Source organism: Shewanella sp. SM32, from assembly GCF_025654235.1.
Lineage (GTDB): Bacteria > Pseudomonadota > Gammaproteobacteria > Enterobacterales > Shewanellaceae > Shewanella > Shewanella oncorhynchi.
On record NZ_JAKKRO010000002.1, the window covers coordinates 1 to 57671 of the forward strand.

General features: G+C 45.3%; 42 protein-coding genes and 1 rRNA gene (1 of these 43 running past the window's edge). 18 read left to right on the plus strand and 25 right to left on the minus strand.

What is annotated here, in order from left to right; all coding sequences use genetic code 11:
* Both L5M10_RS00960 and gmhB read right to left on the minus strand, forming a co-directional pair.
* Nucleotides 1–238: ribosomal RNA gene (locus L5M10_RS00960) — 16S ribosomal RNA — on the minus strand; the annotation flags it as partial.
* 640 nt (nt 239–878) lie between these two features.
* Entirely contained in the window at nt 879–1427 is a 549-nt protein-coding gene (gene gmhB / locus L5M10_RS00965) for a D-glycero-beta-D-manno-heptose 1,7-bisphosphate 7-phosphatase (protein WP_263254678.1), read from the minus strand.
* A gap of 513 nt (nt 1428–1940) precedes the next feature.
* Between gmhB and L5M10_RS00970 the strand changes: the two genes are divergently transcribed.
* Nucleotides 1941–2612: a GntR family transcriptional regulator gene (locus L5M10_RS00970; RefSeq protein WP_028760950.1), complete on the plus strand. Its 672-nt coding sequence runs from the start codon at nt 1941–1943 to the stop codon at nt 2610–2612.
* A gap of 91 nt (nt 2613–2703) precedes the next feature.
* Nucleotides 2704–3771, plus strand: a complete 1068-nt coding sequence (locus L5M10_RS00975; RefSeq protein ID WP_028760951.1) for a ketoacyl-ACP synthase III — start codon at nt 2704–2706, stop codon at nt 3769–3771.
* An 88-nt stretch (nt 3772–3859) separates the two neighbouring features.
* Here L5M10_RS00975 and L5M10_RS00980 read toward each other — a convergent pair whose 3' ends face one another.
* From L5M10_RS00980 to L5M10_RS01035, 12 genes are all read right to left on the minus strand, one after another.
* Nucleotides 3860–4453, minus strand: a complete 594-nt coding sequence (locus L5M10_RS00980; RefSeq protein WP_263200595.1) for a lecithin retinol acyltransferase family protein — start codon at nt 4451–4453, stop codon at nt 3860–3862.
* 203 nt (nt 4454–4656) lie between these two features.
* Nucleotides 4657–5343: an exonuclease domain-containing protein gene (locus tag L5M10_RS00985; protein ID WP_263254679.1), complete on the minus strand. Its 687-nt coding sequence runs from the start codon at nt 5341–5343 to the stop codon at nt 4657–4659.
* A gap of 1 nt (nt 5344) precedes the next feature.
* On the minus strand, nt 5345–7192 hold the full coding sequence (locus L5M10_RS00990; RefSeq protein ID WP_173497354.1) for a DUF294 nucleotidyltransferase-like domain-containing protein: 1848 nt from the start codon (nt 7190–7192) through the stop codon (nt 5345–5347).
* Between the two features lie 199 nt (nt 7193–7391).
* On the minus strand, nt 7392–9128 hold the full coding sequence (locus L5M10_RS00995) for a sodium:solute symporter family protein (RefSeq protein WP_028760955.1): 1737 nt from the start codon (nt 9126–9128) through the stop codon (nt 7392–7394).
* Nucleotides 9129–9139: 11 nt separating this feature from the next.
* The gene (locus L5M10_RS01000) at nt 9140–9406 is read right to left on the minus strand and encodes a DUF4212 domain-containing protein (protein ID WP_006082142.1); all 267 of its coding nucleotides are present in this window, start codon (nt 9404–9406) and stop codon (nt 9140–9142) included.
* A gap of 629 nt (nt 9407–10035) precedes the next feature.
* Nucleotides 10036–10656: a thiol:disulfide interchange protein DsbA/DsbL gene (locus tag L5M10_RS01005; RefSeq protein WP_263200491.1), complete on the minus strand. Its 621-nt coding sequence runs from the start codon at nt 10654–10656 to the stop codon at nt 10036–10038.
* A gap of 121 nt (nt 10657–10777) precedes the next feature.
* Entirely contained in the window at nt 10778–11641 is an 864-nt protein-coding gene (locus tag L5M10_RS01010; protein WP_263200493.1) for an NAD(P)-binding domain-containing protein, read from the minus strand.
* A 56-nt stretch (nt 11642–11697) separates the two neighbouring features.
* A complete protein-coding gene (locus L5M10_RS01015) occupies nt 11698–12903 on the minus strand; it encodes an HD-GYP domain-containing protein (protein WP_173244162.1) in 1206 nt (401 codons plus the stop codon).
* A 222-nt stretch (nt 12904–13125) separates the two neighbouring features.
* Complete coding sequence (locus L5M10_RS01020; RefSeq protein WP_263254680.1) at nt 13126–13611, minus strand: DUF2919 domain-containing protein; 486 nt, start codon at nt 13609–13611, stop codon at nt 13126–13128.
* Nucleotides 13612–13858: 247 nt separating this feature from the next.
* A complete protein-coding gene (gene ligA, locus L5M10_RS01025) occupies nt 13859–15916 on the minus strand; it encodes an NAD-dependent DNA ligase LigA (protein ID WP_263254681.1) in 2058 nt (685 codons plus the stop codon).
* A 103-nt stretch (nt 15917–16019) separates the two neighbouring features.
* On the minus strand, nt 16020–17093 hold the full coding sequence (gene zipA / locus L5M10_RS01030) for a cell division protein ZipA (protein WP_168824145.1): 1074 nt from the start codon (nt 17091–17093) through the stop codon (nt 16020–16022).
* Between the two features lie 23 nt (nt 17094–17116).
* Nucleotides 17117–20533: a chromosome segregation protein SMC gene (locus L5M10_RS01035; protein ID WP_173497358.1), complete on the minus strand. Its 3417-nt coding sequence runs from the start codon at nt 20531–20533 to the stop codon at nt 17117–17119.
* A 197-nt stretch (nt 20534–20730) separates the two neighbouring features.
* Between L5M10_RS01035 and cysZ the strand changes: the two genes are divergently transcribed.
* Together cysZ and L5M10_RS01045 are read left to right on the plus strand one after the other, a co-directional pair.
* Nucleotides 20731–21510, plus strand: coding sequence for a sulfate transporter CysZ (cysZ, locus tag L5M10_RS01040; RefSeq protein ID WP_028760963.1), 780 nt, complete (start codon nt 20731–20733; stop codon nt 21508–21510).
* A gap of 143 nt (nt 21511–21653) precedes the next feature.
* Nucleotides 21654–24095 (plus strand): DUF5916 domain-containing protein, encoded by a 2442-nt coding sequence (locus tag L5M10_RS01045; protein WP_411569334.1) that lies wholly within the window; start codon nt 21654–21656, stop codon nt 24093–24095.
* 100 nt (nt 24096–24195) lie between these two features.
* Here L5M10_RS01045 and L5M10_RS01050 read toward each other — a convergent pair whose 3' ends face one another.
* Together L5M10_RS01050 and L5M10_RS01055 are read right to left on the minus strand one after the other, a co-directional pair.
* Nucleotides 24196–25317 (minus strand): beta-ketoacyl-ACP synthase III, encoded by a 1122-nt coding sequence (locus tag L5M10_RS01050; RefSeq protein ID WP_028760965.1) that lies wholly within the window; start codon nt 25315–25317, stop codon nt 24196–24198.
* A complete protein-coding gene (locus tag L5M10_RS01055) occupies nt 25314–26516 on the minus strand; it encodes an RDD family protein (protein WP_263192237.1) in 1203 nt (400 codons plus the stop codon). The genes L5M10_RS01050 and L5M10_RS01055 overlap by 4 nt, the downstream gene beginning before the upstream one ends.
* A gap of 250 nt (nt 26517–26766) precedes the next feature.
* Here L5M10_RS01055 and cysK point away from each other — a divergent pair, with 250 nt between their 5' ends.
* The 4 genes from cysK to L5M10_RS01075 all read left to right on the plus strand — a co-directional run bounded on the left by cysK (nt 26767) and on the right by L5M10_RS01075 (nt 33569).
* Nucleotides 26767–27735 (plus strand): cysteine synthase A, encoded by a 969-nt coding sequence (cysK, locus tag L5M10_RS01060; RefSeq protein WP_113940761.1) that lies wholly within the window; start codon nt 26767–26769, stop codon nt 27733–27735.
* A 202-nt stretch (nt 27736–27937) separates the two neighbouring features.
* The gene (locus L5M10_RS01065; RefSeq protein WP_263254683.1) at nt 27938–29011 is read left to right on the plus strand and encodes a methyltransferase; all 1074 of its coding nucleotides are present in this window, start codon (nt 27938–27940) and stop codon (nt 29009–29011) included.
* Nucleotides 29012–29162: 151 nt separating this feature from the next.
* The gene (locus L5M10_RS01070; RefSeq protein ID WP_263254684.1) at nt 29163–30161 is read left to right on the plus strand and encodes a TDT family transporter; all 999 of its coding nucleotides are present in this window, start codon (nt 29163–29165) and stop codon (nt 30159–30161) included.
* A 693-nt stretch (nt 30162–30854) separates the two neighbouring features.
* A complete protein-coding gene (locus tag L5M10_RS01075; protein WP_028760970.1) occupies nt 30855–33569 on the plus strand; it encodes a TonB-dependent receptor plug domain-containing protein in 2715 nt (904 codons plus the stop codon).
* A gap of 152 nt (nt 33570–33721) precedes the next feature.
* Here L5M10_RS01075 and focA read toward each other — a convergent pair whose 3' ends face one another.
* On the minus strand, nt 33722–34717 hold the full coding sequence (focA, locus tag L5M10_RS01080; protein WP_263254685.1) for a formate transporter FocA: 996 nt from the start codon (nt 34715–34717) through the stop codon (nt 33722–33724).
* 1216 nt (nt 34718–35933) lie between these two features.
* Between focA and pflB the strand changes: the two genes are divergently transcribed.
* A complete protein-coding gene (pflB, locus tag L5M10_RS01085; RefSeq protein ID WP_219234386.1) occupies nt 35934–38216 on the plus strand; it encodes a formate C-acetyltransferase in 2283 nt (760 codons plus the stop codon).
* A gap of 63 nt (nt 38217–38279) precedes the next feature.
* Entirely contained in the window at nt 38280–39020 is a 741-nt protein-coding gene (pflA, locus tag L5M10_RS01090) for a pyruvate formate lyase 1-activating protein (RefSeq protein WP_263254686.1), read from the plus strand.
* 44 nt (nt 39021–39064) lie between these two features.
* Here the strand turns inward: pflA and yfbV are convergent, their stop codons facing one another.
* Nucleotides 39065–39508 carry a terminus macrodomain insulation protein YfbV gene (gene yfbV / locus L5M10_RS01095; RefSeq protein WP_081729091.1) on the minus strand — a complete coding sequence of 148 codons (444 nt, stop codon included), beginning with the start codon at nt 39506–39508 and terminating at the stop codon, nt 39065–39067.
* Between the two features lie 141 nt (nt 39509–39649).
* Here yfbV and ackA point away from each other — a divergent pair, with 141 nt between their 5' ends.
* From ackA to L5M10_RS01110, 3 genes are all read left to right on the plus strand, one after another.
* Complete coding sequence (gene ackA / locus L5M10_RS01100; protein WP_105252134.1) at nt 39650–40849, plus strand: acetate kinase; 1200 nt, start codon at nt 39650–39652, stop codon at nt 40847–40849.
* Nucleotides 40850–40960: 111 nt separating this feature from the next.
* Entirely contained in the window at nt 40961–43114 is a 2154-nt protein-coding gene (gene pta / locus L5M10_RS01105) for a phosphate acetyltransferase (RefSeq protein ID WP_028760976.1), read from the plus strand.
* 478 nt (nt 43115–43592) lie between these two features.
* Nucleotides 43593–44027 carry a hypothetical protein gene (locus L5M10_RS01110; protein WP_263254687.1) on the plus strand — a complete coding sequence of 145 codons (435 nt, stop codon included), beginning with the start codon at nt 43593–43595 and terminating at the stop codon, nt 44025–44027.
* Nucleotides 44028–44827: 800 nt separating this feature from the next.
* Here the strand turns inward: L5M10_RS01110 and L5M10_RS01115 are convergent.
* A complete protein-coding gene (locus L5M10_RS01115; RefSeq protein WP_263139010.1) occupies nt 44828–45745 on the minus strand; it encodes a class I SAM-dependent methyltransferase in 918 nt (305 codons plus the stop codon).
* Between the two features lie 6 nt (nt 45746–45751).
* Entirely contained in the window at nt 45752–46861 is a 1110-nt protein-coding gene (locus L5M10_RS01120) for an AI-2E family transporter (RefSeq protein WP_219234382.1), read from the minus strand.
* Nucleotides 46862–46958: 97 nt separating this feature from the next.
* Between L5M10_RS01120 and folX the strand changes: the two genes are divergently transcribed.
* The 3 genes from folX to gltS all read left to right on the plus strand — a co-directional run bounded on the left by folX (nt 46959) and on the right by gltS (nt 50059).
* On the plus strand, nt 46959–47321 hold the full coding sequence (folX, locus tag L5M10_RS01125; RefSeq protein WP_006082167.1) for a dihydroneopterin triphosphate 2'-epimerase: 363 nt from the start codon (nt 46959–46961) through the stop codon (nt 47319–47321).
* Nucleotides 47322–47408: 87 nt separating this feature from the next.
* Nucleotides 47409–48302 (plus strand): TIGR01777 family oxidoreductase, encoded by an 894-nt coding sequence (locus L5M10_RS01130; protein WP_263254688.1) that lies wholly within the window; start codon nt 47409–47411, stop codon nt 48300–48302.
* A gap of 533 nt (nt 48303–48835) precedes the next feature.
* Nucleotides 48836–50059, plus strand: coding sequence for a sodium/glutamate symporter (gene gltS / locus L5M10_RS01135; protein ID WP_168824169.1), 1224 nt, complete (start codon nt 48836–48838; stop codon nt 50057–50059).
* A gap of 75 nt (nt 50060–50134) precedes the next feature.
* Here gltS and lepB read toward each other — a convergent pair whose 3' ends face one another.
* The 3 genes from lepB to L5M10_RS01150 form a co-directional block, all read right to left on the minus strand.
* A complete protein-coding gene (lepB, locus tag L5M10_RS01140) occupies nt 50135–50797 on the minus strand; it encodes a signal peptidase I (RefSeq protein ID WP_219234380.1) in 663 nt (220 codons plus the stop codon).
* 266 nt (nt 50798–51063) lie between these two features.
* The gene (locus L5M10_RS01145) at nt 51064–53559 is read right to left on the minus strand and encodes an ABC transporter permease (protein WP_263254689.1); all 2496 of its coding nucleotides are present in this window, start codon (nt 53557–53559) and stop codon (nt 51064–51066) included.
* Nucleotides 53560–53561: 2 nt separating this feature from the next.
* Nucleotides 53562–54290, minus strand: a complete 729-nt coding sequence (locus L5M10_RS01150) for an ABC transporter ATP-binding protein (protein WP_028760984.1) — start codon at nt 54288–54290, stop codon at nt 53562–53564.
* A gap of 52 nt (nt 54291–54342) precedes the next feature.
* Between L5M10_RS01150 and L5M10_RS01155 the strand changes: the two genes are divergently transcribed.
* Entirely contained in the window at nt 54343–54942 is a 600-nt protein-coding gene (locus tag L5M10_RS01155) for an arylesterase (RefSeq protein WP_263254690.1), read from the plus strand.
* 145 nt (nt 54943–55087) lie between these two features.
* A complete protein-coding gene (locus L5M10_RS01160) occupies nt 55088–56155 on the plus strand; it encodes a DUF3083 family protein (protein WP_028760986.1) in 1068 nt (355 codons plus the stop codon).
* Between the two features lie 87 nt (nt 56156–56242).
* Here L5M10_RS01160 and sohB read toward each other — a convergent pair whose 3' ends face one another.
* Nucleotides 56243–57259, minus strand: coding sequence for a protease SohB (sohB, locus tag L5M10_RS01165; protein WP_198572807.1), 1017 nt, complete (start codon nt 57257–57259; stop codon nt 56243–56245).
* A 111-nt stretch (nt 57260–57370) separates the two neighbouring features.
* Nucleotides 57371–57671, minus strand: the end of a protein-coding gene (locus L5M10_RS01170) for a VolA/Pla-1 family phospholipase (protein WP_198572806.1). It continues 2183 nt past the right edge of the window; 301 of the gene's 2484 nt are visible here — the last part of the coding sequence; its start codon lies beyond the right edge, outside the window — the gene reads right to left on this strand; the stop codon is at nt 57371–57373.

The following is a 57671-nucleotide window of genomic DNA, read 5'->3' on the forward strand; positions in this document are numbered from 1 at the left end:
CCTAGGTTCATCCAATCGCGGAAGGCCCGAAGGTCCCCTCCTTTCCCCCGTAGGGCGTATGCGGTATTAGCAGTCGTTTCCAACTGTTATCCCCCTCGACTGGGCAGATCCCTAGGCATTACTCACCCGTCCGCCGCTCGCCACCTCAGAAGTAAACTCCCTTGTGCTGCCGCTCGACTTGCATGTGTTAGGCCTGCCGCCAGCGTTCAATCTGAGCCATGATCAAACTCTTCAATTAAAGTTTTGTTGTTTGACTTTCGTCAAACGGCTCAATGAATTCTACTGTTTTGATTCGCTTTGCTCACTAAGAAGCATCGCGTTTCAATTCATACATTACTGTATGTACATATTACTATGAACACTCAATCACGCTTCTCGTTGAGGAGAATGACTTGAAAACATTGATTTAAATTTTTGACTGCCAACCCGAAGGCTAAGCAGTTTCGATTAACTCAACACCTGTGAGTGTCCACACAGATTTGCTTGATAAATTGTTAAAGAGCGTGGTTATCAGCTTATTCAGCGTTTAACCCTTGACCCCGCTGGGTCAGTGGATGCGCATTATAGGGATGTCAGATTTTACCGCAACCCCTTTGGCGCGAATAATTACGAAAAAACGATTCAAGCGCACACTTTTTGAACTAAAAGTGTGTTTTTACGCCAATATTATCGAATTTGTGCCGGATTAAGGCAAAAGATGAGGTTAACTCAGCGCTAGAAATGACAAGAGCCAACCTATTGGTTAGCTCTTTATCTCATGCGAGATAGCTTTACTTCTGATTTCTATCGAACAAGAGCGACAGCTGGCACAGCTTATATCGCAACCTTGGTTGACGAATCAGCCCATGATGAACTGATTATAAGTAGTAGAACTCCAACTAACCCACGCTTTTTAAGTAAGCTGGCACATCGGCAATACTGTCGAGTACCGCTGTGGCATCACTGTCATCGGCAATAACCTTACCACTGCGCACTAATATACGAGTAGTCACGCCCGCCGCTTTCGCAGCCTGCATATCTTCGGCTTTGTCGCCAACCATGACTGAGTGCGCTAAGTCGATTTTTAAGAATTGCGCCGCATCATTAAGCATACCCGGCTTAGGTTTGCGGCAATCACAATCGACCTTATATTCCCCTATACCTTTTTCGGCATGATGCGGGCAATAGTAAATACCATCGAGCTCGACCCCTTTGTCGGCAAAGTTCCAATCCATCCACTCCGTTAAGCTGTGGAATTGGTCTTCAGTATACATGCCACGGGCAATACCAGATTGATTAGTAACAACAACTAACTTGTAGCCCATTTCCTTTAAAGAGAGGCAAGATTCAAACACACCGTCAATATATTCGAAGTCATCCACTAGGTGGACATAACCATGGTCTTTGTTAATCACACCATCACGGTCTAAAAATACTGCTCGACTCACTGTAATACTCCCAAATCGCCTAAGGCGTTATAGCGCTATTATTCCATTCATTATCAGAAATTGCACCGCGAAGTTATGCTTTTAGCGCTAAATTGCGCGTTAGTGATATTTCGTGGCTGTACAGGCAAATCTCTATGCACAGCTTGTGTCTATGCGAGATAGCAATTGTCCCACCAAATTAGAGTCCCAAAAATCCAGCAGTGAAATGTGTAATTGCACTATTTTAATCAAAATACTCAATTGAAGAAGCTGAACAGCGTTTTTACAAATAATTGCCACCGTTGCCACCGTTGCCACCGTTGCCACCGTTGCCATCGAAGCCATCGAAGCCATCGAAGCCACTCGCAAGTAATGCGCTTCAAATCGTAAGAGAAAACCACAAATAAACCCCGTCTTTTGGGCATTGTTAGTCTCTTAGGTACTGCACTCAATCAAGCATTTCCCTTTATTTGTGGTGTTTTTAACGGTAATCTTGGGCAAATAACGAGAAAATACCCGAAATAGACGGAAATAATGAGTCGAACTACGCCTATCGTTCACAAAACCCGCACTCAGTTAGTTGTGGAAGTGCTCAGAGAGAGAATTCTTTCAGGTGACATAGCCGCAGGAGAACCCCTCAGACAAAGTGCCTTGGCTGAAGCGTTAAATGTCAGCCGTATTCCGGTGAGAGAAGCGTTATTGCAACTCGAAGCCGAAGGACTCGTTAAGTTTGAGCCCCATAAAGGTGCGACTGCGACCGTGTTATCCGTCGAACAAGTCACCGAACTTTTTGAATTACGTGCAATGATCGAAACCGATCTGCTTGCGAAAGCGATCCCACGACTTCAAGAGGCTGATTTAGAAAAAGCAGAACGTGTACTCGAACAATTGGAGTCGGCCTTCAAACATGAAGATGCCGTCGCCAGTTGGAGCGAGTTGAATACGCAATTTCACACTTGCTTATATCAGGCGGCTAATCGCCCACACACCCTTGAGGTTGTTCACGGCCTCAATACTAATTGTGATAGATACATTCGTTTGCAGTTATTGCTCGCGGGGGGAATTCCTGCCGCAGAGCATGAGCACAGGGCTTTGCTCAACCACTGCAAACTGAGAGAAACAGAAAAAGCGACGGCGCTACTGCGTCATCATATTCTGCATGCCGCAATGACAATTCGAGATCTCGTCGCCAAACAGGTGGTCTAGATCACGGACGGCCATTAGAGTTGCCGATAAGCTTTGTTGTCGATTCAAGGCAGCGCTCAGGTTCTGCCTTTTTTATTTGAGAGAAACCACCATGCAGTACGCCACTATCACAGGTTGGGGCAAATGTGTTCCACCAGCCACGCTGACCAACGATGATCTTGCTACCTTTATCGAGACATCCGACGAATGGATTAAATCTCGCACAGGGATCAGCCAACGCCATATCAGTCATGTAAATACCTCTGAACTTGCTTCAGTTGCAGCACAACGTGCGCTCGCAGCAGCGGGTATTGATGGCAGTGAAATCGACATGATCATTCTGGCCAGTGCCAGCCCAGACACTTTGATCCCAAATATTGCATCCACTGTACAAGCTAATATTGGCGCCAGTTGTGCCGCATTCGATATCAATGCTGCCTGCAGTGGCTTCTTATATGGATTAGGTTTAGCCAGCTCACAAATCAAGAGTGGCCAGAGCAAGAAAGTATTAGTCATTGGTGCTGAACGTTTATCTTTCTATTTAGATTGGTCGCGCCGCGAAACTGCAGTGCTATTTGGTGATGGTGCGGGTGCCGTTGTGGTTGAAGCGACAGATGTTGCCGGTGGCGTGCTCGGTTATGAGCTAAATAACGATCCTGAAGGTCGTGATATTCTGAAAGCAGGCTTTGGCACGGCGATGGACAGATTCTCAGCCGACTCATTGGACTTTTTCATTGAATTCGATGGCCAAGAAATCTTCAAGCGTGCGATTAACGGAATGAATAAATTGAGCACTAAAGTGCTTGAAAAATGTGGTGTTGATAAGGATGAAGTGGATCTCGTGATCCCGCATCAAGCCAACGAACGTATTATTGATACCTTAGTTAGCCGAATGAAAATCCCGAAAGAAAAAGCCTTCGTGAACATCGCTAATTATGGCAATACCTCGGCGGCAACGATTCCAATTGCTATTTGTGATGCGTTAGAACAAGGCATTATCAAGCCGAATCAAACCATACTCTCTTGTGCCTTTGGCGCAGGCTTAACCTCTGCCGCACTCTTGCTACAATGGGGAAATCGCGTCACACCTATCAATATCAGTGATGCCGAGTTACCGCCTTGCGATAAAACAGGCATAGAGTTAGTCAAACGCGCTGTAGATTATTTTTGTAAGCCGTAAACGGTTTCTGCAAAACGATTACATAGTGTTTCACTAAAACATAAAAGCCATCTTAATCGATGGCTTTTTTAGTATATGACTACAGAACTTATTCATTCAGCTTGCTAATGATCATCTCATCCCAATAGATAGCTTGATTAAAATGTTCGGCGAGTTTTTGATTTAACTCGTTAAAGCCTTTAACCACGCCTTCGCTGCCACTAATACAAGACCAGACAAATCGATGGCAATTATTGTCGAATAAATCATATTCCCGATACTGATAAATCGCCTGTTCAGCGCGGGGCAACACAGAGTCGGCAATAAGAGGCTGATGTTGGTGATTACAGGCAAGATAGATTTGGCTACCGGTCCGTCCCGCTAAAAAACGCTTTACCGATACAGCCCGCACCAGCCCTGAGCCATGTAACTCTACGAGGCAATCATCACCAAGCCAAATGCCAGTATGCTCAATCACGCCAAAAACATAACAACAGACGATACTGCCAGGAATTGGCGATACTTGTTTTAATCCCTTTTGCCATTGACTCGGCGGTGCCACCATAGCGCGATTGGCAACGGGGTACTTAGGGGCCTTACCGAGTAATCTGTCACGCTCAAGCTGTTGACGCTGCTCGCGCTCATCGGCCAGCAAAACCGCACCGATTACGGCACCACCCACCCAAAGTAAAGGTAACGGCATCATATTCTCCTACACTCTCAACTTAGTAGAGTGAAGTACAAGTTGGTTGGATTGCCAAGTTAACGGCAGGTTGAATTTGAACAGAGGATTAAATGTCAACTGAGTTTAGCTTGTCAGTGATTAACCTAAGATGAAATCAAAGTGAAATCAATCCATCTCAAATGGATTCACTCACCACAAAGAGTGATTTCTGTTAACACTGACTAAGTCGATTTTTGCAGTAAATCAGCCACAGTAAGCTTTGCTGCACCGCCCATGGCGGCCATTTGCGCGAGTAATAATTCCCCACAAGCTAAGGCATCGGTCAGCGCGCTATGGGCCGCATAAATAGGTAAACCATAACGCTCGCGACAAGCGCCAAGGCGCAAACTCCCCTCTTTAATCACTGAGTGCTCCCGTAGTAAACGGTGCTTTTCAACCATTAAAGTATCAATTGCAGGTAAAACAATGGCTTGATGATAAATCGTCAATAAATCCTGCTGTAAAAAACGACAATCTAAAGGGGCATGATGTGCCACCAGCACGCGTCCATAGGTTTGATTGATAAACCAGCCCATGGCTTCCTCAATGGTGACGGCTTGTACCAAATGATTATCAAGAATGCCGTGGATCGTCGCACTTTGGCCTACACTACCGCGAATTTGCACTAACTTTTGCTCGGCGCGTGCCAACGGGATCTCACCGCGCTCAATCGGCACCAATCCAATGCTGAGAATTTGGTCTTGCTGTGGATTGAGCCCTGTCATCTCCAAATCCATCGCCGTTAACGGCGCTTCGGATAACGGCATTGCCAGCAGAGGCAACAGCGACTGATAATAGCCTTTAAATAAATGATGTTGGCAACGCAGCGCCCGCCAATTGAGCTGAGTTTTCAGCAACAATGTATTCATATCAAAAGCTTCGCATAAATTTCATCTTCATCCCCGCCTGCGCCTCATGTACGACTTTAAAAGCGTCACGTAACTGATGACGAACCAGCGAAGATAAATGCCCAGGCAGCAAATAATTACTCACCTCTACCCCTTGATTATGTTGATAACCTTGGTTCGATAACCGCATATGGGCGATAAACTCATGGGCATCAGCCAAATTGAGCGCATCTTGCCGATTGAGAATATTCGCATCCATCAAGGCACGAATACGTTTTGCAGTATTCACTTCTTTAATACCCGCAGACAAGGCATAGACACGGGCAATATCGTTAATCAAAGCATTACCTTTATGCTTCAAATCTATGCCTTTAACTTCGCTACCATCCCGCTCGAGTACAAATTTGCGGAAAAATCCTAGCGGCGGTGACTCCACCAACGAATTGCCTGTCATACCCGCGAGGAAAATATCGTTATCGCGGGTTTGAGCCAAGACTTTATCCTGTAAGGCATCAAAAAGAGTTTGTGGACCGTAAACCGATCGCATATCGAAGAAGATGCTGGCGTGCATTAACGCCTTAGGCTCAGGCGTTATGACCCATTTTTCAAATACCTGTTGCCACTGTTTGAGTGACATCCGCCATTGGGGATTTTGCGCCATAATATTGCCGGGACAAAATTCATAACCGCATTGGTCAAGCCCTGCGCACACGGCATGGGTTAAGGCATCAAAATAACCTTTAGCAAAATCATCCATCTCTTCTGCGACTAACAAGCCATTATCTTGATCTGAACACGCAGCCTGATCTTGTCGTCCCTGCGAGCCAAATGCCAACCAGCAAAAGGCCATGGGCGGTTCACCGAGTAATTGCTGATTGAGCACAATTAATCGCCGCGTCAGCGCATCGGTGACAGAGGTTAACACTCGGCCAATTTCTTCAGCTCTGGCATCGGCACTAATAAGATTTTGCAGCAATAGGGGAATTTGCTTACTGACGCCAATTAAACTGGCAAGATCCTGCTGCCGTTCAATCTCACCAATCAACAGTAGCGGTTGTGAGCCCTGCCCGCGCAAGATGTCAGTACTGGTCACCATACCGATAGCTTTATCTTGATCGATAATAGGTAAGTGATGAATGTTATGCTCACTCATCAGCAGCATGGCTTCAAAAATCAAGGCATTGGAGGAGATCGAGATAGGTGAAACCGTCATGGCTTGATGCACAGCAACGCTGCCATCAAGCCCTGCTGCTAACACGCGATTACGCAAATCCTTATCGGTTAAGATGCCAACCAATTTATGATTATCCGTCACCAATAAGGACGATACTCGGCGATTTCGCATCAAGAGTGCCGCCTGAGTCACGCTAGCTTGGGCATCTATAACGATGGGAGTGGAAGACATCAAGGTACTTATCCGACTTGTGGTCGTCAGATCCTTTGCCTTAAAGCGGGCCTCATGGCGTAAACGCTTTGCGAAGGCGCGGGTAAAAAACTTATCGAAGTGACGACTCTCACTCCTAAGGCTATCAAACAAGGCTTGGGGCAGATGATAAACTAGACCGTCTTCAAGAATAGCGACTTTATTAACGACTTTTTCCCCTGATAACAAAGTAGAAAAGCCAAAAAACTCACCCTCGCCCACTCTATCCACCAACACGCCGTCAGGATCGCGCACTTCAAAGGCGCCGCTTCGCACCATATACAACTTAGGCGAATTCGCGTCGAAATTAACATAACCAGAGGCCTTGCTGTAATACCCAACAGTAACAGCCTTAGCGCAGCGCACGACTACATCCTCAGGCAGAGCATCAAAGGGCACAAGTCCCTGTAGAAATTGCACTACGGGTTGTAACTCACTGGCATTCATAGGCAACACCTTCTTTAGGCGAATTTTTACTGAGATGTCATCACTATAGCCTGCATTGTCGCTACGCTACATTCGACTAAAGTCAGCCGCAAGCATAATAAAGTGACTCCCCACAGAATCATAAAGGCTGGCCAAAAGAGCCATAAAAAAGAGCGCCGAAGCGCTCTCTTGTGTTGGTACTCACCATTACGCAGTAAGGTTAGTGGCCGCTTGCTTCACCCGAACCTTTAGGGAAACGAATCGATTCAACCATCTCCTGAACATGCAGTGGTGTTGCCGCAGTGACTCGACTCACTATCGCTGCCACACCGAAGTTCACTAACATGCCTACCATACCAATACCTTCTGGTGAAATACCCAGGAACCAGTTAGCAGCTATGTTAGCCGTTGGATCAACAAACTTGAAGTAGATGATATAACCAGCAGTAAACAGCAGACCCGTTAACATACCAGCAATCGCACCTTCTTTATTCATTGTCTTAGAGAAAATACCCATAACAATGGCAGGGAACAGTGAGGAAGCCGCTAATCCGAAGGCGAATGCCACCACTGCCGCCACGAAACCAGGAGGGTTCACCCCAAAGTAACCCGCAATCACAATGCCAATACCTGCCGCCAAGCGAGCATATAGCAGCTCTTTTTTATCGGAAAGGTTAGGCATTAAATTCTTTTTCAATAGGTCGTGTGAAACCGACGTTGAAATCACCAATAGCAAGCCTGCAGATGTTGATAACGCAGCTGCTAAACCACCCGCCGCCACAAGGGCGATAACCCAAGCTGGTAAATTAGCGATTTCTGGCGTAGCAAGTACGATAATATCGTTATCAATCTTCATTTCATTTTTGCTAGCGGGATCTTCAATCTTACCTGACGAATAGTAAATTTTACCGTCGCCATTTTTGTCATCCCACTTAATCAAACCGGTTTTTTCCCAGTTCTTAATCCAATCTGGTGCAGACTCATAAGCCACACCTTTAGAATCGGGACCGTTAATAGTTTCAATCATGTTCACGCGGGAGAACGCTGCTAACGCAGGCACTGTGGTGTACATAATCGCAATAAAAACAAGCGACCATCCTGCAGTGATACGTGCATCTTTCACCTTAGGTACAGTGAAGAAACGCACGATAACATGGGGTAAACCCGCAGTACCCACCATCAAGGCACCCGTAATACAGAACACATCTATCATGCTCTTAGAACCGTCGGTGTAAGGTGCAAAGCCGAGCTCAACCGAAACGTTATTGAGTTTTTCTAACAAATACACACCGCTATTATTGCCAGCGGCATCCAGTAACTCAGCACCAAAACCAATTTGCGGAACTAAGTGGCCTGTCATCATCACTGAAAGGAAAATAGCCGGAACCATAAAGGCGAAAATCAGTACGCAGTATTGGGCAACCTGAGTGTAGGTAATCCCTTTCATACCACCGAGTACCGCGTAGAAGAACACGACCGCCATACCGATATATACGCCAGTATCCACCTCCACTTCAAGGAAGCGCGAGAACACAACACCCACACCGCGCATTTGCCCTGCAATATACGTAAAGCAAATAAAGATGGCACAGATAACCGCTACAGTACGTGCCGCCTGTGAGTAATAACGCTCACCGACGAAATCTGGCACAGTAAACTTACCAAATTTACGTAAATACGGTGCCATACAAAGGGCAAGCAATACGTAGCCGCCCGTCCAGCCCATCAAGTACACGCTACCATCGTAACCGACGAAAGACACAATACCCGCTAACGAAATAAATGACGCCGCTGACATCCAATCTGCCGCCGTTGCCATACCGTTCACCACAGGGTGAACACCGCCGCCAGCAACATAGAACTCTTTGGTTGAACCCGCACGGGTCCAGATTGCAATCCCAATGTAGAGCGCAAATGAGAGCCCTACGATAATATATGTGAGTGTTTGAACATCCATCTCAAAGCTCCTTAGTCTTCTTGTACGTTATATTTTTTATCTAAGGCGTTGGCTTTTGCCGCGTAGACAAAGATAAGCGCAACGAATACATACATAGATCCCTGTTGTGCAAACCAGAAACCTAATTTGAATCCCATGAAATGGACTTCATTGAGTACATCAACCAATAAAATGCCGCATCCAAAAGAAACTGCCGCCCAAATGGCTAATAAGCTCAGTACGAGACGAATATTCTCGCGCCAATAACCCTTTGCCTTGTCGTTGTTTTCAAAACCCATAGTGACTCCCCTGTGCTGTTTTAATTTTAAGTCATGTTTAATCTAGCAACAGCTGGTGTGAGCACAATCACGACTTTCGTCTAACCCGTGATTCAAAACACTGTCTGCAAATAGCGAATAGAAACAAATTCAAAGAGTTAACAATGATATTACATTTTGATGCGGTTTTAACTTTTTTAACAGGTTAGACCAATGTCGAACATGAATGAGTGGGATGTGAATGGAGAAAGAGGATTTACAACCCATAAATAGAAATAACTTATTGTCTGAACTAGGGAAATTAGAAATTTAAATGACCTTTAATACGGCTCTAGACTGGTTAAAAATCAGATAATTGAGATTTTTAGCCTAGATTATTGAGAGTTTTAATCATGAGTTTCTCAATTAATTAGAGACGTTTCATTTCATCAAACCTAGGTCAGGTCAATTGCTTACCGTTTCATTTCCTCATGTTATTTCGTCAAAATGTTAGGGTTTGACTCACTGCCTCCTTGCAGGTTTACAACAAAAAATAACCCAGCCTATGCTGGGTTACTCAATCTACCTTGAGGAAACGTGACTAAGCGTTACTCGCAAAAAGCTACTTTCATCGCATGGTACATCGCGTGCCGTCCGTCTATAAAATGCCGTTACTTCGCAGCTAAAAACCTCACTAACGCCGCCAATTCTTCTGCGGTATGTGCGGTTGAGGTCAGCATATAACGGCCATTAACCAGTAATGACGGTACCCCCTTGATCCCAGCAAGCTCAGCTTGAGAGTCATAATTCATTAGGGTAAATTTAGCATCGACGGAATTCATCGCGGCATCGACATCATCCACCCTAGCGCCTTGGGCAAGGAAAAAGGCTTTTACTTGCCCAAGGGTGGTAAATTGCTCACCTTTCTCATGAATTTGCTTAAAAATGGCACCATGGGTTTGCTTAGTCATCTTTAATTTTTGCGCCATATAATAGGCAAACTGGCTCAATTCCCAAGCGGGACGACCTGCACCAACGGGTGTACGCTCAAAGGCCACATCTTTGCCAAGCAGCTTTACTGTCGACTCGATGAGCGGTTCTTGCTTATAACAATGTGTGCAGTTATAAGAAAAAAACTCCCGCAGCACTGGCTTTTGTGCTTCGGTAATGCCCGCCACAGTGACGTAATCCTTGCCTTCTTCGAAACTTGCAGCCTGCAGGGCAAAGCTGGCACTCAGCATTAATCCGCACGCAAATACTGCTATAGGTCGAACTCGATTAAACACGCTCATTATATTGTCTCTTTTTATTCGTCATTTGTTTAAATAAGGATTACACATTTGCTCAAGCAAATTTGGAACTCAAAGATAACCTAAAAGTTCAACTTTTACCTTTTACAGTAATGAACCTTTCTCAACATGCCGCTAGCATATCCAGCGGCGAAACATACTGATATCGAAAGCCTAAATCCGTGACAATCGCGTCAGCTTGGATGACTTTACTCGGCATAGATTGTTGATTAAATTCTGGCGCGACTAAACCTATAGATTCAGCAGCAGCTTGATAAAACTCAGCTTTAGTCGGATGTGAAGGTGCGCAAAGATTATAAATCGGCGCCACTGATAATCCAGAATGAGTTGCCGCGAGAATGGCGCTAACGGCGCGCACACAGTCGCTAAGATGGACTAAATTTACCGCGACATTCGCTCCACTCACATCGGTTTTTCCAGCAAGAAAACGCCCAGGATGACGTTTAGGACCGACGAGTCCAGCAAAACGAACGATACAGGTATGGGGCAATGCTTGAAATAAAGCTTCAGCATCTAACAGCACTTGGCTATCGCTTGATTCTGCCATCGCATCGGCTTCTGTCATCAATTTATCTTGGGTCGGATATACGCCCGTAGTGCTGATAAACACAATCCGCTGATATTGCCAGCCTTGAGTTAATGCGATGAGTTGTTGTAATTCTTCAAGATAAGCGGCATTACCACGCTTTAGCCGTGGAGGAATATTGACCACCAGATAATCAGTCTGAAATAAACCGCTTAACGCCTGAGCATCGGGGGCAGATGATGCTTCGTGGCCCAATTGCAGCGGATAGGCTTCAATCCCGACTTCAGTTAATACCGATAATTCTTCGGCACTGCGCTTACAGCCAGTGACTCGATAGCCTTCATGGACAAGTTGCTTTGCCAAAGCAAAACCAAACCAACCACAACCGACCAAAGCAACACTGGATTTTACTGCGCTGTTTTCTGCTTTTACATTCGCCATATTAGCCCTAAGGGAATCACATCAGCGGATAGAATACGGAACTTAGCGCATAAGATTCAAGCTTGTAGCGAACTAAAATAAAAACTAATCCCTTTATCGACTTGTAAGGTACGAATAGCACCCTCGGACAACTCTTCCGCCTTGATGGCTTTTTGTACTGTCACGCCTTCATTACTTAAAAAACGCAGCGATGGCTCACTACCATCCTCTTTGCAGGCCCACACTTGGGGTTGACTCACATCTTTAGTCGTCATCATGACTTTTGCGATACAGCCATCGGAGAGTTTCACTATGGTTCCTGGTGGATAAATACCGAGAATTTTAACCAAAATAGCGATTAAAGATTCAGCATGTTTAGTGGCCCGATTCTTAAACAAATAACCTAAAGCGACTTGAGGGGAAGATATTTGTTGACCACTGAGCTGTTGATCGTAGTCATTTGCCAAACTCACGATCTGCGTAATGATAGGAATTTTATGGTCAGTTAACCCATCAGGGAAACCTGAACCGTCAATAAACTCATGGTGGTGTAGCACAATGTGTAGTACTTCTTTAGGGAATAATCCGGAACGATTGAGCATGTCATAGGCGAAATTAGGGTGCATTTGCAGATAATTTGACTCATGAGGTGTTAAGGCTCCGCGCTTACGGCGAATAACATCAGGTACCTTAAGTTTTCCAATATCATGTAACAAACTACCAAGAGCAATATCACGCAGTTCCCTTGGACTTAAATCCAGTGCATGGCCCATCATCATTGCTAATACTGCCACGGAGACGCCGTGCTGGGTCACACTGACATCGTTATCATCCATTCCAACCAAAGTGAGGAAAGGTTTTTCAACTTCCTGTAGATGGCTGAGCAAGTCTTCTACCAGTGCCGCCGATAATCGATAGGCACCTTCGGGATCACTGGCTATCTTGCCAAATACATTTCGGCAGTTATTTACATTCTCAAGGAAACGCTTTTGGCTTAAACGTATCGCCTTACGGGTATCGGCCTTAAGATCTCGCTCAGGTGGAACTTCAATTTCATCTTCAACATCCTCATCTTCCCTAACAGTCTCCGAGCCGGGATTCAATTCAGATAACAAAAAAACATAGGGAACGCCTAAGCCACGGATCATTTCGATTTGAGCGGCACTGCTAATATCAACACGGTTAAATAAAAAAGGGTGGTTCGTCCATGACAAAGGCAACTTGACTCTCATGCCAAGTTGAATTTCTGACAGTAACAACTTTTTTTGAGGTACTTTTGCCACGCAATATGACTCCTTTCAAATGTAATGTGGATATAAACAGATGGCCTCATCTGCGTATCCAACAGGGCACATTTAAGCTAAGTACATATAACTATAGATGATTCAAAGCATTCAATGGAGAAATAAGGTAAAAATCCTTATCAAACTGAGGGATAGAACACATCGTCATGTGCCCCACCGCTCAGATCTAAATAAAGTTATTATATAACAATACGATAAAAACTAAGGCTGAAGTTCTTTAGCTTCTTCTTTTGGCCAATCACGGAGGTAATAACTGAGTCGCTTCGATTTAATAAGATAAATGCTCGACCAAAACAACATTAAAGCGTCTAAAGCAAGACTCCAATGAAACAGAAATTGGCCATGGATCAATCGCTGACCCAACAAGACGCCATCAATAATCAACAGCAACCACAACCCCCATTTTAAATGCACAAAAAACGGTCTTAACCATTCAGGCGAACGGCGACGTTCAGCAATCACCACAAGATAAATCAAAACCGCGCCAAGTCCCGCCCCGAGTGCTAGCAAAAAATCTGACTTTTCAGGGTAAAAAATCCGCACTAACTCAGAACGATCACCCATCTGAGTCAGCGAGGCGATAAAAATACACCAACCACGCGCGAGATAAGCCAAAAGCGCATATAAAAAGATGGGCGGTTTAATGTGGCCTTTATCATCGAGCCAAGTGATGTGACTAAAATTCAAATAGGTTTCCAATCAGCAAAATCTAAAACAGCATATCAAGGAGATGGTGCCAATCGTGGTTAATTCAATAGCCAAAGCAGATAATCTTTCCGCACCTTGATTATTTTCAGACAAAAAATAGCGCCTTGGGCCAGGCGCTATTTAATATCGGCTATTCGACGGTATTCCCCCCTCGATACAAGGCTGCAGTCGCTACAGCCAACATTGAATCAACATCAAGCCAACGCCCTCTCTGAAATGACGCCAATCAAGCGTTGGCCGCGAGAAGGGCTAACAACTCGTCTTCATCCATCACTTTAACACCAAGCTCCTGCGCTTTAGCCAGTTTTGAACCTGCCGCCTCACCTGCCACTAAACAATCGGTATTTTTGGAGACACTGCCTGCCACTTTCGCCCCCAGCGCCTGCAACTGCGCTTTAGCATCATTGCGATTGAGCTGATTTAAGGTGCCAGTCAATACCCAAGTTTGGCCTTTAAGCGGCTGAGCATCTGCACTAGGTGCTTGAATGGCGGGCCAATGAACACCAGCAGCAACTAAAGCATCAATAACTTCAAGGTTATGGGGCTGGGCAAAAAAATGGGCCACATGCTGGGCAACGACAGCACCAACATCTTCTACTTCAGTTAACTGCTCCACAGTTGCCTCCCGCAGCGCATCTAGACTGGCAAAGTGCGCCGCCAGGTTTGCTGCCGTCGCCTCGCCCACTTCGCGAATACCTAAGCCATATAAAAAACGCGCAAGAGTGGTCGTTTTGGCCGCTTCAATCGCGGCAGCTAAATTAGTTGCCGACTTCATCCCCATGCGGTCAAGCATAGTCATCATGGAAGCGGTGAGCTTAAACAGATCCGCAGGACTTTGAACTAACTCTTTATCAATTAATTGCTCAACGACTTTGTCGCCCATGCCATCGATATCTAAAGCCTTGCGGGATGCAAAATGCTTAATCGCTTCTTTACGCTGCGCTTCGCAGAATAAACCACCGCTACAGCGAGCCACAGCCTCACCTTCTAGGCGCTCGACTAAACTGCCACACACAGGGCAATTATGCGGAAATACAATGTCTGTCGCCGTTTTAGGGCGTCTTTCGGGCACTATGGCAACAATTTGTGGGATCACATCGCCAGCGCGGCGGATGATCACAGTGTCACCGACTTTAATGCCTAAGCGGGCAATTTCATCGGCATTGTGCAGCGTCGCATTTGATACCGTCACGCCGCCAACAAACACTGGCTTTAAGCGTGCTACTGGTGTCACGGCACCTGTGCGCCCTACTTGAAAATCAACGCCTTCGAGCAGAGTCATTTCTTCCTGTGCAGGGAATTTATAGGCAATCGCCCAGCGGGGAGATTTAGCCACAAAACCTAAACGTTGCTGCTGGGCAATGTCGTTAACTTTCATCACTACGCCATCGATTTCAAAGGCTAAATCACCGCGACGGCTGAGAATATCTTTGTAGTAGTCATAGACTTGGCTTAGTTCAGCGCAGACTTTAATTTCGCTACTTACGGGTAAACCCCACGATTTAAGCTGCTGTAACTGCTCGAAATGGGTTTTAGCTAACGGATGGGAATCCGGCTCCACCACACCGAGCGCATAGGCATAAAAAGCCAATGAACGGGCAGCAGTAATTTTACTGTCAAGTTGTCGCAAGCTACCGGCTGCTGCGTTACGCGGATTAACAAAAAGTTTTTCATCTTTGGCGCGCGCCCTGTCATTCAAAGCTTCAAAAGCGGCTTTTGGCATAAAAGCCTCGCCGCGTACTTCAACGAGTTCAGGGAAGTCATTACCACGTAATTTAAGCGGGATCGATTTAATGGTTTTAACATTTTCAGTGATGTCTTCACCCACTGAACCATCGCCGCGCGTCGCCGCACGCTCGAGCACACCATGGCGATACAAGATACTCACGGCAAGGCCATCGAGTTTAGGCTCACAACAAAAGCTCACCTCACCGACTTTATCGGTGACACGCTTATGGAAAGCACTGAAATCCGCCTCATCGAAGGCATTATCTAAACTCAACATAGGCTTAAGGTGCGTGATTTGATCAAATTTGGCGAGCGCTAATCCGCCCACCCTTTGAGTCGGTGAATCAGCGACAATCAAATGGGGATACAAGGCTTCTAACTTGAGTAAACACTGCATCAACCTGTCGTACTCAGAATCGGTAATGCTCGGAGCATCGTCCACATAGTAACGAATGTTGTGCTCGTTCAGCGATTGGCTGAGCGCCTGCATCACCTGCGATGCGTTTTCTGGGGTGACGTCTTTAGACAGAAGTGTATCGATTTGAATGTCTTGCATATTCTTTATCCAGAATTCTTTAGATCACAAAAAGTAGATCACAAAAAATGAGGCCGCAATAGCGGCCTCATCAATCTATTAACCGCCAAGTTGCGGTGTCGGCTTAAGCGTTAGCGCGAATGCGGTGTAAATAATCTTGCTTAGTGAACTCACCCCAAGGTTGGCGTTGTCCGTCAAGCACGACCGCATCGATATCATCCGCGAGTTGACGCGCCGAGTTAAGCATAATCGAAAAGTTCATTAGGGCGTCACCGTAACAAGGCAAAGTCATGAAAAACACCACACCTTGGGTACTGAACTGCTCCATATTATCCGGATCAAACACGCCAGGCTTTAGCATATTCGCTATCGAGAACAATACTTTACCATTGCCAGCATTATCCACATGGCGATGGAAGATATTCATATCCCCATATTTAAAATTCAAGGTTAAGAAACAAGGTAGCAATTCGGCGCCGTTAAGCTGTAGACCCTCTTTAGCGACCACGTGTAATACCAGTACGTCGCGTGGTTCACCTAACTCATCTTCAGCGGCTTGTTCGACAACCTCTTCTTGATAGCTATCTTCTTTATATTCATTTTCGTCAAACAAGGCCGTTTGCTGCGGAGCTGCACTACGTAACGCATGTTCCTGCTCAGCCGCTTTTTGCGCGACGATAGCCGCATGGGATTGACCCATTGGCGGAGTTTGCGTGCTCGCTTGAGTGTTCAAAACGGGCTCTTGACGCGAGACTTTCGGGCTACGGTGTTGCTCTTTTGCCACGGGTGGCTGCAAGCTAAAATCAGGCTGAGCAGTCACAGGCTCGTGTTTAGGGCCAACTTTCAACTCTGGTTTAAATTCTGTTGATTTAAACTCTTGTGGTTTAAATTCAGGCTTAGGTTCTAGCTTTACTTCCTGCTTCAAATAAGGATTGGCCGCAGGAGTTTCGTTGTTAGGTGCAAGTTCACCGGCTTTGCGCACGCGTACGGCGCCAATACCATCGGCATCAAACCCTTCTGAATCGATCCGCTTCGGACTCGGCTCACCTTTCTCAGCCTGTTTCTTATAAAAGTTGCTCATTGGGCTATCTTTCAATGACTTAGGCTGTTGTCTTCTGATCGACCAAAATCCATGCACCAGCACAGCAACTATGGCTATGGCGCCTAAAACGAACAATACTAGTTGCAAATCTTCCATTGGTTACCCTGTCTTTCTTCTAGTTATCCAGCGTCAGCCATCGCCACCGCTTGCTCTATGTCTACCGCAACTATACGAGACACACCGGGCTCGTGCATAGTCACGCCAATAAGTTGATCCGCCATTTCCATGGTTATTTTGTTATGGCTGATATAAATAAACTGTACGCTCTGTGACATTTCTTTTAGCAATCGACAGAAGCGTTCTACGTTGGCATCGTCTAATGGCGCATCCACTTCATCTAACATACAGAAGGGAGCAGGATTCAGCCTAAAAATGGCGAATACCAATGATAAAGCGGTTAATGCTTTTTCACCACCCGAAAGAAGATGGATTGTGCTGTTCTTCTTCCCCGGTGGTTGGGCCATGATAGTCACGCCCGTTTCTAACAAATCGTCGTCAGTTAACGCTAAATAAGCTCGGCCGCCACCAAACACTTTCGGAAATAAGCGTCCGAGATCTTCGTTGACTGAATCAAATGTCGTCTTAAAGCGGCTTCGAGTTTCTTTATCTATTTTACGGATCGCTTCCTCTAAGGTTGCAAGCCCTTTATTTAAATCGTCATCTTGATGATCAAGATAAGATTTTCGCTCACTTTGCTGTTCAAATTCTTCGATCGCCGCAAGGTTAATGGCACCTAAACGAACAATTTTCTGCCGTATTTGATCTAAATCACTCTGCCACTTGTCTGGCATCCCCTCTGCGGGCAAGTTTCCAAGGATTTCAGACAGAATGATTTGCTGTTCCTGCAAGGCTTCCAGCTGACTATTCGCTTGGCCTTTTATTCCTTCACGACGTAACTTTAACGTGCTCAGGCTTTGAGTCAAGTCCTCAAGCTTACCAAGCTCTTGTTTTTGCTTTATTCCTATACTGTTTAATGTGTCTGTGAGCACACTTTGCTGCTGACGAACCTCTTTTAAGCCCTGTTGTTGCTCATGTTGTTGCTTTAGTAACTGCGTTAACTGTTCAGTTAGCTGCACACTATTTTGCACCCCACTCAATTGGGCAACTTTGGCAAGTTCTGTTAACACAGACTCGCGGGAGTGGATGAGTTCATTGACACGCACTTGCTGTAATTCAATTTGCTCCGCGCTCACGGCCATGCGCATCGTCACGGCTTGCAACCCCGTCGCAGTGGCTGATAATTGACGTTCTACCTCAGTAATACGCCCTTTTAATGCTTGATGGCGCACACTATCGGCCTGTGTGTCTTGGATGAGTTGCCGCTGAATATCTTCACTAGCCTGCAGCGTCTCATCGAGCTCCATTTCTTGTTCTGCTAATAATTCGCATTGCTCGCTTAAGCGTTCAATATCAATCAAACTCGTACTTAAAGCCGCGTCGAGTTTACTTTGCTGTTCGACGCGCGCCTTCACTTGCTCGATTAAACCACTAAGCTGCATCGACTTAGTCGCTTTGTCTAACTGCAATTGATGTAATTTTTGCGCGCCATCGGTCAGTTGCAGTCTTTGTTGCTGCAAAATAGCCGCAAGATCTGTCATCTTGTCTTGCCGAATCTGCAGGGATTGTTGCAAATCGAGGATATTTTGCGCTAACTGAGCTTGCTCTTTACTGAGTTGCACCAGTGACTGGGCGCCCTCTGTTTTAGTGATTAAAAAACCTTGTCCCAGTAGATAACCGTCGGCAGTGACAATCCGTTCATCGGATGTTAGCTGTGGCAGCAGTTCTTTCGCTGCATGGATATCCTTTGCCCACTTAAGCCCCGCTAACCAAGGGGCGAGATTCACCTTAGCCTGTAAAAATTCACTTTGGCTTGATTGTGACGCTAACGCTTGAAACCCCATTTCAGTTTCAGTGACGCCAACGGGCAAGGTCAACAAGCCATTTAGGGCGAGTTCGGCCGCGGTTTCCCAACCATTTTCAACAGTTAAACTCTGCCATAACTGCGGTTTATCACTCTGCTGTTCTTGCTTAGTCAACCACTGTTCAACCAGCTCATGGCGCGCTTTAGTCGCAGTTAATTGCTGCTGAATGTGCTCAGCGCTATGGCGGGCTTCATCTAAGGCTTGCGTACTTGCACTTACACTTTGTTCTTGCTGATGATTAATTTCATTTTGCAGTGTGAGCGCATCATCCAAAGACTCAATATCTTGCTGCAATGGTGTAATACTCGATGCGAGATCACCGTCCATTAACGCCACAAGTTGCGCCTGCTGCTCACGACTTTGCTGCTGTTTGTGTTGCAGTAATTGCTGCTGATGCGCTAACTGGCTGCGACGCAGTTCAAGCTGTAACTTATGCTGAGAAACATCCGCTGCCTGTTGGCGCGCCACTTCGGCCTGCTGCTGACTGCGTTCTATGCTCATTTCCCATTGGGATTGCAGCTCATCCATGAGCTCTTGTTGCTCATCATGCTGTGGCCCAAGTTTGGCAAGTTCAAGCTCTAACGCGCTAAGACTCGCTTTATAGCCGTTAAGCTTATCGGTGTTTTGTTGGATCTGCTCTTTGACTTGCGCCAACTGGGTTTCGAGCTGGGCGTCGCGTTGCTTTTGATTCTGTAGCTGTTGCTCTAACTTAGCGATCTCAGTACCGGTCAGATAATAGGCTTCAACCGCTCGCTGCTCTTGCTCCGCCAATTGCGCGAGTTGCACTTGCAATTCAGTGGTCTGTAATTCATCAGTTTGCGCGAGTGACTGCGCCGCCGCTTGCTGCACTTCAATAGCACTTATCTGCTCAGATAGGCTCGCCATCTGATCTTGCAACTCTTGATAGCGCATCACAAGGAGTTCAGCATGGGTCTTACGCTCGGCCTGTTTAAGCTCACGATATTGTTTAGCGGCTTTAGCCTGCTGCGCAAGTTTATCTAACTGCTTACCGAGCTCACTGCGAATATCGCCCAAACGCTCGAGGTTTTCGCGGGTATGGCGAATACGGTTTTCAGTTTCGCGCCGACGCTCTTTATAGCGGGAAATCCCGGCGGCTTCCTCAATAAAGGTACGCAAGTCTTGGGGTTTAGATTCAATCAGGCGGGAAATAGTGCCTTGCTCGATAATGGCATAACTTCGCGGGCCAAGACCTGTGCCCATAAACAAGTCGGTAATGTCTTTACGACGACACTTTTGACCATTGAGAAAATACCAAGACTCACCGTCGCGGCTCACCTGACGCTTAACGGCGATTTCTTCATAACTGGCATACTGACCAGCGAGGCGACCCTCTTTGTTTTCAAAAATAAGTTCAACACCCGCCACAGACACAGGTTTTCGCGCGCTTGAACCGTTAAATATCACATCGGCCATAGAATCACCGCGTAGGTGCTTCGCCGAGCTTTCACCGAGCACCCAACGCACGGCATCGATCACGTTCGATTTACCGCAGCCATTTGGGCCAATAATGGCGGTTAATGCCTGTAAAAAAGGAATTTTCGTGGGATCGACAAACGACTTAAAGCCGGCAAGTTTTATCTGTTTTAATCTCATGGTGCCAGTTAGCGCGTCTCTGAAGTCTGGCCCGAAAATGAGCCTAGCGGTGCAAATGCATTCTGCTGGCAACTTTAACAAAGCAGGCAGCATTTTGTAACGCTTTTTATTGAATTCATGCGGCTTTTAGCTTGTCATCTGTCCATGAGTTGATCACAATCGCATATAGCTGTCGCTTAACTTTTTGGAAAAACGATATGACACAGAAAAAAACCTTGCCCTTCCCAGCCAAAAGTGGCGTTAATTATTTTCTCGATGGCTTTGGTTTAATCACACGTAAAGGCCTGCGCACTTTCGTATTTATTCCGTTAATGATTAACCTACTGCTGTTTGCTGGCGTCATTTATGTAGCCATAGGCCAGTTAGATACGCTATTCACTTGGATGAATGCCCAGCTCCCTGACTACTTAAGCTGGTTAAACTTTTTACTTTGGCCACTCGCCGTCACCACTATGCTGGTGATGCTTGCTTTTGTATTTAGCTCCGTCATGAACTGGCTCGCCGCCCCCTTTAATGGTCTGTTGGCTGAAAAAGTCGAGCAGTTGTTAACTGGTAAGCAGCTGAATACCGGTTCTGGTATTGATTTAATCAAAGACTTACCGCGTATCCTTGGGCGTGAGTGGATCAAACTCAAATACTATCTGCCCCGCGCACTGGTATTTTTGTTATTGTTTTTAGTGCCTATGGTAGGTCAGACGCTGGCGCCGATTTTATGGTTTCTGTTCAGCGCTTGGATGATGGCGATTCAGTACTGCGATTATCCCTTCGATAACCACAAGGTCAGTTTTAAAGATATGCGCTTTGCCTTGAATCAAACCCGTGGCACCAGTTTTAGCTTTGGCGCAACTGTGACGCTATTTTCGATGATCCCCATAGTCAACTTTATCGTCATGCCAGTGGCGATTTGTGGCGCGACGGCCATGTGGGTCGATAAGTATCGTGAAGCGTATCGCAACCATGCCATCGCACCCGAGTAGTAACACCAGCAGTGCTGAGTCATGGCTCAGCACTGCTCCCCAATTTTTTAGACCCAATAATCCAATCATGTTTCGCCTCGTTAAAATCAACGCAAACCTTGTAACAATTACTCGCTATTGTTAACTTCACATTTTCTGGCAAAATGCGCGCCACGAATGTGTTATTTGAGTCTTTTTTGTTGAAATCAATCTTAGCCATCATCTTATCTAGTCTTACTTTTCTACCTGTAACTTGTCTTGCTGGCTATGCCAGCCAATTTCAGTTAGCCATTCCAACACTTAACAGTGCTGCCAATATCGACGGTGAGTTGGACGATGCCATTTGGCAACAAGCCGCAGTCACAGAGCTCAAATACGAAACCCAACCAGGGGAAAACATTGCCGCATTAGTGAAAACCGAGGCGCGAGTCTATGCGACTAAAACCAGTCTTTTTGTGGCATTTACTGCCAAAGACATTAATCCCAAACTCATTCGCGCCACACTCAAGGACAGAGACAAACTGTGGAGTGATGATTTAGTCGGAATTAAACTCGATACTTTTAATAATGCCCGTTTAGCATACCAATTTTTTATTAATCCCCTTGGCGTGCAATTAGACTCAATTGAAAACGAACTAACGGGTGAAGAAAGCGAAGCATGGGATGGTATTTGGAAATCCGCAGGCAAGATCACCGCCGATGGCTATCAGGTCGAAGTCGAGTTACCACTGAGACTGTTCAACTTTGACGACAAGAAAAGCCTGCAAGAATGGGGCTTTGAGTTAATTCGTTATTATCCACGCAATGAAAAACATCGCCTATCGACCCATAAGATTGACCGTAATACGAGTTGTCAACTTTGTCAGTTAGGTGTGGCTTCTGGCTTGGCGGGGGCAGAACAAGGACAGGATGTACAAATCACCCCGACTTTTATCGCCAACCGTAACGAACATAAACAGGCGGATGGCTGGGAAGCTGATAACAATCTCGAGCCAGGTGTAGACTTGCGCTGGGGCATTAATTCCAGCACCTTACTCAATGCCACCATTAATCCCGATTTTTCCCAAGTGGAATCCGATGCTGGCCAGCTCGATGTGAACAGCACTTTCTCCTTGTTCTATGATGAGAAACGGCCGTTTTTTTTGGATAATAAAGACTATTTCGACACACAGGTCAATCTGCTGCACACCCGCAATATTGTTGCACCTGACTATGGTATCAAACTGACAAGTAAGAGCGATGATCACACTTTAGCTCTGCTAGCAAGTAACGATAGCCAAACCACGTTTTTAGTGCCGGGAAATTTAAGCTCAGAGGTTGCCTCGCTTGATCAAGAAAGTTTGAACCTTGCGGGACGTTATCGTTTCGACATGAGCAAAACCTTCTCCATCGGCGGATTACTTACCGCGAAAACAAGCAGTGACAACACTCACAATGGTGCAGCAAATGCCCCCCATAATGGGATCAACAGCCAACCCGATTACCACAACTATGTCATTAGTCTGGATGCGAAATATCAACCAACACCACAGGACAGTTTCACTGCGCAAGTGGCCCAATCGGATACTCAGTACCCCACTGGAGTCTATCGTCAATTTTGTACTGACACTGAAAAGGCCCCTAGTAATGGGTTGCCCTGTGGCCAATCTCAGCTTGATTGCGAACTCGGTCACTGCCAACTCAACGAACAAGTATTACGTAGCAAATCTGATAACCGCTTTGGCGGCAATTTATATCAGTTAACCTTTAAGCACGAAGAACGAAATTGGTTTGCTTACAGTGAATACAACGCCGTTGATCCCGATTTTCGTGCCGATTTAGGCTTTGTCGAAAAAATCGATTACCGCACCTTTGAGGCTGGTGCGGGTTTGATTTGGTATCCTACGGGCACCTTTAACAAGGTGGAATTAGCGGGAGATTGGGATATCACTCATAACCAAGCAGGCGAACGACTTGAAGAAGAGTATGAAGCCTACATAGAAATCCTCGGCGCATTACAAAGCGAAATCACCTTTGGTGTAGAAACCCGTGAACGTGTGGGCCCTCGCCTCGATGCTTCACTGCTCACTATCGCCGGAAATAGTCAACTATATGATGAAACCCAAGTGTGGTTTTATGGCGCAGTAACCCCGTTATCGCCCCTGAGTATGGAGCTTGAAATGTACTACGGCGATGAAATTGATTTTATCAATGATAGGCTGGGCACTAAAACGCAAATGAACCCGAGTATCAATTGGAAAATTGCTAATGGACTTTCTATCGATATCTCCCATCTTTATCAGCAAATGGATGTGGAACAAGGTGCACTTTTTACCGCTAATCTGAGCGATGTACGCCTCAACTGGCAATTCAGTCTACACAGTTTTATTCGCCTTTCTAGCATTTACACCCGGATAAATCGCAATGTGGCGCAGTATTTATATTCAGCGCCGCAGAGTGAGGAAGCGCATTTAGGCAATGAGCTCCTCTACGGTTATAAACTCAATCCGCAGAGTGTGTTCTACCTCGGATACTCTGATAGTTTACAGGCTAATGATGAGTTAAGCCGCCTGACGCGGGACGAGAAAACCTACTTTATGAAGTTAAGTTACGCATGGCTGCTATAAACAATCATTGCCTTAAACAGAAAGCAACTTAGGCAAACAACTGACATAAAAAAGCCCACATCTTCCTCGATGTGGGCTTTTTATTATGACGGTGAGAATCTTAGACCTTCTGCAGAATAACACTGCCAATAGAATATCCTGCGCCAAACGAACTCAATAAACCTAAATCGCCAGTCTTAAAGTCACCGGAAAACTTGTGAAATGCAATAACAGAACCCGCGGAAGCCGTATTGGCGTATTCATCTAGTACCACGGGCGCTTGTTCCGCAGACACATCATCCCCAAGCAACTTTCTCACCACAAACTGATTCATGTTGATGTTCGCTTGATGTAACCATAAACGCTTGAAGGACTGTGGCGTTAACGCTTGTTCGGCCAGATGTTCATCCAAATGTTGATAAATCATCGGCAACAGCTCTTTAAATACCTTGCGCCCTTGTTGGTGGAATAACTTATCGGCTTGATGGGCCGCACTCGGATCGCAGCGATTCAAGAAACCGAAATTACTGCGAATATTGTTCGAGTAATCGGTAAAACAGCGGCTTGAGAGGATCTTAAACACATGGTCAGACTGGGCTAAGCTTTGTTCTTCCAGTACCAGAGCCGTCGCCACATCACCGAAGATAAAATGGCTGTCACGGTCGCGATAATTCACCTGTGCCGAGCAAATTTCAGGGTTGATCACTAGCACTCTTGAGGCAGAACCCGTAGCAATGGCATTAGCCGCGGCGACAATTGCAAACGTCGCCGATGAACACGCTACCTGCATGTCGTAACCATAACCCCGCGTACCCAGTGCACGTTGAATTTCAATCGCCATAGCAGGATACGCACGCTGAGTATAAGCGCAGGCAACAATCACTAAGTCAATTTGTTCAGCCTTGAGATTGGCATTTTTAAGCGCCATCAATGCGGCTTCAAGGCCAATCTCGGCCTGCATCGATAATTCGTCACTACTGCGCTCAGGAATCAACGGCATCATGACTTCGGGATCCAGAATGCCCTCTTTCACCATCACATATCTGTGCTTGATGCCAGAGGCTTTTTCAATAAACTCGCTCGATGAATAGGACAAAGCCGCGACATGGCCTTGCTCAATTAAGCCTGCATTTTCAAGATTAAAAATATCCACATAAGCATTGAAGCTCTCAACTAAGGCTTCATTGGAAATACTGTGGGGCGGCGTAAATAGGCCACTCCCCGAAATGACGACCTGTTTCATAAATGCTCCAAACGGGTACTGGTTGTAAGGTGAGCAGAGGATGCATCATCACTCGTAAGCACAGGTGCTAACTCATTTTGCCCCTGCGCTTGTTGCTCTAATCGTTGCTTTTTATGCATTTGCACTAAGTCTATCACGACTGTTGAAGATATTTTATCTTGGATCCCCTGCCGATTAGCATCCCAAAATATTTGCATAAAGCCAAGTAAGCCAGTGGTAAAGCCTGCGGCATAGCCGCCATAACGGCCAAACGCGGCCCATAAACTGATGTTGGCACCATCGAGCTGGATCACCCGAATGCCCAGCATCTTCTTACCTAAGGTTTGACCATCAAATCGTGCAGTAAAGACGGTAAAGTAAAACGCTGCCCAACCAAAACCCAGCCCCATATCACTCAGAAAGCCTTTCACCCAAGCAACAACACTATGGGTTGGAGCTTCATCAACGGTTCTGAGGCGAGAATATTGCGAAGAGCTCACATTTACTGCATCAGCCACCGCGCTTTGCGGCTGTACATCCGGCGAAATAGCTTGAATAGGCTGAAGTGGCTCAGGCGGAGAATCTGTTGTCGCCAACTCAACAGGAAGCGTAATAACAGGCCATAGGCTGCCATTAAGCACTTCCGCCTGTAACTTTTCACTGTCTATGGCAGGCAAACTACTGTTGGCTATGGTTGCTAGCACTATTTCACGTTGATCATTTTCTGTCATGCCCTTTGATCCTGAAGCGCTTTTTATCGCTTCATGTAGGGATTGAACTTGAGTTTTACCACAAGCATAATTATTGCACTGGCTCAACGACATCAATGCTGGTAGTGACGTAATGATTTGTTCACCTAATGCCAATTGTTGCTCTACTCCCTCACTGCTTTTAACGTCTGTTCCATTAAAATCAAACAGATTATTGGCGGTTGTCAGCAACATAAAAACCAACATCAAGGCATAAAGTCCCCACTTGAGTAAACGACCAAACTTACGACTGCGCTTTTCAATCCAGATAATACTGACCACCAGCAAGACAAACATCCAATCCATCTGCTCAGCTAACACAGTGATCAGCAAACCATCAATCAGTATGGCTAACATCCGCTTCAACGGTGTCGCCAATGGGGTGTATAACACGGATGCTGCAATGGTAAATGCCTTTGGTGTTACCATCGTTTTTGGATCTTTACCCAGATCCATTTGTTGCTGCTTCATCTTTGCGCTTGTCCGATACGAGTGATAGGCTAGTTTTACGATTGAGACATCAAGAAGTTATCCCTGTTAATGCCACAATCTTTTTTATGTTAGCAAGAGGTTAACACAGTTAAACTGGCTGCCAATCAGGGTTTGCGAATAACAGCACACCCTTTAATAACCAAATCGAATAAAGAAGAACAAACAATCACTTCTAAAAGCGCCACAGCAGATTATGATTCAGTAGTGCCAACATAGGAGCAAGCAATCCATGAGCAAAATTTTCGAAGATAATTCATATACTATTGGTAATACACCACTAGTACGTTTAAACCGTGTTAGCCAAGGTAAAGTGCTGGCCAAAGTCGAAGCCCGTAACCCAAGTTTCAGTGTTAAATGCCGTATCGGTGCCAATATGATTTGGGATGCCGAGAAGAAAGGTCTATTAACAAAAAATCACGAGCTGATTGAGCCGACATCAGGCAACACAGGTATTGCATTAGCGTATGTTGCCGCGGCCCGTGGCTATAAACTGACCCTGACCATGCCAAATACCATGAGTTTAGAGCGTCGTAAGCTACTCAAAGCCCTAGGCGCAACTCTCGTGCTGACTGAAGGCGCGAAAGGCATGAAAGGTGCCATTGATAAAGCGGAAGAAATTCGCCAATCGGCTCCTGAAAAATACATTTTATTGCAGCAGTTTAATAACCCTGCTAACCCAGAAATCCATGAAAAAACCACAGGTCCAGAAATCTGGAATGATACCGATGGTGAAGTGGATGTGTTTGTTGCCGGTGTAGGTACTGGCGGTACAATTACTGGTGTAAGCCGTTACTTGAAAAAAGTGGCCGGTAAAACCATCACCTCAGTTGCGGTTGAGCCAGCAGATTCTCCTGTTATAGCTCAAACCTTAGCGGGTTTACCTGTGCAACCAGGGCCGCATAAAATCCAAGGTATTGGTGCTGGCTTTATCCCAGGTAACTTAGATTTAGAATTGATTGACCGTGTTGAGGCTGTAACTAACGATGAAGCCATCGACATGGCCCGCCGCTTAATGCAAGAAGAAGGCATTTTAGTGGGTATTTCATCGGGTGCCGCCGTTGTCGCCGCCAACCGCATCGCTGAGTTGCCAGAGTTTGCAGGCAAAACCATTGTGGTGATTTTGCCATCGGCTGCCGAGCGTTACCTATCTTCAGTCTTGTTCCAAGGCCAATTCGGCGACGAAGAAAACGTTCAATAAACGACGTTTTCTCGTCCTTAAAATACCCAGCTTTGGCTGGGTATTTTTATTTATGGCATTCCATTATTTAGATCTCGATTACAGAGCATAAATAAGTTACTGCTCAAGTTTGGATACAGCTCATAGTTCTTCGTATCTCAACTGGCTTTCACGGCTAACTTGGTTATAAAGAACGGACCCGCTCGCCAATTCATTCCTTTTTATGTCTTTTTACCGAACACCAAGTAATATCAGCGCCTTCAATGCAAAGTTTGAAGCTCAAAAAATTGCCTTTGGCCCCATCAGCTTTCAAGTCGCCCACTGCCTACTCAAATTCGATGTGCTGGCGCAAATAGATAAAGCGGCCGAGCATGGGATCACTGCGGCCGAGTTAAGGCAATCCACCCCACTGAGTGAATATGCCTTGGGGGTATTGCTGGATATGGGACTCAGCATGGGGCTCGTTTGGCAACATGAAAATGGCTATGTGCTCGATAAAACGGGGCACTTTTTACTCCATGACGACATGGCCGCCATCAATCTTAACTTTGTGCAGGATGTTTGCTATCAAGGCCTTTTTAACCTTGATACCGCGCTACTCGAAGGCAAGGCCGCAGGACTTAAGGTGTTCGGTGACTGGAATACCATCTACCCCGCCTTAAAAGATCTACCACCCAAAGCGAAACAGAGCTGGTTTGCCTTCGATCATTACTATTCGGATCATGCCTTTCCACACCTTCTGCCATTAGTGTTTGCCCATAAGCCAATCCATTTAGTGGATATAGGCGGCAATACGGGAAAATGGGCACTGAGCTGCTGTGATTATGACGCAAACGTTGAAGTCACGATTATGGATTTTCCGGGGCAACTAGAGGTAGCCACACAAAATGCACTCGCACGAGGTTTTGCAGCACGAGTGCATACCTTTGCCACCGATCTGCTGGACGACTCACTACCCTTTGTCGAAGGCGCCGATACTTACTGGATGAGTCAATTTCTGGATTGCTTCTCAAAAATCCAAATCCTGAGCATTTTACAACGCACGGCAAAGGCAATGACATCAAGCAGCCAACTCTTTATCGTCGAAACCTTTTGGGATAGACAGCCATCGGCCGCCTCCGCCTATTGCGTAAATGCCACTAGCCTCTATTTCAGCGCCATGGCCAATGGCAATAGCCGCATGTATCACTCTAAGGATTTATTGGCCCTGCTTCACCAAGCGGGACTGTATGTGGATGAAGACACAGACAATCTTGGCCTAGGGCACACGCTACTGCGTTGTAAACTCAAACCTTAAGTTTAATAGCAACATTAAAGTAAACAAAACTTATGCAATGAATAAAATTAATCAAATTTATTTATCATGGATACCCGCAGTACACTAAATATATCAAAACAGCGCCCCAAAAAGCGATGTTAAGCATTGTCAGTATTGAGAGGTATTCAAAATGACTTCAAAACGCAAACGCTGGACATCCCACGCAGCTAAACTTCCCAGCCCTATGGCTGGGTTGGCACTGGCAATTGCCAGCTTAGGTTGGACATGGGAGAACATGACACCTTCACTTAATGGCGCAGGACAACTCACAGGTGCCATCATAGCCTCTGTGTTACTGTTATTGCTCATGGGTAAATTCATGCTTCATCCTAACATTTTAAAGGACGAGCTAAGTCACCCTGTGATTGGTAGTGTGATCCCCACCTTCGCCATGGGCTTGATGGTGGTGTCTAAATCACTCGGCGATTATTTCCCCCATGCAGGCTTAACTCTGTGGCTAGTCGCCATTGGTATCCATGTGATCTTCCTAAGCGCGTTTATCTACTTTCGCGCCATCGATTTTAAACTCGAGCACATGGTTCCAAGCTGGTTTGTACCACCGATTGGCATTATCGTCGCGGCGGTGTCTTTCCCTGTGTCTGACTACCAATGGTTAGCAAATGCCATTTTGGTTTTTGGAATGTTAGCCTACTTAATCATGCTGCCTTTGATGCTCTATCGCCTCATTTTCTGTCAGGCGATACCTGATGCCGCTAAACCAACCATTGCCATTCTTGCAGCTCCCGCCAGTTTATCACTCGCGGGCTATCTGACTGTTTGTGAGCAGGCATCAATTCCCTTAGTCGCCTTACTACTGAGCATCGCCATTCTGATGACCAGCATCATCTACTTGGCCTTCTTTCACCTACTAAAACTGCCCTTTAGCCCAGGCTACGCAGCCTTTACCTTCCCTATGGTGATCGGTGCAACCGCCCTCTTTAAAACCGCAGCTTGGTTAACGCAGTTCAATAACATGGGTGAGTTAGCGATATGGATAAAATACTTAGCAGAATTCGAACTGGTAATCGCCACCTTAGTGGTTGCCTATGTCGCCCTACGTTATTTAGGACACTACTTTCCACTGCAATTTAACGTGGTAGAGCACAAATCAGTTCTAAATAGCAAATAAACAGAACAGCTTTTTGTAAAAATAATTAACCATACAAATGAATTGTTCACTCAAAAAACTAAACAATAAACCGAAAGCGAAGTGAATAGATATTCACTTCGCTTTTATATTTAAACAGTCAAAATTAAATAATCAGAAATAGCATTTGATTAGTTTTTATTCTTTACAACATTTCATTCCATAATTTTACTTCTAGCTTCCTGACGTGGTGTGAAAATATCACCATACAAAATTAAACCGCATGAAAACCCTTATTGATAACACTCCTCAATCATCCAATCTAAAATATATGGAATGACAAACCATATCGTTATTAATTTTTACTTTTTCACATAAAATAGTTTCAAACTATTATTGAAAACAACAAAATTAAAACACAATAAAACAAAATATTAGCAACAATAAAAAAACACAAAGAATCAATAATAAAAACAAAAAGCCAAATAAAAAACAAAACCCTCAAATTAAAACCTTATCTGCCACCGATTACACACACACCCTACTTATATCTGCATTTTAAAAAGAGAGTAAATAACAAATTTTAAACAAAACTCCAGCATGACCAATGTTGCACTTGTTATTTTCTTGTGGTTATATCCTGAACTCAATTAAATGAGAGCTTAATTCTTTACATAAGTAACCATTTAAGAAAAATAAAAAATAAACATACAACATGTGTTAAGGGAGAATAAAATGCGTGCAAATTCTACATTAGCCAAAGCCGTTCGCTTTGCATTAATAAGCGGAGCAGCTACTGCCGCGTTAACCACTTCGATAGTATATGCAGCTGAAGATGGTGCCAAAGTTGAACGTATTGAAGTAACAGGTTCACGTATTAAGCGTACCGATATGGAAACCGCAACCCCAGTTACAGTACTAAGTGCTGATGATATGGCAAAACAAGGTTTTACTAACGTACAAGATGCATTGCAGAGCCTGACTTCAACAACAGGAGCAATGACAACTCAATCAGTACATGGTTTTACACCAGCTGCGTCATCAATCAGTTTACGTAATGCGGGTGCAAGCAGAACGCTAACATTGATTAACGGTAAACGTCTCAACCAATATCCTAAACCAGCAGGTGGTACAGACAACTTTGTTGATACCGCAAACTTACCAATGGAAGCAGTTGCTCGTATTGAGATATTACAATCTGGTGGTTCAGCAATTTATGGTGCAGATGCTGTTGGTGGCGTAGTAAACATTATTTTAAAAAGAGATTTTGATGGCGTCGCATTAAAATATCGACATGGTGATACTACTGAAGGCGGTGGTGGAAGCGATCGAATTGCGCTATCTCTGGGTTCATCTTCCGAACGTGGTAACGTCTCAACCTTCATCGAATTTACTGATACTGAGCGTTTGAATGCAACTGATAGAGCTGTTTTTGGATTAGATACAGACAAAGTACCTTATAGTAAATATTCACAATACAGCTCATATGGGGCTGGCATTACAGGTAAAAAACCTGCTGGTGGAACGACACCAAAAGGCCAACGTGTCCTAACTGCGAGTGAATGCGAAGCGGGCGGTTTTCTTTGGACAGGTAGCGCATGTGGCTTTGATCGCTCAAAGTGGCGCGATCTATCACCAGAAAGCACCCGTTTTATCAGTTCAACGAACTTTAACTATGAACTTGCAGATAATTTGAACTTTGTAGGACGTCTTGATTTTGCAGAAGCAAAATCAACAACACGTATCGAACCTATGGGTATCGATAACTACACAGTCAATGTTGCAGGAGACAAAGTAACTTTAGGCGTTGATTTAGATGATTCACTGACAAAAACATTCGACAAGAATACAGGTCTTGGTGGAGATTTTAAAAATGCCGAAAATGGTGACTACAACTATATTCGTCGTTTGCACGAATTCGGCAACCGCGCAGGAGAAACAAGTACCCGTAACTATTTCTTCACCGCGGGCTTGGAAGGCGTGATCGCTGATGATTATAGTTGGGATACATCCGTAAATTACGGCCGTACTAATGTGGATGTATTCAATAGTGGCTTTGCGACTGTGGGTGGATTATTTAATTATCTAGCTCAAGGTACTGACGGTAAATCACTGCTTGCGCCTATCAGCACAAATGATGTCAGCGGTATAGCGTACACTCCGTTTGAAAAAGCTCAATCAACTCAAAAAAATATTCAGGCAAATATCACAGGTCCAGCATTTGAACTGCCAGCAGGTTCAGCAGACTTTGCTTTTGGGGCGGAATATACCACTCAAGACTACTCATCAGAATCTGACTCAGAATCTGTTAAAGGCAATATTCTAAGCCGTGGTGGTTCATCAGGTGCTGGTGAGCGTTCATACTGGGCAACCTATATGGAATTAAAGCTTCCAGTTCTTGAGGACTTAACACTTGATGCGGCCTTACGTTATGACCGATATGATGATTTCGGTGGAAATTTGTCACCTCAATTAACCGTAGAGTATCGCCCACTTGATGAATTATTAGTTCGTGGCTCTATCAGTAAAGTGTTCCGCGCACCAGATATGCATCGCGTATATGGAGATGCAACTAAAGCATATAGCAATATCATTGATTTTAAACAGTGCCAAGCTCTAGGTGGAACTCCATCTCAGAAAAATCCAGATCCAACACTGAACAAAATCTGTAATGAACTCAATATTGATATCACTACTGGTGCTAACAAAGATCTTAGCGCTGAAACAGGCTATACAGCCAACATAGGTGCTGTATATGGTGGCGATAGCTTAAATGCTTCACTCGATATTTGGGAGTGGAAACTGGATGACATGGTAAGTGACATCTCTGCAAGCAAAGCTGCTCGTGAATATGAAACTTATGCAAACATGATCACCCGTGACGCATTAGGTACTATTACTCACATTAATACCGTCGCACAAAACCTTGCTTATCAGAAAGTTCGTGGTATTGACTTAACCACTGGTTACGGATGGGATGTCGCTGACTTTGGTGAGTTAAAACTAAACTTTAATGGTACTTATATTCTTCTTTCTGAAGGACAAACAGATCCTACAGCTGCAATTGATGATGACATCGATGATGGTGGTTTACCGCAATATAAAGCCAATATCATTTTAGGTTGGTATATAAACGATTTTGAAACAACTTTAGGCGCTTACCACACAGCAAGAATGCATGGTGTTGGATATAAATCGTTTAAAAAAGCTGCATTAGATAAAGGTTTGGCATTCGATGAAAGTGCAAACGAAATTGCATCACAAACGAAGTGGAACTTAACATCGGCTTATAACATCACAGACGCAATTAAAGTGACTGGCGGTGTAATGAACTTATTTAATGTTGGACCAAACTTTGATCCAACAGATACAGCCTGGCCACACTATAACCGCTCATCATATGATGCGCGTGGTCGTGAATGGTTTATCGAAGGCGAAGTTAAATTCTAATATGGTGTTTATGAGTTAGAACCTAATCAAAAAACGGCATCTTCGGATGCCGTTTTTATTTACTTCATTATTTACACATCATAGTAAACCGACATAAAAATGCCCAGCTACCTGCTGGGCACTTTCACTTCAGACTAATAATTAAAGGCGTTCTAGGAATGTTTAGTCAGCTTAATCTCACTCTGATGCTGAGATTTTTCAGCATGTGAATGTGGTGCAGAAAAATGTTCATGATGAGCTTTGTGTGATTCAGCCAAGGTTACTTTACCCTGCTCTATCCACCAATAACCTAAACCAACAATCACACCGCCACCGACAATATTGCCTAAGGTTACAGGTATTAAGTTATTGAATATAAAGTTTGCCACGGTTAAATCGGCAAATTGTGCTTGAGTAACCCCTAAAGATACGAAGAACTCTGGGCTGGCGATAGATTGGATCATCATGCCCATAGGCACCATAAATAAGTTAGCGATACTGTGTTCAAAGCCACTACTGACGAACATAGCCACAGGTAAAATTAACAGTAACGATTTCGTCAGCACATCACGGCTGGCAAAGGTCATCCACACACCTAAACACACCAACATGTTACATAAAATGCCTAAACTAAAAGCTTGGATCCAAGTATGGTGCAGTTTGTGCTGTGCCACTTTAAGTGCATTTAATCCCCAATTACCACCATCGAGCTCATACATACCTGCGGCAGTGATCAAGCAAACCATCAACATGGCTCCGACAAAATTGCCGGCATATACGCGGCACCAACATTTGAGTAATTCAGCGCCAGTGACCTGTTTTTGTGCCCAGGCGACGGTACTGAGCACAGAACTGGTGAACAGTTCTCCACCGCAAACAACCACTAAAATTAAACCTAAACTAAAGGCTATTCCGCCAACGAAACGAACTAAACCCCAAGACGCATCGCCTGCGCCAGTGGTTACGGTTAAATAAAAAACAAAGGCTAAGGCGATAAATGCGCCAGCAAACACGGCTAAACCAAAGGACTGCCAAGGTGCTTTAACCACTTTGCTTGTCCCGTAAATTTCAGCCTGATTGTAACAACTAAAATGAGCTGAAACCTGTGGCGCTTCATGTGCGCTGTTTGTCACAGTTGGAACTGATGACGATGGATTTGGGCTTTTCATTGCATAACTCCAACTTCAGATAAACAAACTTGAACGCGTAGCATAGGTATCTCCAGCAGCGCCATTGCGCAGATAACACGAATCAAAACCGAGATAATGATTTGCTTAAATGATGATTCACTAAAGTCTCGCTTTGTATCATACAACGCGCTTATGCTGTGAAGCAGATATTGCTAAAGCGTGATGCTATTCACACCCAAAATGTGAAAACTTTGAAGCCAAAAACACAAAAGGTTAATTGGTCTTACCATGACAGCCCGGTTTTCATCGCGAGAATGTGGCTTAATTAAGATGGTATACAATGCATATCCTGCACGTTTCCATCTCATATTTAGCGAACTAACGCTTAAATTAATGCGCTATAGATTCAAGCAAACCTCAGCAATGACACATTAAATGACCAATAGCTTGATGCGTGTCTCTCGGTATTCATTAAATTGAACCCACTATAACCCATACTTTAGCATTTACAGTTTAGTCCAACAGCAAGTAACAAGTTGCCTGCATCATAGCAAACTACTGTATTTAGCCACTCTTTAACCCTTCCTGAATGATTTAAGCATTGCATGCTTTATTTGATGGCGTTATGACATGCCGTCTCCTAAATCGACACTAAGTTAGCAAATAAAAATAAATTAATACAAATAGCTAACATCAAACTTATTTTTAATATCATAACCACTGCGCCTACTGTGACAGCTCCCATTATCGAGCCGTGACTCCCACCAATCAAAATCAGCCTATACGAGGATAGATTTATCCTCGCTAAAGGTGGACAGTAAATGGTAACAATATAGGCAGGCTGATTTAAGAGATAATGGGGTTCAGATGTCACACCAAGTTAAAAAGCGTGCCGTATTCCCTATTGTGGTAAAAAAATGCTACCTAGCTAGCAAATTTGGGATTAACAGAGCATAAACCAAGCCGTTTAAGATGCGATAGCGACAGACCTATGTTAATATGCTTATGGACAATTGGTCTTACCAATTATAAAGATTTATCAGTAGCCGATAATCAAAGTAAGCGAATATTTGTCATCTTATCGGGTATCAATAGACAGACTTTTGGAGTGACGAGCGCTTCAAAATCCAGTTCCCATCATAGGGCGTCATCATGAAGGGAGCTTTATTTCAGGAATTAGCTATTGGCTTATACTCAGCATTGCTTAACGCTGATCGCCAATAACCTTTTATCTCAACCAGAAGGTATTAGTACGATGACCGACAAAACTGAACTGTTTGCCAACGCATGGGAAGGCTTTACTCCTGGCGATTGGAAATCTGAAGTCAATGTACGTGACTTTATCCAACAAAACTACGCGCCTTTTGAAGGCGACGAGTCCTTCCTCGCCGGTGCCACCGAAGCGACCACAAAATTGTGGGATAAAGTCATGGAAGGCATCAAACAGGAAAACCGTACCCACGCGCCTGTTGATTTCGACACTAAGATGGTTTCAACCATTACTTCCCACGACGCTGGCTACATCAACAAAGAATTAGAAACTATCGTTGGCTTACAAACAGACGCGCCGCTAAAACGCGCTATGTTGCCTAACGGTGGTATTCGTATGGTGGAAAGTTCATGCGCCGCCTACGATCGTGTACTGGATGAAGATGTTAAATACGTTTATTCAGAACTGCGCAAAACCCATAACCAAGGTGTGTTCGATGTTTACACCCCCGAAATTATGGCCTGTCGTAAATCAGGTATTTTAACGGGCTTACCCGATGCTTATGGCCGTGGCCGTATCATTGGTGACTATCGCCGTGTGGCACTTTACGGTATCGATTACCTGATGAAAGATAAGTTTGCCCAATTTAGCTCACTGCAAGCGCAGTTCGAAGCGGGTGAAGAGTTATCTAACGTTATCCAATTACGTGAAGAAATTGCCGAGCAACACCGTGCATTAGGCCAAATGAAGAAAATGGCTGCCAAGTATGGCTTCGATATTTCTCGTCCAGCGACCAATGCACAAGAAGCGATCCAATGGACTTACTTCGGCTATTTAGCTGCAGTGAAGAGCCAAAACGGCGCTGCCATGTCATTAGGTCGTACCTCTTCATTCCTCGACATCTATATTGAACGTGATCTAAAAAATGGCACCTTAACTGAGCAACAAGCTCAGGAAATGGTTGACCATTTTGTGATGAAATTGCGTATGGTGCGTTTCCTACGTACCCCTGAATACGACGAATTGTTCTCAGGCGACCCAATTTGGGCAACGGAGTCAATCGGAGGTATGGGCTTAGATGGCCGTACGTTAGTGACGAAATCAAGCTTCCGTTTCTTGAACACCCTTTACACTATGGGTCCAAGTCCAGAGCCAAACATCACAGTATTATGGTCAGATAAACTGCCAATCGGTTTCAAAAAATATTGCGCCAAAGTGTCTATCGACACGAGCTCAATCCAATACGAAAACGATGACTTAATGCGTCCAGATTTCCAATCAGACGACTATGCAATCGCCTGTTGTGTGAGCCCTATGGTTGTGGGTAAACACATGCAGTTCTTCGGTGCTCGCGCTAACTTAGCGAAAACCATGCTGTATGCGATTAACGGCGGCGTAGACGAAAAACTGAAAATCCAAATTGCCCCTAAAGCAGACATGATCACAGACGAAGTGCTCAACTTTGATGATGTGATGAATCGCTTAGACGGTTTAATGGATTGGTTAGCGACTCAATATGTCACTGCACTGAACTCAATCCACTACATGCACGATAAGTACTCTTACGAAGCCGCGCTTATGGCGCTGCACGACAGAGACGTACGTCGCACTATGGCTTGTGGTATTGCGGGTTTATCTATCGCAGCCGACTCACTGTCTGCCATCAAATTCGCCACCGTAAAACCGGTTCGTGATGAAAATGGCATTGCAGTTGATTTCGAAATCAGCGGTGACTATCCAAAATTTGGTAACAACGACCCACGTGTTGATGATATCGCCTGTGACTTAGTTGAACGTTTTATGGCGAAAATTCGTGACCGTAAAATGTATCGCAATGCGATCCCAACGCAGTCAATTCTGACCATCACCTCAAACGTGGTTTATGGTAAGAAAACCGGTAACACACCCGATGGTCGTCGTTCAGGTGCGCCATTTGCACCGGGTGCAAACCCTATGCATGGCCGTGATGAAAAAGGCGCAATCGCTTCTTTAACCTCAGTGGCAAAACTCCCATTTGCCCACGCTCAAGACGGTATTTCTTATACCTTCTCAATCGTGCCAAATGCGCTGGGTAAAGATGATGATGCTCGCCGTACCAACTTAGCGGCATTGATGGACGGATACTTCGACCACAGTGACAAAAAAGAAGGTGGCCAACACTTGAACGTCAACGTGATGAACCGCGAAATGCTCGAAGATGCCGTTAAGCATCCAGACAAGTATCCACAGCTGACCATCCGAGTTTCTGGCTATGCAGTGCGCTTTAACTCACTGACACCAGAACAGCAACAAGATGTGATCACGCGTACATTCACAAAAGGTCTGTAAGCTAAATTAGTCAAGGCTGTAGTACACTGTGCTACAGCCTCACTTATTTTAACAGGAGTCACAATGGCAGTTATCGGTCGGATCCACTCGGTGGAATCCTTTGGCACAGTAGATGGTCCCGGCATACGGTTTATCACCTTTATGCAGGGCTGTTTAATGCGCTGCCAATATTGCCACAACCGTGACACTTGGGATCTTGATGGCGGAAAAGAAGTTCTGGTCGATGAGTTAATGAGTCAAATCATAAGCTATCGGCCTTTTCTCGATGCTAGCAATGGTGGTGTTACGGCCAGTGGTGGTGAAGCCATTTTACAGGCCGAATTTGTCGCCGAATTATTCACGGCTTGTCAGCAAGAAGGTATTCATACCTGTTTAGATACCAATGGTTTTGTACGTAAGTACACGCCAGTGATTGATGAGTTGCTCAACCACACTGACTTGGTCCTGCTCGACATCAAGCACATGGACGATGAAAAACATATTGAGTTAACCAAAGTCAGCAACCATAGAACACTGCAATTTGCGCAATATTTGGCAGAGCGTAATCAAGCGACGTGGATACGTTATGTCGTAGTGGGCGGATTTACCGACGATGAAGCATCGGCATTACAACTGGCCGAGTTTATCAAGCCCATGAAAAACATTGAAAAGGTAGAGTTACTACCCTATCACGAATTAGGTAAACATAAGTGGGAAGCCATGGGCGAAAGCTATCAACTCGATGGGATATCCCCCCCGAGTCGAGATACCATGGAAAAGATCAAAGCGGTATTTGTCCAACAAGGGATTAACGCGATTTATTAATCCACAGTAATAGAAAAGCCAAAACGGATAACCGCGGCAACGGCCTAAAGTTCTTCCCAATAACTGGCATCTAGACGCTCAAAGGCTATTTTTAAAATCAGTGCCATATCGAGGTAACAGGCCTTAGCGCCTAACGTGTGGCAATTGATACCCATGGATGACAACTTCGCACTCAACTGGTTAATCCAGTCGAACAGCGTTAACGGTAATGGATGGCGAGCTCGCCAGCCTAACCACAGCAGCCCCTGTAACGGCAAGCTGATGAAAAATAAACCGAGAGTGACAGCTTGGGGCAGAAATGCCCAACCGTGAATATACAGCTGGCTCATACTCACAAAAATCGCCAGCACTGGCATCACCAGTATGGCAAGCTGAGTTGCTCGGACGACCCGATACTCAGGAAAATAAAAACCCAGTTGTCTAACCATAGGCCAAGTCTTCATATACTGATGACCATCACCTAAGGTTTTGAGGATCTTAATGCTCAATCTTAGACACCAACTACAATGGAATACTGCTCTTACCATAGCACAATCTGGCGAATCGCCCCAAGACTGATATGGTAAAAACACCGCAGTTCCTCATTATTTTGAATCGTTATATTAAACACAATGGCAAAGGGTTTACACATGTCAAATAAACTGGTTTTAGTTCTCAATTGCGGTAGCTCTTCTCTCAAATTTGCCGTCATTGACGCGCAAACAGGTGACGACCAAATTTCTGGCTTAGCCGAATGTTTTGGTTTAGAAGACTCTCGCATTAAATGGAAAATCAACGGCGAAAAACATGAAGCAGCCTTAGGTGCATTTACGGCTCACCGTGAAGCAGTTGAATACATTGTTAATAAAATTCTTGCGGAACAACCTGAATTAGCAGCAAAAATTCAAGCCGTTGGCCATCGTATCGTTCACGGTGGAGAGAAATTCACTCGCTCAGTGATCATCGATGAGAGCGTGATCAAAGGCATCGAAGACTGTGCTTCATTAGCCCCACTGCACAATCCTGCTCACCTTATCGGCATCCGCGCGGCAATGGCCTCTTTCCCTAAATTGCCACAGGTTGCTGTATTCGATACCGCTTTCCACCAAAGCATGCCAGACAGAGCTTATGTCTACGCCCTGCCTTACAAGTTATACCGTGAACACGGTATTCGTCGTTATGGCATGCATGGCACGAGTCATTTATTCGTTAGCCGTGAAGCGGCAAAAATGCTCAACAAGCCAATTGAAGAAACGAATGTAATCTGTGCTCACTTAGGCAACGGCGCGTCAGTCACCGCCATCAAAGGCGGCAAAAGTGTCGACACTTCTATGGGGTTAACCCCATTAGAAGGTTTAGTGATGGGCACTCGTTGTGGCGATATTGACCCTTCAATCATCTACCACTTAGTTCATCAACTGGGTTACACCTTAGAAGAAGTGAATAACCTGATGAACAAGCAAAGTGGTCTGCTGGGTATTTCCGAGCTGACCAACGATTGCCGTGGCATCGAAGAAGGTTACGCCGAGGGCCATAAAGGCGCGACCTTAGCCTTAGAAATCTTCTGCTACCGCTTAGCCAAGTACATCGCCTCTTACACTGTGCCATTGGGCCGTTTAGATGCAGTCGTCTTCACCGGCGGCATTGGCGAAAACTCAGATTTAATCCGTGAAAAAGTGCTCAACATGCTGGAAATCTTCAATTTCCATGTCGATAGTGAGCGCAACAAAGCGGCGCGTTTCGGTAAAAAAGGTATCATCACCCAAGATAAAGGCACGATTGCCATGGTGATCCCAACGAACGAAGAATGGGTTATCGCCGAAGATTCCATTAAACTTATCAACAAATAAAAAGGCCTAAGCCGTTTGCTCACCCAAACGGCTTTATACCTTACGTAGCCGTACTCACAAGCAAATTTGCAGAAACTATTCTGCCAAAAACCATCGAAACTAGAGGTTTTTATGTCTCGTAATATTATGTTAATCCCCATAGGTACCGGAGTCGGCCTGACCTCCTTAAGCCTTGGGATGGTGCGCGCACTGGAGCGCCACGGGGTTAAGGTTCAGTTCTTTAAGCCTATTTCTCAGCTTCGTCCAAACGATAATGGCCCAGAACGCTCGACCACTATTCTGAGCAAATCGCCAACAGTCAATCCCTTAGAGCCCTTCGACATGGCCCATGCCGAAGCCTTAATTCGCGCAGACCAAATCGACGTCTTAATGGAGCAAATCATCGCCCGTGCGGCCGATTGCGCTAGCAACACAGAGACCTTAATTGTCGAAGGTTTAGTGCCAACACGTAATCATCCCTTCGCCGATGATGTGAACTATGCCATCGCTAAAGCCATGGATGCCGACGTAATTTTTATTGCCACACCAGGCAGTGATACGGCTACAGGGCTAATGAATCGCCTCGAAATCGCCTATAACTCTTGGGGCGGAAAAAAGAACAAACGCCTGATTGGTGCTGTGATCAACAAGATTGGTGCCCCCGTTGACGACGAAGGTCGCGCGCGCCCTGATCTATCTGAAGTCTTTGATCACCAAGGTGTTCAACGCTCAGATGCGGCCAGCATGTTCCAACTGCCGGGTAAGAGCCCACTGCGCATTTTAGGCAGCGTGCCCTACAACCTTGATCTTGTTGCACCTCGTGCGTCGGATTTAGCGAAACATTTAAGTGCACGCATTCTAAATGCTGGTGAAATGCATACCCGCCGCCTGCGTAAAGTAACGTTTTGTGCCCGCAGTATCCCGAACATGGTCACTCATATCAAGACTGACTCCTTGCTTGTAACCTCAGGCGACCGCTCAGATGTGATCGTATCAGCCTGTCTTGCGGCCATGAACGGCGTGAAAATTGGTGCCCTGTTATTAACTGGTAGCTACGAGCCAGAGCCGGAAATCCTTAAGCTGTGTGAACAGGCCTTTGAAACTGGTTTACCTGTGTTCTTGATCGACAGTAACACTTGGCAAACCTCGCTCAACATTCAACGTTTCGACCATGAAGTACCCGTCGATGACGCGGTTCGTATCGATCTGGTGCAGGATTATGTGGCCAGCCACATCGATCAAACGTGGATTGAAAGCGTGACTAAAAACTCGCCCCGTGAGCATCGCCTGTCGCCACCGGCTTTCCGTTACAAACTCACGGAATTGGCGCGCGCCGCCCACAAGACTGTGGTACTGCCAGAAGGTGATGAGCCGCGTACCATTAAAGCGGCGGCTATTTGTGCCGAACGCGGTATTGCTCGCTGTGTACTTTTAGGCAAAAAAGATGAAATCCTGCGTATCGCAGCACAACAAGATGTGGTGCTTGGCGAAGGCGTGATCATTATCGATCCAGAAGAGGTGCGCGACCGTTACGTAGAACCTATGTTGGAACTGCGTCGCAGCAAAGGCTTAACTGAAGTCGTTGCCCGTGAACAGTTAGAAGACAACATGGTGCTCGGCACTATGATGTTGGCGCAAAACGAAGTCGACGGTATCGTTTCTGGTGCGGTTAACACCACAGCCAATACCATTCGCCCACCACTGCAATTGATCAAAACGGCACCGGGCTCAAGCTTAGTTTCATCCATCTTCTTTATGCTGATGCCGGATCAAGTGCTTGTTTACGGTGATTGTGCGATTAACCCAGATCCTAATGCTGAGCAGTTAGCTGATATCGCCATCCAATCGGCAGAATCAGCAAAAGCCTTCGGTATCGAGCCAAGAGTGGCAATGATCAGCTACTCAACTGGCAACTCAGGTACAGGTTCAGATGTGGATAAAGTACGTGAAGCAACCCGTATTGCCAAAGAAAAACGCCCAGATCTGATTATTGATGGTCCATTGCAATACGATGCGGCGGTTATGCCAAACGTTGCACGCTCTAAGGCACCTAATAGCCCTGTCGCTGGTCAAGCTACTGTTTTCGTGTTCCCAGACCTTAATACAGGCAACACGACTTACAAGGCCGTACAGCGAAGCGCAGATCTGATCAGTATTGGTCCTATGCTGCAAGGTATGCGCAAACCTGTGAACGACTTGTCTCGCGGCGCGTTAGTCGATGACATCGTCTACACTATCGCACTAACGGCAATTCAAGCCGCACAGAACGACGCAGCTAAAGGCTAACAGCATTAAATCTGCATAGCGTTACGCACAAAAAAGCACTGGTTATTACCGGTGCTTTTTTTATGCTCAAATTTAGCGTAAACCATACCGTTGATCGCAAGAATCGCTTAATGGATAAGTCGAAATTGCAAAAGATGAAGAAAAAACGAGAAATATCAAATTATGCAGTGTGAATAAGCTCGGCAAATTGCGAAAAATATCCACAAGTAGAAGTGGAACATAATGGAAAGCAGAAAAGCGTCACTTTTTAACCAGCAAATAAAGCAAGACAATATCAGTGGCTTACAAAGTATCACTGAAGTCTTCAACATAGTTTTCCACAGTTTCTGTGGATAACCTTTTTATATGACTCCTAACTATATGCCACACACATGAGGTTTGAGTCAATGCTTTTCACAATAGACAGCGAATCACGACAAGACTTGTACATTACAGCTAAAATCGCGATACTCGGAACAAATTCCAATAACTAAAACTTATGCGAACTCTATTTTTTTTCTCCCTCCTGTTTATCTTCGGTTGTGGCGAGCCCTCAACGCAAGAGCAGCGCCAGTTATCACCGGAAGAAGTGAGCTTAGGCTTTTTTCAAGCGATTTATGTTGATCGTAATGTTGAACAAGCCAAGCAATACGTCGACGATCCCATTAAACAAGTGCTCACCCATTACCACATTGCCGCAGCCGTACAGCGTAATATGCTCGGCCTATCTATGACCAATGTTGAAATGGAAATTGATGATATCGATATCGACTTTTTCCGCAAATTTACCAAAGACGTCATTGTTGTGGTCAAAATGAAAGGTCTTAAAGGTGGTCAACCATGGATTGATGACAGGACCATACGCCTACACAAAATTGGGAGCCAATGGATTATCGTCGAACTTCTGCCTGAAAAGCGCAAAGTTAACGGTTAACCCCCTTTCTTGCCTGCTTTCACCGCGCATACCTTGTCATACAATCATTCTGCTTACTTTCAGCCAAAAAAATAGCAACCTTAGGGTTGCTATTTTTTTGTGCTTGTTCTGTTATTTCCGACTCATAAGTACCGTCAGTTTAATCGTTATCGATTAAGCTTGGATCACTTCTTCTTCGCTTTCAGCAGGTAAAGACGTTAGTACATCGTCTTTCACTTGATAATAAGCATTTTCGTATTCATGAACTTCCATAACAACTCCTGCTTGATTGGGTAAGGTCGCAGAGGCTTGCCATTCTATGCTGACATTTTGCCTATGAGGAAAGGGATACATTCCGTGGGCGGGAGTATAACAAAGCAAAAGCCATAATTACAGAAAACTTTCAGTTTTGTACCACCAGGCCTGGCATTTAAAGCTGGTTATCATTTAAATAGCTCACAATCAGTGATTCGACATGAAAGACTTTCACTTTTTACGAGGATATTGAGGCCATGCTGACGCCATTTCATCATTCGCTTTATACACAAAAGCGATTAACAGAAATCGCTTACATAAAATGAATCTAGGGAATGCCATTAGATGTTCAGGGCAGGCTTTATGGTGAAATTTCTACCCTCAAACACTTAGACCAACATCAAGTAAGTAAAGTGATTGAAACCTATGGGCGATCGCAGCTATCTGAGCGATTAAGCTACTGAAGAATAAGTGCTGTGTAATAAGCGACAGTGTAGAAAGCTAAACACTCAACCTAAGCCGACAAAAAAGGCCAGTTAATACTGGCCAGTTAAGCTAAATCAGGCCTAGGCTTGAGTCGATAAGCGGTAGCGAAGCACCTTAAGTGACTTCTCTTCCGACACATCCATAAAGGCTAGCGGATTGGCTAAGCGCTCTATGTATTCGAGTGCAGGTGCAGCTTCCGCTACCTGTTGACGCAGGAAAGCGGTATCGAGTTCAGGTGCATTTAGACACAGTAATACTTCGCCATTCTCGGCAAGCAACTCAGGTAAACGCCTAATTAAACGCACATAATCCTTAGTCGCGACAAAACTGCCCTTTTGATTGCTCGGTGGATCGGCAACAACAATGTCGTAGGGACCGAGCTTTTTCAGTTTGCCCCAAGATTTAAAAATATCATGGCCTAAAAAACGGGCTCCCGCGCTAAAGCCATTCAGCAAATGGTTCTGCTTACCTATGCCTAATGCGCCTTTGCTCATGTCCATATTCACAACTTCATCGGCCCCCCCTTGTAATGCCGCGACCGAGAAACCACAGGTATAAGCGAACAAATTAAGCACCTTTTTATAACGGGCGTTTGCTCTAACCCACTCACGACCATTAGCCATATCGAGGAAGAGTCCGTGGTTTTGTCCGCGCATTAGGTGCACCTGAAACCGTGCACCATTTTCGCTAACGATATGCGGCTCAGGCACTTCACCTTGCAATAATTGGGTAAACGTCTCCCCCGCACTACGGTATTGGTAGACTAAATTCAATTGGCTATCTGGCCTAATAGCTTGCCAGCGCGCTGCAATCGCCTGTTGGCAGAGGGTTAAATCCGTATCCTCCAAGGGAGTAAAGCTGGTCAGCAATAGCACGGGTGCAAACCAATCTAAACATAGGTGCTCATAACCCACGTAATGCCCACCGCGGCCGTGGAATAACCGCACCGCATCATCACCTAACTCAATTGTCGCTAGCGCTTGTATAAAACTTTGCATCTTCTACTACTTACTCTCAGTTGCACTTGTATTGGCTTCATCGCCATTGGGAATTGCATTTTCCGTGTTACTGGCCAAGAACTTATCTTCGATATCGTCCGATAATAAAATGGCTAACCAATTACCACTCTTACTCGATTCGAGGGCAATTTTAACCACCATAGTCAATGGCACTGACAGCAACATGCCCACAGAACCTAATAACCAGCCCCAGAAAATTAATGATAAAAACACCACTAAGGTCGATAACCCCAGACCGCGCCCCATAAATTTAGGCTCAATGATATTGCCCATCACCATGTTGGCACCCACGTACAAAAGTGCAGTTCCCCCCGCCGCCGCAGGGCCAAGCTGAATAAAGGCCAACAACACCGCTGGAATCGCGGCAATGATAGAACCAATATTGGGAATGTAATTAAACAGGAAAGCAATCACCGCCCATAACATGGCGTAATCCACGCCGATGAAGGTCAATCCCACACCGACGATGATCCCAGTAGCCAAACTCACTAAGGTCTTGATCACCATGTACTGATTCACAGATTGTAAAAAGCGGTCAATCTGCTTTAAGCGCATATCGGGATCGTCCAATGCGAGATGCAATTTCTTTGGCAGCGACTGAGCTTCAAACAGCATAAAGACGATAGTGAGGATGATCAGAAATAAATTCGCCATCACATTGCCGACACCCGATAGCATATTCGTGGTCATAGACAAGGCCATGCCAGGGTCAAAATAGGCTAATACCTGATCCTTCGAAATCTGAATATTTAATGCCTGTAATTTATGGATAATCCACGAAAACTGCTCCACCAGCTGATCGCGATATTGGGGCAATTGTTTAGAAAACTCATTGACAGAACTGCCGACGACCGAGGCTAACCATAGGCCCATCAACACAATAAAACCCATCAAGAGGATCACTGCCAGCCATTTAGGCACACGGAACTTTGTCATCAAACCGATTGCAGGATTACAAATCACCGCAAGAAAACTGGACAGCACAAACGGCACCACAATCGGGCTCGCCGCCTTAATCCCTGCCAAAATAATCACTACAAAGGCCATAACCGCAAAGCCACGATAAGCAGCAGAGGGCGCATTAGGTCGAGTCATTTATTAAAAATCCTTCTTGATCTTAGATAAAATTGTTAGGCTAACCCTTGAACCACTTAACCTCAGAAACTTTAGCTTAAGATAGCCATTTGTCATTATGAAACCAGAAACCGCGATTATACGCATTAAAAACTTAAGACTTCGTACTTTTATTGGCATTAAAGAAGATGAAATCCAAAATCGCCAAGACGTGATCATTAATGTCGTGATCCATTATTGTGCCGAACGTGCCCGCAACAGTGACAATGTCGAGGATGCGCTCAATTACCGCACAATTACCAAAAAGATCATTGAACTGATTGAGAATAACCGTTTCTCATTACTCGAAAATCTCACCAGCCAAACGCTGGCCATCGCCAGTGAGCATCCTTGGGTTGAATTTGCCAGTGTCGAAATCGACAAACCCCATGCACTACGCTTTGCCGATTCAGTCTCGATGGAGTTATGTTATCAAAAATAATCTGGCTAAAAATACTCCGACTAAGTGATCGTTGCACACCGCATTTTGGTATATATCCGCAGAGCTTAACCAATTAAGAGAGGTTCCATGAATATACTGATCACCGGCGCAAGCGGCTTTATTGGTCGCCAATTAGTCGAACGACTGGCGCCATATCATCAACTGACGTTATTAACTCGCTCAGTGCAACAAACACAAAAAGTGCTCGGCAATCAGCACCATTACCTCGAGAGTCTCGATGCGCTAAGCGACTTAAATCACATTGATGCCATCGTAAATCTTGCGGGTGAACCCATAGTCGCTAAACGTTGGAGTAAAAATCAGAAGCAACGCATTTGTGATAGTCGCTGGGATATTACGGCAAGATTAACTCAGCTAATACAACAGAGTAGCACTCCTCCTCAGATCATGGTGAGTGGTTCGGCAGTCGGTTATTACGGGCGGCACGATGATAAATTACTCGATGAGTCTAGTGGTGCCCATGTTGAGTTTAGCCATGACATCTGTCGAAAATGGGAGCAAGAAGCGCTAAATGCAACCTCAGAGCACACACGAGTCTGCATTATCCGTATTGGTATCGTGCTAGGTAAAGGTGGTGCCTTAGAGAAAATGTTACCGCCATTTAAACTCGGACTCGGTGGCCCAATTGGCCATGGACGCCAAGGTATGAGCTGGATCCATGTGCAGGATCTCATTTCCCTTATTAATTTTTTACTCACTCAACAACACTGTAAAGGCATATTTAATGCCACAGCACCCAATCCAGTGAGTAACGCTGTGTTTACCAAAGCGCTCGGAAAAGCACTTAATCGCCCAGCGTTAATCACTACCCCACCGCTTGCATTACGCTTAGCGATGGGCGAAATGTCGGAGCTACTGACAGAAGGGCAATTTGTTTACCCCAAACGTGCCCTCGAAGCGGGTTTTCAGTTTCAATTCAGTGATCTCGATAACGCCTTAACAAACGTGTTAGCCAAATAGGCTAGCACGCTAGAGCCTAAACTCAGCTTAAATATGCTGATAAAATCAGTGGCTAATGCAGGTGGCATCTTAGTACTCAAATCCGCTCAACAACCAGGTATATTGTAACGTCAATCTTGCCATTATTTTAGCAACACTAGAAAAACAAGAGTGTAACATCATGATTTATATTATGATTTAGCGACAATCCGTCCATTTTCTGCTAAACTCGCCTCCATTCGGTCATAGGAGGCACGCATTAACCGCCTCAGCCTTGACCACAAATAGACTCAGCAACACCTCATAAATAGACAGTTATTTATGCTCAGGAACAGGCTATTTAATCTGCTGTTCTTGGTCTGTAGACCATAAAACGATACACACTCGCGCCTACTCATCCTTTAAATTTTTTATCGGATTGACACTGATCTGTCCTCGACATCAAGCGCTTAACATCCAGCATTAGCAGGTGCTTAATAACAAGATGGGTTACTTCTCATTGGACATTGTGCCCAATGAAATGCCCGCACTAAGACAGTTTGTAAGGAATTTTCATGCACATGACCTATATGATTGGCGAGCTAGAATCATTTTTAATTGCCATTTTCGTGCTGTTTATCGGCCACTCTATCAATCGCCATGTACGTGTCTTCAGGCAATATAATATCCCCGAACCCATAGTGGGTGGCCTAGTTGTCGCCGCGGGAGTTACATTTCTTCACTTTCAAAATATCAGTCTCGACTTCAGCCTATCACTGCAAAATACCTTAATGCTGATGTTTTTTAGCACCATTGGCCTCTCGGCAAACTACAAGCTATTGCTCAGCGGTGGTAAAAAAGTCTTCATCTTTTTAGGTGTGGCCTCAGTGTATATTGTGATTCAAAATGCCGTCGGCGTCAGTTTAGCCAGTCTATTGGGGCTCGATCCCATCATGGGACTTATCGCAGGATCAATTACCCTGTCGGGCGGGCATGGTACCGGCGTTGCTTGGTCACAAACCTTTGCTGAGCGCTACGGTATCAACACCTTAGAGTTTGCTATGGCTGCGGCAACCTTTGGTTTGATCATGGGTGGGATCATCGGTGGCCCCGTCGCGCAGCGATTAATCGGTAAGCATAATCTTGTTTCTCGCTATGGGGTTGGCCGCAAGCATCACAGTGAACATCCACATTTAGTCACTTATGATCACTTAGAAGAAGACCAAGTCACCGCCAAAACCATATTAGAAACTCTGTTTGTGCTGTTGTTGTGTGTTGCAGGATCAAAATGGCTCACGCTGTGGATCAGCCAATCGGGTATTGCATGGCTAAAGATGCCCGACTTTGTATATGCTCTTTTTCTTGGCGTGCTCATCGCTAATCTCACAGAACTCACCCGCGGTTACAAACCCCATACCGAAAGCATCGATGTGATAGGGACTGTCGCGCTGTCTCTCTTCCTCTCAATGGCCTTAATGACTTTAAAGTTATGGGAAATTTTTGATTTAGCGATCCCGCTACTGGTGATATTACTGGTACAAACCGCAGTGTTGGCCATTTTTGCCTATTTCGTGACGTTCAAAGTCATGGGCAGTAATTACGATGCTGCGGTGATCACCGGTGGCCACTGCGGCTTTGGTATGGGGGCAACCCCAACAGCGGTAATGAATATGGGCGCGCTAGTCTCACGCACAGGACCATCACCCCAAGCCTTTATGGTAGTACCTATCGTCGGTGCCTTCTTCATCGACATAGTTAACTTAATTGTCTTACAGGGCTATCTGAGCTTTATGAAGTAGTTGTTTATAACTCAATCACTTAAAAAATAGGGCGCCGACTTTGGCGCCCTATTTCATGGTTCAAAATAGTTAAGACTAGAATTCACGCATTAAGCGTTCAGGCCGAGGCAGGTAATAATCATCATAATCAAGGGAGAAAACGACTGAACTTGAACGGCCAACAATCTCATCACGGGGCACGAAGCCAATAACCCGAGAGTCTGCGCTGTTATCACGATTATCACCCAGTGCTAAATAATGCGCATCCGGCACTGTGACAGGTCCAAAATTGGCAAGCCTTGAGGGTACAGGGTTAAGGCGAATACTGTGGACCATACCAAGTAAATTTTCCTGCATTTCTGTCACATCAGCGGGAGCATAAGCACTCAATGCTTGGGATGTGTAGCTGAGCAGTTCACCGTTTAAATACAAGCGATTATCCTGCATCATCACAGTATCGCCTGGCACAGCTATTACCCGCTTAATCAGTTTTTTATCGGCCTTTTTCGAGTCAAATACCACGATATCGCCGCGAGCAGGATCTGCCAGTTTAACTAATGCGATATGCGTAAATGGCACCCTAAGATCATAAGCCATCTTATTAACAAGAATGCGATCACCCTCGACGATAGTCGGCAGCATAGAACCCGATGGCACAGTATTCCAATCGGCCACCGCGCTCCTGAACACTAGCATTAAACTGATAAACAGAAAAAAGGAGCGATTATCCTTAAGCAGTTTTGTTATTCCTTTGAACATAATATTCCCTCTATGGCATATATAAGCTAGTCGCTGTTCTCAGTTAGATAGACCCATTGAGTTGCACTAAGTTCTGTTGCTACCTGCTTAAGCACAGATCAATTTGTAAGCCAATGTAAAAAGCATATTCAATTCAAGTGCAGCAGAATCAACCCCATAACAAAAAAGCACTGAGCTTATGTCGCATCAGTGCTTTTAATGTTGGCTCAGCTTGTTGTCTTAATAAGCTTTATGTTTTAGCCCATCAACAGAGTTCACAAACCGCCCTAGCTCCCAGCCTTTAATAGCTCAGAGCAAGATTGGCTGAGCAATTGTCGGCAACGCCACACCCCAAGTAAGGCGACAATTAAGGCTCCAGAAACTGGGGCAATACCCCACCAAGGCCAGTGCATGTATACATTAAGCTCAAACACTTGCGTCTTAAGTAGATATAACGCAAATTCGGCCACAATTACGGCTAACACACCCGCAATACCGCCAAGCAAGGCGAACTCTAAACCCGTTGCACTGCGCAATAACCATCCTGAAGCACCAAAGGTACGCAACACAGCGAGTTCACGTTGCCGAGTTGCCATGCCAGCCTCAGTCTGTGCAATCAAGACTAAGGCACTGGCTAATAACACTAAGGCCAGCACTAAAGACAACGACAGCGACACTTGCTCAATTATCTGCCGCAACTGCCCCACCATAGCGCCAACATCTATGATAGATATCGTCGGAAATTGCTGAATAAGCGCAAGGATCACTGCACCCTTAGGCGTACCATCAGCATTAATAGTCTTATCGTTAGTCGCCTGATCATTCAGATAAAAACTCGCCATCGAGGTATACGCAAAAGGCGCGAGCGCTTCTTGGGTGAAAATCATAAAGAAGTTCGGTTGCAGCGTTTCCCAGTGTACGGCACGAATACTGGCAACTTTAACTGTGAGCTCTTGATTATCAATCACGTAAGTCAGCTTATCGCCAAGACCAATACCTAAACGCTCCGCCACGCCAGACTCCACCGACACTTCATCAGCGGCTTGATTAAAATGCCCCTCTAACAGTTCGTTGTTAGCAGGCAGTGTATTGCGCCACGTTAGGTTTAACTCGCGCGAAATGCCCACTCTTCCCTTTTCACCCGCTTCTGACTGTTCATTCGAAATCAGCGCTTCACCGTTAATTTGAGTTAATCGGCCACGGATCACCGGATAAATGTCTGTCGCCACTATCCCCTTAGCCGTCATGAAATCATTCAAGGGCTTTGCATCATCAGGCGCAATATTGACAAGGAAATAATTAGGCGCATTTTCGGGCAACTGTTTTTGCCATTCGTTAAGTAAATCTTGTCTTAACGCCAAAATCGTCAATAACAGTACCAGTGCAGCGCTAAAGCCGACCAATTGCACCGCATTTTGCCGCGCACGACGCCTTAGCCCCGCCAGCGCTAATTGCAAAGGATTGGTAGTCTTCATATCAACACTGTGTCCTGCTCGTATCATCACAAATCCAAGCAGACTTAATAGCGCAGCCAGCAATAGCACAGCCGCGACCACAGTCAGAGTCAAAGTCCAACTTTGGGAATACAAATAGCCCAATAGCGCCATAGCCCCTAGACTCAGTAGCAAATGCAGCCACATACCAAGCTGTAAGCCTTCTAACTGGCGCTGCAACACCCGCAGTGGCGGAATAGCCAGTAAACGCATCAATGGATAAGCCGAAAACATAAAGGCGCTGATGAGCCCTGTGCTGATGCCGAGTAATAATGGTCGTGTGAGTGGCGGTGAATAGGCCGCAATTTCGGGTGGCAATAGATAACTGATCCCAAAATCGAGTAACCCTCCCCCAATAAGACCTAGACCAATTCCCAGTAGCGTTACCAACAATAAATGAGTACCAAACAACAGGCGAATTTGCTTTGCCGAGGCGCCAAAGGTTTTCAGCATGGCCACCACATCGTAATGGCGCTGACAATAACGCTGGGCGGCAATACCTATCGCCGCGCAGGCCAATGCAATGCCCATCAAACTTGCCAGCAGTAAGAAGCGCTCCGCTCGCTTAACGGCTCCCGCAATCGGCGAGTCACCGGATTGCACATCGACCCAACGCTGGGTACTATTCAAAAGCGGTTTAACACTTTGTTCAAAGGCCGTAAGCGAGGCTTCATCTCCGGCAAATTGATACAGATAAGTCACGCGACTGCCCGGTTGAATAACACCTGTTTTGGCGACATCCTCCATCCGCATCAATACCACAGGCGATGAAGCAAAAGGATTAAAACCTGCGTCGGGTAAGCGGCTGATCTCATTGCTGAGCACAAATTCGCTGTTACCTAGTTCGATGGATTTGGGATAACCCAAAAGTCCGCCTAAGCGAGTCTCAAACCAGATTTGATCAGCTTGAGGTAACGCCTTAGTTTTACCGCTGGTGAGTTCAATATCGCCCTTAAGCGGGTAACCCGACTCTACGGCGCGTACTGTGACTAACTGAAACTTATCTCCCGAATAGACCATGGAATTAAATTGCATGTTAGTCACATGCTTAAGCCCAAGCGCTTCGGCTTTGGATAAAATCGCCGCATCAATTTTAACCGGCGAATCGATAATACGGTCGGCAGCAATAAACTGTGACGCTTGACCACTAATTGCCACTTGCAGACGTTCACTCACCCGCGCTAAGCCACTCACAGACAAAACCGCGAGCGTAATAGCGAGGATAATCAGTAACAATTGTCCCTGCTGTAACTCGCGTTTAAACAGGCGCCATGCCAGACTTAACTCCATTATTAAGCCTCCTTAACATCAGCTAGCAGTTCTGTTTGAGTGATATCTTCCTGTAAATGGCCGTTATCCATCACTAGTTGACGCTCACACCGCTTGGCCAGCAGCAGATCATGGGTAACAAGGACTAAGGTTGTATGGCTTTCTTGATTAAGCTCAAACAACATATCGGCAATCTTATGGCCGTTGACGCTGTCTAAATTGCCAGTTGGTTCATCGGCAAACAAAACTGTAGGCTCACAGATAAAAGCGCGGGCAATCGCCACCCTTTGCTGTTCACCACCCGAAAGCTGTTTGGGTAAATGGGTCAAGCGATGGGATAAACCAACCCGCACCAACATGGCCTGCGCTTTTTCCTTGGCATTGCTCACGCCTGCAAGCTCGGCGGGTAACATGACGTTCTCGAGCGCAGTTAAGGTATCAACTAACATAAAGGATTGAAAAATAAAGCTGACCTTCTGTTTACGCAGTGCCGCTTTTTGCTCTTCATTCAGTGGTGATAATGCCACACCATCGAGCCAAATCTCCCCCGACGTAGGCGTATCAAGCGCCGCAAGCAATCCCAATAAGGTGGATTTGCCCGAACCTGATGGGCCGAGAATGGCCACACTCTCACCTTGCTTGACATCTAAGTTAATGCCCTTGAGGATAGTGAGCGTTCCTTCCTGAGTAATCACTGATTTTTCGAGGTTAACAACATTAATGGCACTGTTTTTTAAGATGACGTTAGACATAGGATCCTTCTTATATAAATCGTTCTGGTATCAATCGCTAAGATTAAAATCAATGGCGAAGACCCTAGGGGCATTCATCCTACTGAGTGTACTCATGGTCACGCCCGCTCACGCGGCAAAGATACTGATCCTCGGCGATAGCTTAGGCGCTAGCTACGGCATGGCAGAACAGTCAGGCTGGGTAGCACTACTGCAAAAAAATCTGCCCGAACATCAGTTTACCAATGGCTCAGTGAGCGGCGAAACCACAGCGGGCGGCCTACGCCGATTACCCGCCTTGCTCGATGCTGTTGCTCCCGATCTTGTGGTCGTTGAGCTAGGAGGTAATGATGGTTTACGTGGATTCCCCCCAACGCAACTCGAAAATAATCTAATCCAAATCATTACCCTAGCCAAAGATAGCGGCGCAAAAGTGCTGCTGACCGAGATCATGGTACCGCCTAACTATGGCCCTCGCTATACCCAAAAGTTCACCCAAGTGTATCAAGACATATCTAAAACCCAGGATATAGTGTTGATCCCCTTCTTTATGCAGGATATCGCGCCCCATCCAGAATTAATGCAAAGGGATGGCATTCATCCCAACGAAAAGGCACAAGCTCAGATTGCGGCTTGGATGCAACCATGGATAGAAAATGCGTTAACCCAATAAAATAGCTGCTATTTTAAGCTAACGAACCGCTTACTTAGCTAAACTCATACTCAACGGATAAAAACGTGTTCTAACGCAAGATTAACCCTATAGATAAACAGTAAAATTCGTGTTAGCAAATGGTTAACTCAAACAAGGAGTCAATATGTCCCTTAGCCATCAGCAAAAAGTGTACATACCCAAGGAAGCCCGTACAAATCAATACATCACAGCCGAAATCAAGGTGACGGATGAGCTACTCAATCAATATCCCGATTATCAAAGCTGTTATCAAACTTTAAGCCGTTTGATATTTAATTTGGCAGAACAACACGATCTCCGTAATGTTCACGTGATCACTAACGATAAACTGCCAGTAGTGCGTTACCATACCGAAGCATATTGCTTCCAAACCACTGAACAAATTCTATTTTTTTATAACCCAGCCTACCACGAAGCCCAAAACTTATTCTCGCAAGAAAACTATCGCGCCCGCAAACTGCGCATTGTGTTTCTTGCCACAGGTGACGATATTCGCAGTAATTCCGCCAGTTTCCATATCAAGGTGCGTGAGTTGCTCACTGAATTAATGCCCTTAATGCCAATAAGCGATCTTAAGGTTAAGGTCCGCGACCATCAGCATTTATCCTATGATCTGTTCGCAAAAGCTAAGGGCTATAAAGAAACCTATGGTTATAAACTGCGCGCCATCGGCCCAAGATATAAAGCCAGAAAATGTGAGTTACCAGAAAACGTTAGCTCTCTTACCTATGTGACGGTAAGCTTGCCGCTGAGTCGCAAACTCAAACAGGGTTTATTACCTGACTCAGCCACTGACTTTACGCCTTTATATCAGCATCTTGAAGACTGCTTCCTCAAAGCGGCAGCTAATAGACAGCTGACACGCCTTGCTATGATAGCGAACGGCTTAACACCGCTTGTGCGTAACAGTAAGTTTGAAAAGCTCGACAGCAAAGCCGAAGTACAAATGATAGGGTTCGATCCTAATGCGACTGAGCAACAAGTTATCCGTCGCTGGGATGCCGATAACTTGGTCGAAGCCGCGCACTTTACCATAGTGGCAGGTACTAAGGACTGTGACGATTCGGGTTTCGGTCGCTTTATGAACAATGTTGAAACAGCCCTGAAGGCCTTTGCTGCGGACATAGGTGTCGATCCGGAGCGTGAAGATCTCATCGTACGTTTCCATCAACATATCAGCTATCAAATCTAACCCGCTTCGGTATTAGCCGCGAAAGCTCAGCAAATGAAAACGCCTGCAAATGCAGGCGTTTTTACTTTTATTCACCAATAGACAGAATTACATAGGACGATTTTTTTCTATGAGGCGATTGAAAATAGCGTTCACAGACAAAGAGGCACCGTGGGCAATTTTATCAGCGAGTTTCTTTCTCACCTGATAACGTATCTTGTACACAGTACGCTCTGTGGCGAGTGACATTATCACATCATCGCTGGTCGAAATCGCATCAACTAAACCTAATTCAATGGCTTGCTGACCGTACCAATGCTCGCCAGTGGCGACTTTCACTAAATCCAACTCAGGGCGATACTTACCAACAAACGCTTTAAATAAGACGTGGGTTTCTTCGAGTTCTTCTTGAAACTTCTGTCTTCCCTCATCGGAGTTTTCACCAAATACTGTCAAGGTGCGCTTAAAATTACCGGCCGTATGTTGCTCATAATCAATTTCATGCTTTTTCAGCAGGCGATTAAAGTTAGGCAGTTGAGCAACAACACCAATAGAACCGACAATGGCAAAAGGTGCAGCATAAATTTTATTCGCAACACAAGCCATCATATAGCCACCACTGGCGGCGACTTTATCAACACAGACAGTCAATGGAATATCTGATTGACGTAAGCGATCTAACTGGCTGGAGGCTAAACCATAACCATGCACCATACCACCGCCACTCTCTACATTGACAACCACTTCATCGCCTTTTTCTGCGATAGCGATAATTGCACTGATTTCTTCACGCAGTGATGCAACCTCAGCGGCATCGATACTGCCCTTAAAATCAATCACGAACACTTTGCCCGTGCAGGCTTCATCTGCGGCTTTGTCTTTTGCCTTTTCGTCAGCTTTTAATTGCTTTTCATAGGCTTTGAATTGTTTCTTTGACAGAAGTTCTTCTTTTAAGCCATGCTTAAGTTCTTCTAACTCTTCAGACAAGTTAGTGATCCTCAGCTCGCCCTTATCTGACTTGTGTTTTACAGTAGAAGCCAACACCACAATAATAACGGCAACGATTGCGACCACTATTGTGACGGCTTTCGCCAAAAACATTCCATACTCGTATAAAAATTCCAAAGTGTTCTCCGTTAGGGCGTTACATCATTCAGTCAATTGCGTGCTATTCTAACAGCCTAAAGGCCCATAAAAAAACCCAGCAAAGGCTGGGTTTTTCCGATTAAGGCAAGATTAGTTAGGACAAGTCGCAATGACCCCACTGTTTGTCACTAAAATCGTCACGTCGTCCTTACCTGCAGTAGCAGCATAGGTTGCCACTTGAGTCTGCATTTCAACCGTGGCAGCCGCGGCCATACCATCCGTTGATTCCTTTTCTTTAGGATCAACAATCGAACTGTGGTGACCTTTAGCGAAACGCACAACGCCATGACCTTTGCTCGTGCTATCGGCACAAGGTAGCCCGATGGCAGCGATCAGCGGCTCAGTGCCCGATAATGGGAAGTTATCGACGCGATTAGGCAGCACTTGATCT

Excerpts from the sequence above, each read along its gene's own strand:
- L5M10_RS00985 (WP_263254679.1), bottom strand. The coding sequence starts at position 5,343 with ATGAATACATTGTTGCTGAAAACTCAGCTCAATTGGCGGGCGCTGCGT.
- focA (WP_263254685.1), bottom strand. The coding sequence starts at position 34,717 with ATGAAAAGCCCAAATCCATCGTCATCAGTTCCAACTGTGACAAACAGC.
- L5M10_RS01005 (WP_263200491.1), bottom strand. The coding sequence starts at position 10,656 with ATGAGCGTGTTTAATCGAGTTCGACCTATAGCAGTATTTGCGTGCGGA.
- L5M10_RS01145 (WP_263254689.1), bottom strand. The coding sequence starts at position 53,559 with ATGGAGTTAAGTCTGGCATGGCGCCTGTTTAAACGCGAGTTACAGCAG.
- L5M10_RS00970 (WP_028760950.1), top strand. The coding sequence starts at position 1,941 with ATGAGTCGAACTACGCCTATCGTTCACAAAACCCGCACTCAGTTAGTT.
- zipA (WP_168824145.1), bottom strand. The coding sequence starts at position 17,093 with ATGGAAGATTTGCAACTAGTATTGTTCGTTTTAGGCGCCATAGCCATA.
- L5M10_RS01075 (WP_028760970.1), top strand. The coding sequence starts at position 30,855 with ATGCGTGCAAATTCTACATTAGCCAAAGCCGTTCGCTTTGCATTAATA.
- L5M10_RS01035 (WP_173497358.1), bottom strand. The coding sequence starts at position 20,533 with ATGAGATTAAAACAGATAAAACTTGCCGGCTTTAAGTCGTTTGTCGAT.
- gltS (WP_168824169.1), top strand. The coding sequence starts at position 48,836 with ATGCACATGACCTATATGATTGGCGAGCTAGAATCATTTTTAATTGCC.
- lepB (WP_219234380.1), bottom strand. The coding sequence starts at position 50,797 with ATGTTCAAAGGAATAACAAAACTGCTTAAGGATAATCGCTCCTTTTTT.
- ackA (WP_105252134.1), top strand. The coding sequence starts at position 39,650 with ATGTCAAATAAACTGGTTTTAGTTCTCAATTGCGGTAGCTCTTCTCTC.
- pflA (WP_263254686.1), top strand. The coding sequence starts at position 38,280 with ATGGCAGTTATCGGTCGGATCCACTCGGTGGAATCCTTTGGCACAGTA.
- L5M10_RS00980 (WP_263200595.1), bottom strand. The coding sequence starts at position 4,453 with ATGCCGTTACCTTTACTTTGGGTGGGTGGTGCCGTAATCGGTGCGGTT.
- L5M10_RS01010 (WP_263200493.1), bottom strand. The coding sequence starts at position 11,641 with ATGGCGAATGTAAAAGCAGAAAACAGCGCAGTAAAATCCAGTGTTGCT.
- cysZ (WP_028760963.1), top strand. The coding sequence starts at position 20,731 with ATGACACAGAAAAAAACCTTGCCCTTCCCAGCCAAAAGTGGCGTTAAT.
- L5M10_RS00995 (WP_028760955.1), bottom strand. The coding sequence starts at position 9,128 with ATGGATGTTCAAACACTCACATATATTATCGTAGGGCTCTCATTTGCG.
- cysK (WP_113940761.1), top strand. The coding sequence starts at position 26,767 with ATGAGCAAAATTTTCGAAGATAATTCATATACTATTGGTAATACACCA.
- L5M10_RS01065 (WP_263254683.1), top strand. The coding sequence starts at position 27,938 with ATGTCTTTTTACCGAACACCAAGTAATATCAGCGCCTTCAATGCAAAG.
- L5M10_RS01120 (WP_219234382.1), bottom strand. The coding sequence starts at position 46,861 with ATGACTCGACCTAATGCGCCCTCTGCTGCTTATCGTGGCTTTGCGGTT.
- ligA (WP_263254681.1), bottom strand. The coding sequence starts at position 15,916 with ATGCAAGACATTCAAATCGATACACTTCTGTCTAAAGACGTCACCCCA.
- L5M10_RS01055 (WP_263192237.1), bottom strand. The coding sequence starts at position 26,516 with ATGAAGCAGCAACAAATGGATCTGGGTAAAGATCCAAAAACGATGGTA.
- L5M10_RS01045 (WP_411569334.1), top strand. The coding sequence starts at position 21,654 with ATGCGCGCCACGAATGTGTTATTTGAGTCTTTTTTGTTGAAATCAATC.
- pflB (WP_219234386.1), top strand. The coding sequence starts at position 35,934 with ATGACCGACAAAACTGAACTGTTTGCCAACGCATGGGAAGGCTTTACT.
- L5M10_RS01115 (WP_263139010.1), bottom strand. The coding sequence starts at position 45,745 with ATGCAAAGTTTTATACAAGCGCTAGCGACAATTGAGTTAGGTGATGAT.
- L5M10_RS00990 (WP_173497354.1), bottom strand. The coding sequence starts at position 7,192 with ATGAATGCCAGTGAGTTACAACCCGTAGTGCAATTTCTACAGGGACTT.
- L5M10_RS01155 (WP_263254690.1), top strand. The coding sequence starts at position 54,343 with ATGGCGAAGACCCTAGGGGCATTCATCCTACTGAGTGTACTCATGGTC.
- L5M10_RS01110 (WP_263254687.1), top strand. The coding sequence starts at position 43,593 with ATGCGAACTCTATTTTTTTTCTCCCTCCTGTTTATCTTCGGTTGTGGC.
- L5M10_RS01150 (WP_028760984.1), bottom strand. The coding sequence starts at position 54,290 with ATGTCTAACGTCATCTTAAAAAACAGTGCCATTAATGTTGTTAACCTC.
- L5M10_RS00975 (WP_028760951.1), top strand. The coding sequence starts at position 2,704 with ATGCAGTACGCCACTATCACAGGTTGGGGCAAATGTGTTCCACCAGCC.
- L5M10_RS01130 (WP_263254688.1), top strand. The coding sequence starts at position 47,409 with ATGAATATACTGATCACCGGCGCAAGCGGCTTTATTGGTCGCCAATTA.
- pta (WP_028760976.1), top strand. The coding sequence starts at position 40,961 with ATGTCTCGTAATATTATGTTAATCCCCATAGGTACCGGAGTCGGCCTG.
- folX (WP_006082167.1), top strand. The coding sequence starts at position 46,959 with ATGAAACCAGAAACCGCGATTATACGCATTAAAAACTTAAGACTTCGT.
- L5M10_RS01050 (WP_028760965.1), bottom strand. The coding sequence starts at position 25,317 with ATGAAACAGGTCGTCATTTCGGGGAGTGGCCTATTTACGCCGCCCCAC.
- L5M10_RS01160 (WP_028760986.1), top strand. The coding sequence starts at position 55,088 with ATGTCCCTTAGCCATCAGCAAAAAGTGTACATACCCAAGGAAGCCCGT.
- L5M10_RS01000 (WP_006082142.1), bottom strand. The coding sequence starts at position 9,406 with ATGGGTTTTGAAAACAACGACAAGGCAAAGGGTTATTGGCGCGAGAAT.
- L5M10_RS01070 (WP_263254684.1), top strand. The coding sequence starts at position 29,163 with ATGACTTCAAAACGCAAACGCTGGACATCCCACGCAGCTAAACTTCCC.